The sequence below is a fragment of the Salmonirosea aquatica genome (assembly GCF_009296315.1).
In the GTDB taxonomy this organism is placed as follows: Bacteria; Bacteroidota; Bacteroidia; order Cytophagales; family Spirosomataceae; genus Salmonirosea; species Salmonirosea aquatica.
In genome coordinates this window covers 2,015,166-2,072,836 of record NZ_WHLY01000002.1, presented here as the reverse complement: position 1 = coordinate 2,072,836, position 57,671 = coordinate 2,015,166, and the positions used below count along the sequence as shown (strand labels likewise).

The 57,671-nt window shown below is 52.7% G+C and carries 47 protein-coding genes, 1 tRNA gene and 1 pseudogene (2 of these 49 cut by a window edge); 14 read left to right on the top strand and 35 right to left on the bottom strand.

What is annotated here, in order from left to right:
- The 3 genes and pseudogenes from GBK04_RS09710 to mutL all read right to left on the bottom strand — a co-directional run.
- Positions 1–668, bottom strand: a pseudogene (locus tag GBK04_RS09710) (rhomboid family intramembrane serine protease) (it extends 249 nt beyond the left edge of the window).
- A gap of 146 nt (positions 669–814) precedes the next feature.
- Entirely contained in the window at positions 815–1,600 is a 786-nt protein-coding gene (locus tag GBK04_RS09705) for a rhomboid family intramembrane serine protease (RefSeq protein ID WP_152759056.1), read from the bottom strand.
- Positions 1,601–1,658: 58 nt separating this feature from the next.
- Positions 1,659–3,596, bottom strand: coding sequence for a DNA mismatch repair endonuclease MutL (gene mutL, locus GBK04_RS09700; protein ID WP_152759053.1), 1,938 nt, complete (start codon positions 3,594–3,596; stop codon positions 1,659–1,661).
- A gap of 269 nt (positions 3,597–3,865) precedes the next feature.
- Between mutL and GBK04_RS30465 the strand changes: the two genes are divergently transcribed.
- Positions 3,866–4,030: a hypothetical protein gene (locus GBK04_RS30465; protein WP_373330861.1), complete on the top strand. Its 165-nt coding sequence runs from the start codon at positions 3,866–3,868 to the stop codon at positions 4,028–4,030.
- Here the strand turns inward: GBK04_RS30465 and GBK04_RS09695 are convergent.
- The 13 genes from GBK04_RS09695 to GBK04_RS09635 all read right to left on the bottom strand — a co-directional run bounded on the left by GBK04_RS09695 (position 4,025) and on the right by GBK04_RS09635 (position 14,172).
- A complete protein-coding gene (locus GBK04_RS09695) occupies positions 4,025–4,366 on the bottom strand; it encodes a DUF6787 family protein (protein WP_152759049.1) in 342 nt (113 codons plus the stop codon). The two genes, GBK04_RS30465 and GBK04_RS09695, sit on opposite strands and share 6 nt — an antisense overlap.
- Positions 4,367–4,412: 46 nt before the next feature.
- Positions 4,413–5,138 carry an RluA family pseudouridine synthase gene (locus tag GBK04_RS09690; RefSeq protein ID WP_152759046.1) on the bottom strand — a complete coding sequence of 242 codons (726 nt, stop codon included), beginning with the start codon at positions 5,136–5,138 and terminating at the stop codon, positions 4,413–4,415.
- 122 nt (positions 5,139–5,260) lie between these two features.
- Positions 5,261–5,650 carry a hypothetical protein gene (locus tag GBK04_RS09685; RefSeq protein WP_152759043.1) on the bottom strand — a complete coding sequence of 130 codons (390 nt, stop codon included), beginning with the start codon at positions 5,648–5,650 and terminating at the stop codon, positions 5,261–5,263.
- On the bottom strand, positions 5,625–6,098 hold the full coding sequence (locus tag GBK04_RS09680; protein WP_152759041.1) for an energy transducer TonB: 474 nt from the start codon (positions 6,096–6,098) through the stop codon (positions 5,625–5,627). Before GBK04_RS09680 ends, GBK04_RS09685 begins: the two co-directional genes overlap by 26 nt.
- Before the next feature lie 104 nt (positions 6,099–6,202).
- On the bottom strand, positions 6,203–6,787 hold the full coding sequence (locus GBK04_RS09675) for a hypothetical protein (protein ID WP_152759039.1): 585 nt from the start codon (positions 6,785–6,787) through the stop codon (positions 6,203–6,205).
- A gap of 118 nt (positions 6,788–6,905) precedes the next feature.
- On the bottom strand, positions 6,906–7,448 hold the full coding sequence (locus GBK04_RS09670; RefSeq protein ID WP_152759037.1) for a hypothetical protein: 543 nt from the start codon (positions 7,446–7,448) through the stop codon (positions 6,906–6,908).
- A 168-nt stretch (positions 7,449–7,616) separates the two neighbouring features.
- On the bottom strand, positions 7,617–8,018 hold the full coding sequence (locus GBK04_RS09665) for a hypothetical protein (RefSeq protein ID WP_152759035.1): 402 nt from the start codon (positions 8,016–8,018) through the stop codon (positions 7,617–7,619).
- A 50-nt stretch (positions 8,019–8,068) separates the two neighbouring features.
- Entirely contained in the window at positions 8,069–8,485 is a 417-nt protein-coding gene (locus GBK04_RS09660; RefSeq protein WP_152759033.1) for a hypothetical protein, read from the bottom strand.
- Positions 8,486–8,587: 102 nt separating this feature from the next.
- Complete coding sequence (gene panB, locus GBK04_RS09655) at positions 8,588–9,409, bottom strand: 3-methyl-2-oxobutanoate hydroxymethyltransferase (protein ID WP_152759031.1); 822 nt, start codon at positions 9,407–9,409, stop codon at positions 8,588–8,590.
- Positions 9,410–9,449: 40 nt separating this feature from the next.
- A complete protein-coding gene (locus GBK04_RS09650; RefSeq protein WP_152759029.1) occupies positions 9,450–10,124 on the bottom strand; it encodes an O-methyltransferase in 675 nt (224 codons plus the stop codon).
- Between the two features lie 36 nt (positions 10,125–10,160).
- Positions 10,161–11,468, bottom strand: coding sequence for a murein hydrolase activator EnvC family protein (locus GBK04_RS09645; protein WP_373330860.1), 1,308 nt, complete (start codon positions 11,466–11,468; stop codon positions 10,161–10,163).
- A gap of 141 nt (positions 11,469–11,609) precedes the next feature.
- Positions 11,610–12,446, bottom strand: coding sequence for a lipoprotein insertase outer membrane protein LolB1 (lolB1, locus tag GBK04_RS09640; protein ID WP_152759025.1), 837 nt, complete (start codon positions 12,444–12,446; stop codon positions 11,610–11,612).
- Positions 12,436–14,172 carry a tetratricopeptide repeat protein gene (locus GBK04_RS09635; RefSeq protein ID WP_373330859.1) on the bottom strand — a complete coding sequence of 579 codons (1,737 nt, stop codon included), beginning with the start codon at positions 14,170–14,172 and terminating at the stop codon, positions 12,436–12,438. The genes lolB1 and GBK04_RS09635 overlap by 11 nt, the downstream gene beginning before the upstream one ends.
- Before the next feature lie 392 nt (positions 14,173–14,564).
- Between GBK04_RS09635 and GBK04_RS09630 the strand changes: the two genes are divergently transcribed.
- Positions 14,565–15,533: a YheT family hydrolase gene (locus tag GBK04_RS09630; protein ID WP_152759021.1), complete on the top strand. Its 969-nt coding sequence runs from the start codon at positions 14,565–14,567 to the stop codon at positions 15,531–15,533.
- 92 nt (positions 15,534–15,625) lie between these two features.
- Complete coding sequence (locus GBK04_RS09625) at positions 15,626–16,576, top strand: D-2-hydroxyacid dehydrogenase (RefSeq protein ID WP_152759019.1); 951 nt, start codon at positions 15,626–15,628, stop codon at positions 16,574–16,576.
- Here the strand turns inward: GBK04_RS09625 and GBK04_RS09620 are convergent.
- The 7 genes from GBK04_RS09620 to GBK04_RS09590 all read right to left on the bottom strand — a co-directional run bounded on the left by GBK04_RS09620 (position 16,573) and on the right by GBK04_RS09590 (position 27,912).
- Positions 16,573–17,451: a MerR family transcriptional regulator gene (locus tag GBK04_RS09620; protein WP_152759017.1), complete on the bottom strand. Its 879-nt coding sequence runs from the start codon at positions 17,449–17,451 to the stop codon at positions 16,573–16,575. The two genes, GBK04_RS09625 and GBK04_RS09620, sit on opposite strands and share 4 nt — an antisense overlap.
- A 130-nt stretch (positions 17,452–17,581) precedes the next feature.
- Positions 17,582–18,244, bottom strand: a complete 663-nt coding sequence (locus tag GBK04_RS09615; protein WP_373330858.1) for a carotenoid biosynthesis protein — start codon at positions 18,242–18,244, stop codon at positions 17,582–17,584.
- 47 nt (positions 18,245–18,291) lie between these two features.
- Positions 18,292–18,367, bottom strand: a tRNA-His gene (locus GBK04_RS09610).
- Between the two features lie 105 nt (positions 18,368–18,472).
- A complete protein-coding gene (locus GBK04_RS09605; protein WP_152759015.1) occupies positions 18,473–19,081 on the bottom strand; it encodes a superoxide dismutase in 609 nt (202 codons plus the stop codon).
- A 67-nt stretch (positions 19,082–19,148) separates the two neighbouring features.
- The gene (locus GBK04_RS09600) at positions 19,149–19,592 is read right to left on the bottom strand and encodes a nucleoside deaminase (RefSeq protein ID WP_152759013.1); all 444 of its coding nucleotides are present in this window, start codon (positions 19,590–19,592) and stop codon (positions 19,149–19,151) included.
- Positions 19,593–19,689: 97 nt separating this feature from the next.
- A complete protein-coding gene (locus GBK04_RS09595; protein WP_152759011.1) occupies positions 19,690–24,696 on the bottom strand; it encodes an Ig-like domain-containing protein in 5,007 nt (1,668 codons plus the stop codon).
- A 153-nt stretch (positions 24,697–24,849) separates the two neighbouring features.
- On the bottom strand, positions 24,850–27,912 hold the full coding sequence (locus GBK04_RS09590; protein WP_152759009.1) for a serine hydrolase domain-containing protein: 3,063 nt from the start codon (positions 27,910–27,912) through the stop codon (positions 24,850–24,852).
- Between the two features lie 88 nt (positions 27,913–28,000).
- On the opposite strand from GBK04_RS09590, the gene GBK04_RS09585 reads away from it, so the two are divergent.
- Positions 28,001–28,507, top strand: a complete 507-nt coding sequence (locus tag GBK04_RS09585; RefSeq protein WP_152759007.1) for a rhodanese-like domain-containing protein — start codon at positions 28,001–28,003, stop codon at positions 28,505–28,507.
- Positions 28,508–28,608: 101 nt separating this feature from the next.
- Here the strand turns inward: GBK04_RS09585 and tpiA are convergent, their stop codons facing one another.
- A complete protein-coding gene (tpiA, locus tag GBK04_RS09580; protein WP_152759005.1) occupies positions 28,609–29,373 on the bottom strand; it encodes a triose-phosphate isomerase in 765 nt (254 codons plus the stop codon).
- 190 nt (positions 29,374–29,563) lie between these two features.
- Here tpiA and GBK04_RS09575 point away from each other — a divergent pair, with 190 nt between their 5' ends.
- From GBK04_RS09575 to zwf, 3 genes are all read left to right on the top strand, one after another.
- Positions 29,564–30,832, top strand: coding sequence for an aspartyl protease family protein (locus GBK04_RS09575; RefSeq protein WP_152759003.1), 1,269 nt, complete (start codon positions 29,564–29,566; stop codon positions 30,830–30,832).
- 16 nt (positions 30,833–30,848) lie between these two features.
- On the top strand, positions 30,849–31,517 hold the full coding sequence (mnmC2, locus tag GBK04_RS09570; RefSeq protein ID WP_152759001.1) for a tRNA (5-methylaminomethyl-2-thiouridine)(34)-methyltransferase MnmC2: 669 nt from the start codon (positions 30,849–30,851) through the stop codon (positions 31,515–31,517).
- A gap of 87 nt (positions 31,518–31,604) precedes the next feature.
- A complete protein-coding gene (zwf, locus tag GBK04_RS09565; RefSeq protein WP_373330856.1) occupies positions 31,605–33,113 on the top strand; it encodes a glucose-6-phosphate dehydrogenase in 1,509 nt (502 codons plus the stop codon).
- Positions 33,114–33,138: 25 nt separating this feature from the next.
- Here zwf and GBK04_RS09560 read toward each other — a convergent pair whose 3' ends face one another.
- Entirely contained in the window at positions 33,139–34,419 is a 1,281-nt protein-coding gene (locus GBK04_RS09560) for an acetyl-CoA hydrolase/transferase family protein (RefSeq protein WP_152758997.1), read from the bottom strand.
- A gap of 158 nt (positions 34,420–34,577) precedes the next feature.
- Positions 34,578–35,237 carry a DUF975 family protein gene (locus GBK04_RS09555; protein ID WP_152758995.1) on the bottom strand — a complete coding sequence of 220 codons (660 nt, stop codon included), beginning with the start codon at positions 35,235–35,237 and terminating at the stop codon, positions 34,578–34,580.
- 165 nt (positions 35,238–35,402) lie between these two features.
- Between GBK04_RS09555 and GBK04_RS09550 the strand changes: the two genes are divergently transcribed.
- The 3 genes from GBK04_RS09550 to GBK04_RS09540 all read left to right on the top strand — a co-directional run bounded on the left by GBK04_RS09550 (position 35,403) and on the right by GBK04_RS09540 (position 41,957).
- Positions 35,403–36,341: a LuxR C-terminal-related transcriptional regulator gene (locus GBK04_RS09550; protein ID WP_152758993.1), complete on the top strand. Its 939-nt coding sequence runs from the start codon at positions 35,403–35,405 to the stop codon at positions 36,339–36,341.
- A gap of 123 nt (positions 36,342–36,464) precedes the next feature.
- A complete protein-coding gene (locus GBK04_RS09545) occupies positions 36,465–39,854 on the top strand; it encodes a chemotaxis protein CheB (protein ID WP_152758991.1) in 3,390 nt (1,129 codons plus the stop codon).
- Between the two features lie 240 nt (positions 39,855–40,094).
- Positions 40,095–41,957 carry a M61 family metallopeptidase gene (locus GBK04_RS09540; protein ID WP_152758989.1) on the top strand — a complete coding sequence of 621 codons (1,863 nt, stop codon included), beginning with the start codon at positions 40,095–40,097 and terminating at the stop codon, positions 41,955–41,957.
- A 71-nt stretch (positions 41,958–42,028) separates the two neighbouring features.
- Here the strand turns inward: GBK04_RS09540 and GBK04_RS09535 are convergent, their stop codons facing one another.
- Both GBK04_RS09535 and GBK04_RS09530 read right to left on the bottom strand, forming a co-directional pair.
- Entirely contained in the window at positions 42,029–42,460 is a 432-nt protein-coding gene (locus GBK04_RS09535) for an EamA family transporter (protein ID WP_152758988.1), read from the bottom strand.
- 128 nt (positions 42,461–42,588) lie between these two features.
- Positions 42,589–43,440 (bottom strand): SDR family NAD(P)-dependent oxidoreductase, encoded by an 852-nt coding sequence (locus GBK04_RS09530; protein ID WP_152758986.1) that lies wholly within the window; start codon positions 43,438–43,440, stop codon positions 42,589–42,591.
- Between the two features lie 520 nt (positions 43,441–43,960).
- Here GBK04_RS09530 and GBK04_RS09525 point away from each other — a divergent pair.
- On the top strand, positions 43,961–44,557 hold the full coding sequence (locus GBK04_RS09525; protein ID WP_152758984.1) for a hypothetical protein: 597 nt from the start codon (positions 43,961–43,963) through the stop codon (positions 44,555–44,557).
- Positions 44,558–44,584: 27 nt separating this feature from the next.
- Positions 44,585–45,109, top strand: coding sequence for a PRC-barrel domain-containing protein (locus tag GBK04_RS09520; RefSeq protein WP_152758982.1), 525 nt, complete (start codon positions 44,585–44,587; stop codon positions 45,107–45,109).
- 113 nt (positions 45,110–45,222) lie between these two features.
- Here the strand turns inward: GBK04_RS09520 and GBK04_RS09515 are convergent, their stop codons facing one another.
- Positions 45,223–46,803 carry a M81 family metallopeptidase gene (locus GBK04_RS09515; protein ID WP_152758981.1) on the bottom strand — a complete coding sequence of 527 codons (1,581 nt, stop codon included), beginning with the start codon at positions 46,801–46,803 and terminating at the stop codon, positions 45,223–45,225.
- A 327-nt stretch (positions 46,804–47,130) separates the two neighbouring features.
- Between GBK04_RS09515 and GBK04_RS09510 the strand changes: the two genes are divergently transcribed.
- Both GBK04_RS09510 and GBK04_RS09505 read left to right on the top strand, forming a co-directional pair.
- Positions 47,131–48,273, top strand: a complete 1,143-nt coding sequence (locus GBK04_RS09510; RefSeq protein WP_152758979.1) for an acetamidase/formamidase family protein — start codon at positions 47,131–47,133, stop codon at positions 48,271–48,273.
- Between the two features lie 81 nt (positions 48,274–48,354).
- A complete protein-coding gene (locus GBK04_RS09505; RefSeq protein ID WP_152758977.1) occupies positions 48,355–50,235 on the top strand; it encodes a gamma-glutamyltransferase family protein in 1,881 nt (626 codons plus the stop codon).
- Between the two features lie 23 nt (positions 50,236–50,258).
- Here the strand turns inward: GBK04_RS09505 and GBK04_RS09500 are convergent, their stop codons facing one another.
- The 6 genes from GBK04_RS09500 to GBK04_RS09475 all read right to left on the bottom strand — a co-directional run.
- A complete protein-coding gene (locus tag GBK04_RS09500; RefSeq protein WP_152758975.1) occupies positions 50,259–53,600 on the bottom strand; it encodes a S41 family peptidase in 3,342 nt (1,113 codons plus the stop codon).
- 392 nt (positions 53,601–53,992) lie between these two features.
- Positions 53,993–55,300, bottom strand: coding sequence for a sulfatase family protein (locus tag GBK04_RS09495; RefSeq protein WP_373330855.1), 1,308 nt, complete (start codon positions 55,298–55,300; stop codon positions 53,993–53,995).
- Between the two features lie 211 nt (positions 55,301–55,511).
- Positions 55,512–56,303: a YoaK family protein gene (locus tag GBK04_RS09490; protein ID WP_152758971.1), complete on the bottom strand. Its 792-nt coding sequence runs from the start codon at positions 56,301–56,303 to the stop codon at positions 55,512–55,514.
- 4 nt (positions 56,304–56,307) lie between these two features.
- Positions 56,308–56,796, bottom strand: coding sequence for a hypothetical protein (locus GBK04_RS09485; protein ID WP_152758969.1), 489 nt, complete (start codon positions 56,794–56,796; stop codon positions 56,308–56,310).
- Positions 56,789–57,283 carry a putative universal stress family protein gene (locus GBK04_RS09480; protein ID WP_152758967.1) on the bottom strand — a complete coding sequence of 165 codons (495 nt, stop codon included), beginning with the start codon at positions 57,281–57,283 and terminating at the stop codon, positions 56,789–56,791. Before GBK04_RS09480 ends, GBK04_RS09485 begins: the two co-directional genes overlap by 8 nt.
- Positions 57,284–57,434: 151 nt before the next feature.
- Positions 57,435–57,671 carry the 3' end of an ATP-binding protein gene (locus GBK04_RS09475; RefSeq protein ID WP_152758965.1) on the bottom strand. 1,137 nt of this gene lie beyond the right edge of the window, so 237 of the gene's 1,374 nt are visible here — the last part of the coding sequence; the start codon falls outside the window, past its right edge; it ends in the stop codon at positions 57,435–57,437.

The following is a 57,671-nucleotide window of genomic DNA, read 5'->3' as shown; positions in this document are numbered from 1 at the left end:
TTGCCGAGGTCGGTGCCATTCTGAAGTAGCTTGATGAAGAGGTACCCCGTAAGTGCCCCGCCCAGATGCGCCAGATTACCGCCCGCATTGGGACCGACCGACTGCGCCAGGGACAGGATAATGTAGAAAAAGGCAATGTACTTGATCCGGATCGGCCCTAGGAAAATCAGGTGGAACGTGTAGTTGGGCAATAGGGTGGACGCCCCTACTGCAACCGAAAAAGCCGCCGCCGACGCCCCCAGCATCTGCGAACCCGCTACCTGCGACTGGAAATAGGGCAACAGGTTATAAATGGCCATGTAGGCCACGCCCCCGGCGATTCCTCCCAGCACGTACAGTGCCACCAGCCGCTTGGACCCCAGGTATTCGTCCACCAGTTTGCCGAACCAATACAGGAACAGCATGTTGAAGAGAATGTGGAAAATCTCTTCATGGGTGAAAAAATAGGTGATAATGGTCCAGGGCTTGTAAAGGTACTCACGCGGGGAAGCAGGCAGCTGGAGCATATCGACCAGCCAGGTGTAGGCTTCGGACGACTGTCCCAGCGTAAAAATCACTTTCACCAGCAGCAGGCTCAGGAAAACCACCGTGTTGATCAGGATAATCCTGACCAGCGTGTTGTCCGTTTTGGTGAATTCTCTCTTAAAGTCGTCAAAAATACCACTCATCGCTTGAATAGATACGGGATACTGGAGGTTGGATTCTGGATTTCCTGGTCAAACAGCCCCTGGATAATTCGTAAGCATGAGGCATCCAAAGGGTTTCGGGGCTTTCCCCAAATTTATCAATCCACAATCCGGTATCCAATCGCCACTTAATAAAATTTGTTCCGATCCGAACCCCATAATCTTAACAAGATAAAGGCAAACAGCATCCCTCCCAAATGGGCAAAGTGGGCCACGTTGTCTGACTGGGCATTCTGGATACCTGCGTATAACTCATAAAGTCCGTAAAAGGCTACAAAATACTTCGCCTTGATCGGAAATGGAAAAAATAAAAGGAAAAGTTCGGTATTGGGAAACAACAGACCAAACGCCATGAGAATACCGAATATGGCTCCCGAAGCACCTACCATCGGAACGTTAACCTGCTGTTGGTAAAACCCCTGCACAAAGTTAACACTATCCTGAATGTAACGGGGATCTTTGGGACTTTCTTCAAAATTATTCAAAAAATCCAGATTAGCCTGGTACAATCCTTTGGCATGCTGACTCATGAAATCCACCAATCCTTCGGGCGTAGGATATTGAAGATAGACATTGACGGCATCCTGCAACTGCGATGTTTCGAAATAATCAATGGCCGAAAAAAGCAGACCGGCACCAATACCTGTAACGAAATAGAAAATCAGAAACCGACGTGCCCCCCAGATCCGCTCCAGCATAGGTCCGAAAATAATGAGCCCGAACATGTTACTGAATATATGCCCAATGTTACCGTGCAAGAACATATAGGTCACAAACTGGAAAGGCAAAAAGGCGGGCGATTTGAGCGAATATAGAGCAAAGCCCGGCGTCAGATTTACAATATACGCATCAACAATAAAAAATACAATATTCAGAATCAGTAAATTACGGACAATGGGCGTAAGCGAAAACATGGGCTACTAGCTAATGAGAATAAAAGTTTTAACGGAAGGACGCCCGTTTTCGTTTCGTTCAGGGTTTAAATAATGTACTTAACCGGTCCATGGTGAGCATCACCACGATCGGGTCGCCGCCCGGGGTACGGTTGGGATCCGGCGAGGCGAACAACTGGTTGATGAGCGTGTTCATTTCGAGCGGGGATAACTTTACCGCATACCGTACCGAGAAACGCCGGGCCAGTGAGCGCGCCAGACTGTCGGGTTTGTTGAGTTTGAGATCCGAATAGCTTTTTTTGAGTTGCTCAATCAATTCTTCAAACAATTCCTGTTCGCTCTCGTCGGGCAAGTCGGCGGGGGTACCCCGCACGATGAGTTCATTGGGGCCTATCTCGTCAAATTCAAAGCCCAAGGCTCTGATTTCGTCGGTCGTTTCGCGCATTAGCTGCATGTCGGCAGGCGTCAGACGGACGGTTTTGGGAAATAACAACTGCTGGCACGCCCCGTTGCGTTTGGTGAGCATCTGCCGGTAACGCTCGTACAGAATGCGTTCATAGGCCGCCTTCTGGTCGATGAGCATGACTCCTTCTTTCACCTGCGAAAGAATGAACCGGTTATGCACCTGGAACAGTACGGCGTCGGCATCCGGAATACTGACCGTTTCGGAGGCCAGCCTATTGATCTTACTCGCCAGGGTGACGGCTTGCTGCTGGTACGAGGGACGAGCCGCGACCGCCTGGTCCAGTTCAAGAGCGGCCTGCTGACGAGCTTCCTCATCGGGACTTTTGAGACCTTCGAACAGTTTGTTCCAATTGGTGAGATTACCCTGCTGACGCTTGGAGGAGCTCTCCTTGGGTCGCGTCGCTTCCGATCGGGTTTCTCCTGACCGGTTCTCATCCGCCGAGGTACCATTGGGCCGGGCGGCCCAGTCGGGTTGTACGGCTCGGGGAGGCTCCAGGGGGCGCGCGTGCTGAGTCAGGAAATTGACATTGTCGTCAAAATCAATGGGCGGAGCCAGGTTATACACCCCGACGGCCTTTCGCACGGCGGCCATAATGATGGCATATACCGACCGCTCGTCGTCAAACTTGATTTCAGTCTTGGTGGGGTGGATGTTGATGTCGACGTGTGAAGGGTCTATCTCAATAAAAAGCACGTAGAACGGGTGGCTGCCCTCCGGGATGGTACCTTCGTAGGCGCTGATGATGGCGTGGTGCAGATAGCTATGCTTGATGTAGCGCTCATTGACGAAAAAATATTGCTCGCCCCGCGTCTTTCGGGCAAATTCGGGTTTGCCGATGTAGCCCCGCACGCTCACGTAGGAGGTGTCTTCCTGGCAGAACACCAGCTGCTCTCGGTAATTCTTGCCGAACATGTCCACAATCCGCCGCACCAATTTTCCGGCGTACAGGTTAAACACCTCCACGTCATTATGATACAATGAAAAACCTACCTCAGGATGGGCAAGCGCTACGCGCTGGAATTCGTCGAGCACGTGCCGCATTTCGACGGAATTGGATTTGAGGAAGTTGCGCCGTGCTGGTACGTTAAAGAACAGATTCTTGACCAGCAGGTTGGTGCCCGGCAGGGTAGCCACCGACTCCTGGGTTTTGACTTCCGATCCTTCGATGCGAATCATGGTACCTATTTCGTCGTCGTTGCGGCGGGTACGCAGCTCCACCTGAGCCACGGCAGCAATAGAAGCTAGCGCTTCGCCCCGGAACCCCATGGTACGGATCCGGAACAGGTCGTCGGAGTTGCGGATCTTGGAAGTAGCGTGCCGCTCAAACGACATCCGGGCGTCGGTTTCGGACATGCCTGATCCGTCGTCAATAACCTGAATCAGGGTTTTGCCCGCCTCCCGGATAATCACCTGCACGCTGTGGGCCTGAGCATCGATGGCGTTTTCGAGTAATTCCTTCACGACCGAGGCAGGACGCTGCACCACCTCGCCCGCCGCAATCTGATTGGCGATCGAATCGGGTAGCAAATGTATAACGTCCGATGTGGTCATTTTTTTTGGTCGGGGTATTGAGTTTTAAGTAGCAAAGTAAGGATATTATTTTTACAAGGCTAACGAAACTTTTCAGTAGGTATCTTGAAACAACAGCTTATAGCTAGTGGTTATATTATCAAGTCAATAAAAAATTTAATAAAAAAAATAACAAAATGAAAAGTTTGGCACGCCTGTTGCTAGGTGCTTAACTAAAATGCCAGGCGGGCTGATGTTTCGTCCCGGGCAAAGCCTTTTTTATTCCTCTCGTACCCTAAACACCCCGACTCATGAAGACACCGATCGTAAAGAAATTCAATTTTGCCATGGCATTGCAGTGGGTCATCTTTCTACCCATTATTTTGCCTTTATGCCTAGTATTCGGGGCGGTACAGGGAGCGGTGAACATGATCGAAAAAATGGCTCAGCGTATGTGGCTGGACCTCGAACTATGAATTTTGCCGACGTTTGAACAGCCCGCTCAGGCGGGCTACCATTCTTTTTTCGAACGCCCAGAAAAAGGCGAATTTTCCAAACAGCCACCCCCACAATAATAGTACCACTTGATAAAGTGGTAACACGATTCCCAGCGCTACCAGCCAGCGAAGCCAGCCGGGCGATTGCGCGTCTAGTCCAATGAAGTCGTAAAGGAAGCGCTTCAGATACAGAATCGAAAATCCCGTGCAGGCAAATACCAGCAGGATGACGGCCACATCCCAGCCACTTTTTACGTTCCAACGTTCTTTTAGTTTTTGCCCAAGGTTGGCTTTGGGCGGTTGGCTCTCGGCCATTACGTCACTGGGTTTAGCTTGAAAGAACTAAGCAGGGTACCCTGGCTTACTCGTACAGGTACTGCAACTTATCGAGGTCTATTTTTTCCTGATCCAGCGGCAGGAACTCCTCCCAGAAAGGGTCCAGCGGTAGCCCCGCTTTACAAATCATAGGCTCCTTCTTGACCGGATGCTCAAAGTACAGCCGCCGCGCGTGGAGGTTGATGCTCCCATCGACATTGGGCTTAGGGTACCCATACTTCACATCGCCCCGGATGGGACAGCCCATGCTGGCCAGTTGCACCCGGATCTGATGCGGACGTCCCGTGATGGGGGTCACTTCCAGCAAGTGAAATTTGTTGATCTCGCCCAGTACCCGGTAGGTGAGCTCGGCGCGCTGAGTGTCGGGGGCTTCGTAGTCGTAGGCCGTGGTGACGTTGCGTTTTTCATCTTTCGACAGCCAATGGACCAGCCTGCCCTTAGACTCGGCGGGTCGGCGGTGTACAACCGCCCAGTAGGTTTTCTGCACGTCGCGCTTGCGGAAGAGCTCGTTCATGCGTTCGAGGGCCTTGGAGGTGCGGGCAAAGGCCACCAAGCCACTGACGGGGCGGTCGATGCGGTGGATGGTACCCAGGAACACGGCCCCCGGCTTATCGTACTTTTCCTTGATATAGTCTTTCACCATATCCAGCAGGCAGCGGTCGCGCGTGGCGTCGCCCTGGACTAGTATCCCCGCCGCTTTGTTGACGATGATGAGGTGGTTGTCTTCGTAAATGACCTGAAAAGGTTTCATTTAATGTTGATTTGTGTATTCGTTTATTTTTTGAATTGAAACGCTCGTTTGTCCTTCAGTGGGCAATGGGGAACACAGGCCTTGGTGAACAGGCCTCCGTGAATGGAAATCTCAGCCCTTACCTAGCACAACTGAGTGTATGTAATAACTCGTTCCAAAATTCCCTGTTCGATTTCTTTTTCTGAAGATACTGTAATGTAGGCATTGGTTTGTTCTGGACTTATCTCTGTACCCCAGCTGAGGCCGTAGGGAAAGCTTATAATTTGGCGTAGTCCTTCACTTTCATAAGATTTTCTTAATTGTGCAAGCTCTTGCTCGTTTAATCCTTTCCAACAGACAGTAACTGATTTTTCAAAATCATTCGTGTCTCGTATTATTGATAACTCCCTCATAAAGAAAGAAAGTATTGATTTTTGACGTCTGCTCCCTCCCTGGGCTTTATCCCTCAGCTCAGGGTGAAGGAATGTGATTAAATATACAAAAACACTACTCTCCCATACCTTTCTTTTCACATAGGATATAACTTAGTATGGGCAGTTCTGAAAGTATTCTATAGCTTCTTACCTCTGCTATTGTATCCGTCTCATTTGATATTGGTTTTGGCTTGCCTGTTCCCCTTTCACCGTATAAAAAGTTAATGGGTATCACATAAAGTCCAGCATATAGAGGGTCTTGTTTAGGCAATTTAGGCCAAAAACGATCTAGCTCTTTTTGGAATGATTCGTCTACTGGCTCTGAGTTAACTATGGAGACATCATCGTATTCACCTTCTGAGGTCAGCGTAAAACGCACATACACTCTCACCGATTTTTCTTGTCTAAATGCCTCAGATGGAAAACGTAATTCCTTCAAGGCGGTCCGGTCGAAGATTACATCCGTAGTCAGCAAGGGTTCATTAGCCTGGCTAAATGATGCTGTTGTAGCAGCTAAAAGAAACAATAAACAGGCAAGATCTTTCATCGTTAAGAAGTTAAGTTTTCTTTTTGTGTAAATGATTTGGTGCTTCCTACCCTAACCAATGAATAGCCCGGTAGTGATGCTCGTTTGACTTTACACAAATGATTTTAAACGGGCAATAGCTTTTTATAGCTTCCATCACTATTGAAAATGATAATGAGGCTACCTCCATTTCCTGCTGAGATTCGTCGCACTCCTACTTTCATTTTACGATTTGTGAATGGCATCACATTGTCTGTCCACCGGGTTTTTATGGTGGGCCGAATATACACCCGGTCACCGATGATTTGCTCCAGGCATTGGTTTAATGCGCTCTTATCCCCTTGTGCTTCTATAATACTCCGGTTCGAATCAGCTTCAAAAACCAGGATGATGTCTCCGTTGAAGGAGGCGAATCGGCCAGGCGGATTATCCTTATAGCTATCATCAATACTAGGTAGGAGCAACCAACAATCTTTACCTTGTTCATTCTGGTATTCCCGCAACAGAACAATCCCTTTGTCGTTTTTCCATTGGTTTTGCTCACAGGCTCGAATGAAATCACCTAGAATCTGGCGCTTGCTTGGATCTGTATCTAGCTTAATCTGTTTTACTTCATCACAAGGCGGGGGGTACCCCGACTGGGCGTAAGTATTTGGCGTTAGCAGCCCCAAACCCAGCAATAAGTAAACCCAGTTCATGGCATATTTCATATAGGGCAGATTTATTGTGTAAGTGAAACCAGGCTTGATGACCTACCTTACTGGGTCTTTCCGGGGGCTAGGTTTCCAAAGTGAAGGAAGCCTTACGGTTTAATCTGTTTTTATGTGTTTATTCTCCTGCTTCCCGAGGCCCACGAATTCGCATTCCACTATTAATTTCAGGAATTCCTCTCTCTTCATTGCTCAATGTCCAAATACTCAGGCAAGCTGAATCGACAGGTACCCTTGGATGGTTTGAGCCTAACAGGACATCCACCCGGCGAATGGAACCTTTCGAAATGCGTAGTGTATCGGAGACCATGGTTCCATTCAGCATGAAGACCACCGTTCGCACGGAAGAAGGTAGATTTTTCTTGCTTTGATACATTCGGGGTGTAATTATATCAAACTGCTGGTCTGCTTCCACATAGATACAACCATTATCCGATAAACAGCCTGCTCCCTTTTCAGCCTGCCGATCCTTAACAACATACACTGAAGAAATGAAATCAGGATTCAGTTCCGCTGTATTGGTAACGATTCCATTCGCAATGATCAGGGGTACCTTCGAATGATTTATTTGAGTCGAATCGAGCCAGGGGTTAACCGTTTGTGCATTGGCGGCAAGCCCACCACAGAGCAGTACCACTAGTATGACTAGGAAGCGTTCCATTTTTTTTACTGTTTAAGTGATTCTATATCTGATAACCTGGAAATGTTTCATGTTTGTTGATTTATGAATTTTCCGCTGGTGCGGGGGTAGAACTCCAATTATATTAATCAATACTTCCAGTACTACGATGTAAAGTCAATAATTCAGATTTCTAAGATTGTACAAAAATTAATAGCGACAAGGGCCTAAATCTGGATGAATACGCTCACTTAGTGAATCAGCATTCAGAATACCTTTCTTTTCGGCTACCAAATCCCTCAGGACGGCTTGATCGACATTCACCCAGACGCAGCAAGGCCCGCTGTAAATATCATTCTCAACACCTAGTCGACCTAATTCCTTGTCATACCAGATCGCGTACTTCAACTCTTTCTGCTTTTCAGGAAACTGATAAATCAGTTTATAGTCTCCGCTGCCAAGTTCATCATACTCACTTAGTAAATGTTCCAGCATTTTCTGTTCAGCGGTAAGACGGTCAGGAAATTGGCCCATTGAATGATACCCACCCAAATCACAACCTGAGGTGAATAATACCAGTAGTAGTAGGCTAAAATAACGGGTGGTTAGCATGTTGTATAAGGGACAAGTAGGTTATTCTGATGAAAAAAGTACTTACTTCCTCATTTTTCTTCGGCCAAAAGTTTTAATCCCGAATCCTTGCCTAAAAAATAATGGCGATAAGTACGCATACCCGCAAAATAGCCGTTCAACCAAAAATCTTCTTCTGAACAAGCACTCAATGTAGCGGTAGCCAACATCGATTCGTGACTACTAATAATGCGCCGAAAGTAGTAAGTCTGGCCAGGCTCGAGATGGATATAAACTATTCTGTTTTTAAAGATTTTCAGCCCTAAACTATCCAAATTCGTCTCGACTAAAGTACATTGATTGATTAGAATAGGCTCATTTGGATTGGATACCGTGAAAAGCTGGGCGGAAGGATCAGAAAAGAAATATAGTTTGGTTGTAGCTTGTTTCTGGCCAAAAGCAGCGCCTATCAAAAAGAGGTTGAGCAATATTAGAAATGGAGTTTTCATATAGATAAGATTATGGAATCTGAATTATGTTTAGTAATCCACCCCAATGAATCAATTTCTGTTGCTTAAACACCCAGAAGAACTCGCAAACCCAATACCCCTTCAATACGATTCCTTCTCATTGGGAAACGACTTGCTTTTTACATCGCTGACGTACTGCGCGATGGCGTCGTGCATGATGCCGTCCAGATCGGCGTAGCGGCGCAGAAAGCGGGGCTTGAATTCTTTATTGATCCCCAGCATATCGTGCAGCACCAGAATCTGCCCGTCGGCGTGGGGGCCTGCGCCAATGCCGATGGTAGGAATAGCGATGCTTTCGGATACCTGCTTGGTCAGCGTCGAGGGAATTTTTTCCAGCACCACCGCGAAGCATCCTACCTCGTCGAGCATGCGGGCGTCGTCCAGTAGTTTCTGTGCTTCTTCGTCTTCCCGCGCCCGGACGGTGTAGGTACCGAACTTATAAATCGACTGCGGCGTGAGGCCCAGGTGACCCATCACAGGTACCCCCGCGCTCAGGATACGCGTGATGGATTCCTTTACTTCCAGGCCACCCTCCAGCTTCACGGCGTGGGCCCCCGATTCTTTCATAATCCGGATGGCCGAGCGCAGCGCTTCCTCCGAATTGCCCTGGTACGAGCCGAAAGGTAGGTCTACCACTACCAAAGCCCGGCTCACCGCCCGCACCACCGAGGCGGCGTGGTAGATCATCTGATCCAGCGTGATGGGTAGGGTGGTTTCATGGCCCGCCATGACGTTGGAAGCCGAGTCGCCTACCAGGATGAGTTCCACCCCGGCGGCGTCCACGATGCCACCCATGGAGTAGTCGTAAGCGGTGAGGCAGGAGATTTTCTCCCCCCGCGTTTTCATTTCCTGAATGATGTGCGTCGTAACGCGCTTGATATCAATGGGCTTGCTTGTTGACAATTTTCCTTGAATTTAAAGATGAAGGTACCCTACATTAAAATCAGGCGGTTTGGTTCACGACGGCGATGGCCATACCATCGTAGTCTTTGGCGCCGACGGTTTGTAAAATTGTGGCGGTTACGCTGGGTGTCTCGGCCAACAGCTGGTTAAACCGACGTACTCCCTGCACTCGCTCGTCGGGATGGTTGGCGTCCAGCACTTTTCCTTCCCGGATCACATTATCACAGATGATGAGGGTACCGGGGCGGGAAAGGGTCAGGGCTAGTTTGAAATACTCGGCATAGGGCGGTTTGTCGGCATCGATAAATATCATATCGAAAGGTCCTTCTCCGTTGGCTGCCATCTTAGGAAGCAAGTCTAGTGCCTTGCCGACCCGTACCTCCACTTTGTGGGTAAGTCCAGCCTTTTCAATATTCTGCCGGGCTACCTTCGCGTGATTTTCGTCGATTTCCAGACTGATTACTTTCCCATCCTCGGGCAACGCCCGGGCCATCCAGATGGTACTATATCCGCCCAGGGTACCTAGCTCCAGCACGGTCCTGGCGCTGCCCAGCATCAGCAGAACCTGCAGCAGCTTGCCCTGATTGGCCGTCACGCTGATCTGCGGGATGTCTTCCCGGTCCAGCGATTCGATGGTCTCGGTCAGCACCGCGTCCTCGGGGGCTAGCAGGTCACTGATGTAGTCGTCGACTTTTTTGAAAAGATCCGCATTCATAAGGCAGGGGTAGGTTGATAGGTGTTCAGTACTCACTTACCTTCTCAAAAGCCACAGTTCGGGATTGAGTCGGGTGGTGTTTTTCCAAACCTGGAATTGCAGCGAAGAGGTTCCATCGCTATCGGTGGCCACGGTACCTATGGTTTCGCGGGCTTTCACTTTCTGACCTGTTTTTACCGAAACACTCTTCAATTTGGCGTATACGGTCATATAGTCGCCATGCTGAATGGCTACGACATTGCTCAGGCCGGGCATGTTGGTCACATCCAATACGGTGCCATCATACACCGAGTGTACCCCCTCATTGGCTCCGGTTTGAATGTCGATACCGAGATTGTCGATGATTACCCCCCGCAACACGGGATGTTCCTTGCGCCCGAAGTGATCCGATACGAAACCCTTGGCCGGCCAGGGAAGCCGGGCCTGCGAAGCTTTGAACGACGAAGCCAACGTAACTTCCTCGTCGGTCATACCGCCGGCGTTGACTGTTTCGGCGGGGCGTTCGGCTGGTTTTTCTACCGGCGGGGGCGTTTCTCCAGCGGCAATGGCCTTTTCGCGCTCGGCTTTCTCACGGGCCAGGCGTTCGCGTTCGGCTTTTTCACGGGCCAGCCGTTCACGGCGTTCGCGCTCGGCACGTTCGCGCATTTCTTTTTCAATGAGCCGTCGCAAATTGGCTTCCAGGGTGGCGGCCGCGCGACGGTTGGCGACCAGTTCGGCGCGGAGTTCCGACTCTTTCTGCGACAGTGCCTTCACTACCTCATCCTGTTTGCTTTGCAGCACTTCCAGTTTCTTGGCCTCGCCTACCTGGGCGGCAAGTACGGTTTTCTGCTGCTGCTGCTTGGCCGTGATGCGCTGGGTTTTGGCCGTAAGCTGCCGCTGCACTTCCTCCATCTGGCGCACCTGCCCCTGCCGGGCCTCGGTGTACTGCTGAAGGTACTTGTAGCGCAACACCAGTTGATTGAAAGTAGAGGCAGAAAACAGAAACACCAGCTGGCTGAGGTAAGTATTGCGCTTGGAGGCTTCGTAGATCATCTGCCCGTACTCCTTTTTCAGCTTGGCCAGGTCGTTGGCCAGTTCGCGGCGGGCTTTTTCCAGGCTTTTCAATTCGCCATCGAGCAGCCGGAGGTCGTCCGAAAGCAGGTCGATTTGTTTTTTCTGAGTCGTTACCTGCTGCTTGAGAGCCTGCAACTGTCCCACGCTTGCTTTCTTCTGCGAGGCGGTTTCGTTCAGAATCCGCTGGATTCCTTTGATCTTTTCGGAATTCTGGCGCTTTTCGAGTTCGAGTTGCTGACGGGTTTTTTGAGCCAGTACGGCACCGGCATGGCCCAGTATCAGCAACAACATGAACCCAACTCCTCTAACAAATAGCCTTTGAAAACGCATACTGTATAGTGATTGGAAGGCAAAGCTTCCTGTACCTGTTTCCGCAAAGGTACGCAGACTTCGCTTTTTAGTCTTAATGAAACGCCGGCCAATCCGAATCCCCTACCTTTTTTTATAGCCAGATGGAATCGAAAAAGGAAATCCGGGATTGTTTTGGGTCAATTCCACCCGGCTGTGGTTCAGTCCGATTTTAGTTTGTACCGCAGGCTGGTTGGCAGCAGGACGGGCATGCAGCACCAGGAGACTGGTAAAAGGGAAAAGGTACCCCCCATCCAGCTTTTTGAAATCGCCGTACTCCAGCGTCAATACGTTTTGGGTGACCTGCTGTGTCACCCGCAGGCCTTCCAAGCGCTGGCTGGATTCGCCGAGGTAGTTGTCGATGACCACCTGCCTTCCCGGCTGCTGGAGCAGCAGCCGTTCCTGGTCGGGTAGTTGGTACATGCGCTGGCCGGGCTGGCGGGGTAAGGGTAGGTTGCCTACCAAGACGGCTTGCAGCAGCGGAAAGCTCAGATCGAACTGAAACCGTCGGCTCAGCTCGGCGTAGCTATACGTGTAAAGCTCTTTGTGAAATTTGTCCAGGACGACCAGTTCCTGCGGCGAAATCTGGCCCCGGGCCACTTCAAACCCAACCGTCGTTACCGAAAACCAGATGAGGCTGTCCTTCCTGACCCGGAAGTTGATGGTCGCATTGTCGATGTCCTGCTTGTCGTTTTTGAAGGAGAATTTGGCTTTGGCGGTCAGGTACTCAAAATCCGTTTCCTGAATCTTGAAGTTGGCTTTACTTTCATCAAAAAGTACCCCGTCTGCCAGCACGTCTGACGCCAGGGAATCGGTAACCGTGAGTGTCCCGTCTGTTTTTGACCGGCCTTGGCGGGACTTGTGGCAAGCCGATAGCCACAGCACGCCCCACACCAGAAGCCAGATAGCTCTACTGCTCATGAAGGGTACCGGTGGCAATTTTCTTTTCAAGCAAATCACTCGTTTCGCCCATGGTTTTGGCTTTTTTCCATTGCTCCACGGCTTTCTCGCGTTCGCCCAATTGGAAGAGTACATCGCCATAGTGCTCTACAATGGTACCACTGACCCCTTCTTTGGCTTGTACGGCTTTTTCCAGAAATGTTTTAGCCTTCTTATAATCTTTCCGAATGTACAACACCCAGGCGTAGGTATCCAGGAAGGTGGCATTGTCGGGGTTCTTTTGTACCAGCCGTTCCGAAAGTTGCAGGGCCAGGTCGAGTTTGTCCTTACGCAGCGACAGGAAATAGCTGTAATTATTCAGTACGTGATCGTTGTTAGGGTCGTCTTTCAGCACCAGTTCATAGGAGGCGTCGGACTTGGCATTGTCGCCCAGTCCATTGTAAGCATCGCCCAGCTGGGCATTGATGAGCAGTTTCATTTCGGCGTTTTCCATTAGGCGGCGACTTTCTTCCAGCGACGACACCGCCCGTTTGTAGTTGCGCTTCATGAGTTGCGCCGAGCCATTGGAGTACCAGATCATACCCTGATTGGGAAACACCTCGAGGGCCTGTTCCGAGTGAACCAACAAGCTGTCGGCCTGGTTGAGCTCGCCATCAAGCTGGAGTACGGCTCCCCACACTTCATACACCGAGCTGTTGACGTGGGCGGCGCGGACATAGACATCGCGGGCTTCGGCTTTCCGGCCTTGCTGTACCAGCATATCGGCATAAAGTACCAGTGCCCGCGACTCTTTGGGGTGAGTTTCGACGAGCTGCCGGGCCAGGTTGGCGGCATCTTCCCGATCTTTATCGGTCTTGAGCATGGTCAGGTACCCCGAAAGTACCCGTACCTTCGGCTCGGCGTCCAGATTAGGGTTGGCGAAAACGACCTGTAGCTCGCGGTTGGTTTTTTCTACGTCGCCCTTGCGTCTGTAGATATCGGCCAGCAATACGTGCGCCTGCGCTTCGTCAGGATTGAGCCGCAAGGCTTCTTCCAGCGGTGCCACGGCCTCGTCGATGCGCTCGTTGGCAATCAGCAGCTCAGCCAATTCTATACGGTAGTCAAGTTCGGAAGGTTCGGAAGCAATCAGCTTGTTGGCTTCCTCGATGGCCTTATCGAATTTGTTCAGCCGCAGGTACAGCTGCTCCTTCTGGTGCGTGATTTCTTCGGTAACGCCCATAGATTTCTCCATTTGGTCGTATGTGGCGATGGCTTTGTCAAACTGGTCGTTGAAGACGTACATAGCCGCCAGTTCTACCCCATACTCGACATTGGTAGGGTTCTGGCTCACGAGTTTTTCGTAGATTTTGGCCGCTTCGCTGTAGTTTTTCTGTTTTACATAAATCTCCCCGAGCTGGGCGGCGTAGTAAGAATTGGTAGGGTCGGCTCCCAAAGCCAGCGTGGCGTGGGGTAGAGCATCCGTGGCCCGGTCGAGTTTGAGCAAAGCGGAGGCCAGCATAAAATGCCCCGCGGCGTCGGAAGGACTGGCTTTGACCAGCTTCTCAAACACCGGGAGGGCCCGGGATGGCTCGTCCATCATCATGTATTTCATGCCTTCGGCGGCCATGCTTTCCTCCTCGAGCCGGAACGTCGTCGCCTGTTCGGTTTCACCTTTATCCTTGTCTTTGTTGCGGTTGCGTTTTTGTGCCGAACAGGGTAGGAGGCCGAGCGCCCATACCAGCCCTATGGCTCCCACGATTCGTGTCATCCCCTTGCTATACATAGTGATTGAGATTGCTAGTGGCCTTGAAAGTGCCAACCTGACCGGGCCGTTCGTATTCGGTATTGACTCAGTAGGTTGTCTTCCAAAATTAACTACAAAAGTACCAGATTATTGCCATTCGTCCGCACAGAAAGGGATTAATGGTAGACCCCCTCCTGAAAATGATGGAAAATTATCCAGAATCCGGTATGCTATGTGCCCGGGAGCAAGAAACCGGATTCTAAACCACCCCACCCGGGTTCATTCCACGGTCCGGTTGAGGTACCCCTACCTTGGCCGGCTTGGAAAAAAAGAATAATTTTGACAAAAAGCAGGTACCTGTAGGTTAGTACGAAACAGAACCCCAGATACCCGGCCGGAAAACCAAACTCCTGAACATGCCCCTGATCCATCGCTCGTCCTATCCCGGTGCACCGGGGTACCTGTTCAATGGCCACTTGCAGACCATTGTGCCGAGTGCTCTGCGTAATGTGCGTGGCCTGACTTACGAGCGCGAGCGGCTGGAACTATCCGACGGTGATTTTCTGGATCTGGATTGGGTCGATCGGGGTAGCAAGCGGCTCGTCGTCATTACCCATGGGCTGGAGGGCGATTCCAACCGCCCCTATGTTCGGGGTACGGCCAAGTTGTTTGCCCAGAACGGTTGGGATGCACTGGCGTGGAACTGCCGCTCGTGCAGTGGCGAGATGAACCGCGCGTTCCGGCTGTATAATCACGGAGAAATCGGCGATATCGACGCGGTAATCCGGCAGGCGCTGCGTACCCGGCATTATGAAGAGATAACTCTGGTCGGGTACAGCATGGGCGGGAATATCACGTTGAAGTATCTGGGCGTACACGGGAAAGAGGCCCCCGATGTCATTGGCCATGCGGCGGCATTTTCGGCTCCCACCGATTTGCGCAGCAGCGCGCAGAAGCTGGATGTGGCTTCCAATTCATTTTACAAAAAGAGGTTTCTGAGAAAACTATCGAACAAAGTCCGCCTGAAGGCCCAGCAGCATCCCGGCCGGCTGGACGTGTCCCGGCTGGCGGCCGTCGGGGTGTGGCGCGACTTCGACGAGGCGTTTTCTGCGGCGCTCGGCGAGTATCGCGACGCCGACGATTTCTACGAACAGGCCTCGGCCCGGAACTATATGCCGGGTATCCGGATTCCGGTGTTGCTGGTCAACGCGCTCAATGACCCCATCCTTACCCCTGAATGCGCGCCGACTGAACTGGCTCAGGGGCATCCGCACATTTTTCTGGAAACACCCCGCACGGGCGGTCATGTGGGATTCATGGTAGCAGGTGATGAATTCACCTGGGCGGAGCGGCGGGCGCTGGAATTTACGAAGCGACGGATTTGATTAGTTTTGAAAACTTTTGGCAGATTACAACCTTCTAACTCCTCTAATTTTTAACCAATTTCATCAATACCCTACCCTTTACTACTTGATCCATGAATATCGTATACCTCGACAGCCATACCCTCAATCCCGGCGATCTGAGCTGGGCGCCTTTGGAAAAACTGGGCAACCTCACCGTCTATGACCGCACCAAACCCGAAGCCGTCGTAGAGCGAGCCGCTGAGGCCGATATCATTTTAACCAACAAAGTAGTACTGGATGCCCGGGTTCTGGCCCAACTGCCCCGGCTGCGTTATGTAGGCGTAACGGCCACGGGCTACAACATCATCGATACGAAAGCTGCCCGGTCGCAGGGCATCACCGTCGCCAACGTGCGGGGTTACGGTACGCCTTCGGTAGCGCAGCATACCTTTTCGCTTCTGTTGGCCCTGACCAACCACACCGAGCTGCATAGCCAGAGCGTTCGGGCGGGCGACTGGACTCACGCGGCAGACTGGTGTTACTGGAAAACTCCCCTGGTAGAAATTTCGGGTAAAACCCTGGGACTGGTTGGCTTGGGAGATATAGGTACCCAGGTAGCGCGCATCGCCCTCGCCTTCGGCATGCACGTGCTGGCGTACCGCAAGAGCGATGCCCGCCCCAAAGCAGGCATTGAACGGGTGGAATTGGATCGGCTTTTTCGGGAAAGCGACGTGGTGAGCCTGCACTGCCCGCTGACTGACGAGACGAGTGGTATCATAAATGCAGACTCCCTCAGTAAAATGAAAGCCTCGGCCTACCTCATAAACACGGGGCGGGGTGGGTTGGTCAATGAACAGGACCTCGCCGATGCGCTCAATAGTAGCCAACTAGCCGGGGCCGCTGTGGATGTGCTTTCGACGGAACCGCCACAGACAAGCAATCCGTTGCTTACGGCCCAAAACTGCATCATTACTCCCCATATGGCGTGGGCCATGTATGAATCCCGAGAAAGGCTAATGCAACTGACGGCGGAGAATATTGCCGCCTTCCAGAACGGTGCGCCTACCAACGTGGTGAACTAGACATTGGCTATCTCCATCAGATCTTCGGTCTTATTGATAATGGTGATGTTCGGTTTAGTCTGAATATCCTGCCCCACAATCTGGTAGCCTGTCAGCAGGAGCGTGACACTGGGGAAGCGGGTAGCCAGTTTGTCTACGTAGGGCTGTACATCATTGCCGGCCGGTACGGAGGTGATGGCTGTAAAAATATAGTCGGGCTGGTGCAGGCGGTAGGCGAATTCTATTTCATTGAAAGGTAGGCTCTGCCCCAGGTAAATCACCTTGTGGCCCCGGGCCCGGATCATATAATTGGCAAATAGCAACCCCATTTCGTGAAGTTCTCCTTCGGGTAGGAACAGCAGGAATTTCCTGGAGCCGGGTGTTTGCTTGACTACTTGCCCGTCAATGGCTACGATGATTTTCTGGCGAATGAGATTGGAAATAAAATGCTCCTGCGCGGGTCCGACTGACCCCGTTACCCACAAGGTACCGATACGGCTGAGAAAGGGATAGATGATGTGGATCATCGTGTTTTCGAAACCGAATTGAAGAATATTGGTACTGATGATTTTTTCAAACCGATCCTCGTCCAGGTCAATCATCGCAATGGTGAGGGCGTGAATTTGGTCGGGGTAGCTCAGCGTGCGGTCCGAAATGGTCACAACCTCAGAGTTCATCTCCTCGGGAGCCATTCGGGATATTTCCGAAATCTTGTAACCGTGTTCCTTGAGCAGCGAAATGTTCAGAACCAGTTTCAAGTCCTGATCATCATACAGGCGGATATTGGTGTCCGTGCGCTTGGGAGCGATGATGTTGTAGCGTTGTTCCCAGATGCGTAACGTGTGCGCTTTGATGCCAGACAGTTGCTCCAGGTCACGAATTGAATAGCTGCTCATGCGGATTTTTTCGGTAAGAGGGTTCAGGCTGCTTTTTACCCCGCCTTGTTTTTAAAAGTACCCAAGTAGGAAGTAAAGCCTGTCGTTTACTCGGTATAACCGATTCAGTACACAATTGTTCAAAGGCTGCCTAGCCCAGCAGCAGAGCTACTCCGTTCAAACCGAAAAACAGAAACTGCAGCAGAAGCAGTAAAGGTGCAAGAAGGTTCGTTTTACGGAAAGGAAGCAGATAAAATAGCAGAAATACAACCGCCGAAACCCCATACCATCCCAGGTAGTTGGATAGTGGAATAGTGTCCGTGTGCCATTCCCAAAAACCCATATGCACGGCTACGGGCTCGATCAGCACATCGAGCAGCGTCATCAGCCCGGCGGCCAGCAGCACTTTTAAGGGTACCCTCAAAGGGAGGCGATCGACCACGCTACCGCATAGGTAGGTCAGCATGAGCCAGTTGGTGCCAATGATAAGGGGTACCTCGGCTACCTTCCAACCCAGCACCGTACCGTACGAATATTCCCCAAACAGCAATCCCGTGTGAACGCCCAGTACCTCAGCCAGAAACCCCAGGCTGAAGGCGGCGATGCAGTAAAGTCCGAAGGCAGGCCGCCAGTCGGTATGAAAAAGCAGCAAGAGTCCCAGCGAAGCAAGCAGGTTGAAAGGAGTCAATAGCTCGAAGAGGGTAGCCGTGGCCGGTACGTTGAGACCGATAAGGCCTGCCAGATACATCAGCGGCAGTACGGTGAAGACCGTCCGGCGAGTTGTGGGCGAAGGGAGTGGAAGGCGGTCGGGCATACAGGGTACCTATAAAAAAAACCCCGACAAGCGGGGTTTTTAAAACCGGGAGAAAGACGGGGTTCGAACCCGCGACCTCCTGAACCACAATCAGGCGCTCTAACCGGCTGAGCTACAATCTCCGTTTTGGAGGGACAAAATTAGGAAAAAGGTTTGCAGCTTGCAATGTTCCTCGAGAGATTTTTTTACAAGCCACAAACCTTCAGGGTACCATTCTGACTGCCAGCCTTATTTAGCTGCCTGGTAGTTGGCTTCGGCGGCTTTCCAGTCCACTACATTCCAGTAGGCATCCACATAATCAGGACGCTTGTTCTGGTATTTGAGGTAGTAGGCGTGCTCCCATACGTCAAGTCCAATGATGGGGGTACCTTTGGCCTCTGCCAGGTCCATCAGCGGATTGTCCTGGTTGGGAGTAGAAACCACGGATAAATCGCCACCTTCGGTCCGAATGAGCCACGCCCAGCCCGATCCGAAACGGCTACCGGCCGCTTTTTTGAATTCGTCCTTGAATGCGTCGAATGAGCCAAATTTCGTGTCAATGGCGCTGGCCAGCTCACCGGTGGGTTTTCCGCCACCGTCGCCACTGAGGGTTTTCCAGAAGAAGCTATGGTTCCAGTGGCCGCCGCCGTTGTTACGCACCGCCACGGGAAGCGTACTGACTGTAGCCATGAGTTCATCTATGCTTTTGCCCGCCATTTCGGTACCTTCTACGGCGGCATTCAGGTTATTTACATACGCCTGGTGGTGCTTGTCATGGTGAATTTCCATGGTTTTGGCATCGATATTGGGTTCCAGGGCATCGTTAGAGTAAGGTAGGGGATCTAAGGTAAAAGCCATTTTAGTTTTGGTTTAGTAAGGTTCAAAAAATATGTTTAGCTGGTTTAACTAACAGTGGAATCGAAATTTATGTTCTGAGCCCCCGGAAAAACTTAAGAAGCATGGCCTGGGACTGTTCGGCTCCGACCCCCCCCAGCAGACGGGTTTTGGGATGAAGCAGGGTAGGTGAGACATGTGTAAAACCCCTGCGCTCGTCCCTGGCTCCGAACACCACTTGTGCCAGCTGTGCCCAAAAAATCGCGCCAGCGCACATCACGCAGGGTTCCAGCGTCACGTACAGTGTACAATCGGTAAGGTACTTGGCGCCGAGGTATTGCGAGGCGGCAGTTAGGGCCATCATTTCAGCGTGGGCCGTCACATCGTTCAGTTGTTCGGTCTGATTGTAGCCTTTGCCGATGACGCGCTGTCGGCACACTACCAGGGCACCCACGGGAATTTCACCCGACTCGGCCGCCTGTTGTGCCAAATCGAGGGCTTGCTCCATGAAGTACTCGTGGGAAAAAGGGTTCATACGTAGGTGATATAGGAATGAAAAAGCGAGGAGCGTGCATCCCCTCGCTTTTCAAAATAACACTATAACGTTACTGGCACTACTCTCAACAGAGAGGTCAGTCCTGCTTAATAATCCGGCGAACCGCCGTCCGGCCTCCGTTCTCGATTTTCAGGAAATAAAGTCCTGTCGGCTGGGAGGTGAAATCCACTTCCGTCCGGGCCGCGTGAATTTTTTGGTTAAATACCGAGCGCCCCCTCGTGTCAAAAACCTGCAGCTGCGCTTCTCCTGTGGCCGGAGGGGTATCCATTTCCACTACACAAATGGTTTGGACGGGACTGGGGTACACCTTAAGCCAGGTCGCCGAAAAGGTAGGTTCATTAGCCAGGATGGGGTCTACCTGAATGCGCGCCGTACCTGACACATTGCCCATGCCGCACTGATTCGATACCGTGCTGAGCGAATAGGTAGTTGTGGCGCTGGGCTTGACCACAATGACGAAGGGCGTAACACTGGTGGTGATCAGCGAATCCCGAATTCCATCATTGAATCGGAACGTCCAGGGGCCATCCCCCGTGAATGCGACGTTGACCGTGGCGGTTTCGCCGATTAGGATGGTAGTACTGCCCGTCAGCGTGGCGGTAGGCCGCGGTTTTACGGTTACCGTTACCGGGCTCACGCTACCCTTAATAATGAACTGCGGACTTTCTCCCACTACACGTACGTAATAGTTGCCGCCCGGAAGGGTATCAGGTACCGTAGCGATGGCATCATTGCCCTGGCGAACGGTAGGTATGGTGCGGAACCCTTCATCGGCATCGGTCAGGGAGATCTGCACGTTGAACTTATTACCCGTCACGAAATCGCCCGACGCCTGGAAAGGCAGCGTAAAGGACGTCCCGGCACAAAGATTGGCAATCGTCGGGTTACCGGTACTGATGGTCGGTATCCGTACCGTGACCATGGCGCTGCCGTTCGGTATTCCCTTGCCGCAGGCGTTGGCTACCTCAGTCACGGTGTAGGTAGTGGTGCGTTCGGGGGTCACGGTAATCCTTTGAGGGTTCTCAGTGACTCCTTTCATGGTCAAGTTGTTGGAGAGCGTATAATCCCAGGGACCGTCGCCAGTGAACGTCACAAGTATTTCAGCCGATTGCCCCAGACCGATCGAATTGTCGCCGCTGATGGTGGCGGAAGGCAACGGCTTGATGCGGACATCGATTTTCTCTTTCGGACTTTCGCAGCCATTGTCGCCGGTTTGGGTAACGTAAAAAGCATAGGAACCTACACTGGCTGTGAATGGTGTGAAAGGGTTGGGCTGCGATTCGGTGGCAGTCGCTTCACGGTACCATTTCAGCTTAGAACCCTGGGCCGAAAGAGGCTGGGCAGTAACATTCTGGCAGTATTCCACAGGAGTTGTTACGCCGGGTTTCGGAGTCGTTTTGACTAAAACCTTGATCGAGGTGCGGTCTCCCTCACAGCCTTCGAGGGTTTGGCTCAGGTAGAAGTCCGTTGTGCCGCCCGTATCCGTAGAAGGGGTAGGTGCTACCCCGGACGAGGTACCTCCACTGGCGTTGGTACCGTACCAGTTTAAGACTGCGTTACTTTCGGGAGTGGCCGTGAGCGGGTTGGGCTTATCAAACTGGCAGTACTCAATCGAGGGCGTTACACCGGGTAAGCCGGGCAGGCGCTTCACGCGGATTTTTACTTCGGCCCGGCTGCCTTCGCATCCTTTGGCGGTAGTCTGGCTCACGTAATACGCCTTTTCCTGAGCTTCTTTTACGTTGACCGAGGGCGTACCGTCGAGCGGACTTCCTCCGGAGGCCGCCGGATACCATTTCAAATTTTCACCATTGGCTGTAAACGAAATGTTCCGATCCTGTCGCTCCTGACAGATAACCTGAGGAGTGACGGCAGGTAGGCCAGGCAGCGGGTTGACCTGGACATCGATTTTAGCGCGCGGCCCTTCACAGGCCAGACTGCCGGAGCCAACAGGATACAATGTGGTTTGGCTTACGTAAAAAGAAGTGTTAGTCACCGAAGCAGTACTGGGTGTAGGAGCCGTTGTCGAGGGATTTCCGCCCGAGGCAACCGAATACCATTTTAAGTTTTCTCCCGTGGCGGAAAGAGGCTGAGCGGCACCTTTCTCACACAGGTCGAGAGGAGTGGTAACCGTGGGCCGGGTGGGAAGTGCTTTGATCTCCTGCGTAAGTACGGCACGGGGGCTTTCACAATTATTTACCGTCTGCGTGACATAATAGGTGATCGTTCCCGCATTGTCAGCAGAAGGCTTAGGTACCGTGCCGGAGCCCGTACCGCCTGTAGCAGCTTCGTACCATTTTAGCGTACCTGTAATACCACTAACTGCGCTTACCAGCAATGGGACTGTCCCCTGCTGACAAACGGGAGTTGTGGCCGCAATGGTGGGCTGTACAGGAATAGGCTTTACCAGCACATCGATTCGCGCACGGTCACTTTCACAATTGTTTTGAGTTTGAGTGACATAGTAGGTAGTTGTTTTTACAGCGCTTGTACTGGGTGTAGGCGTCGTGGTAGAGGCTGTTCCCCCGGTGGATGAATCATACCATTTTAGTGAGGTCCCGGTTGCGACCAATGGAATTGCAGGCTCATTGTTGCAATATTCCACGGGTGAGGTGACTGCAGGTAGGTTGGTTCTATAGACCGTCACGGTGATGGTCGCCTTGGGGCTTTCGCAGCCGTTGATGGTCTGGCTCACCTGATAGACCGTGGTACCTGCCGTCTTAGTCGATGGAACCGGAGCCTTGGCCAAAGCAGTGCTATTCTGATACCAGGTGAGGGCGGTTCCCGTGGCGGTCAGGGTCGTTTCGGGGGCACCAATACAAAACGGTACATTGGCGGCTGTGGTAGGGGCAGGAGGCGTTACCTTGACCGTCACATCCAGTTTGGCACGGGGGCTCTCGCAGCCGTTGACGGTCTGAGTCACGTAGTAGGATGAAGCACCCGCTGTTCCCGTATTGACAACTGGCGGATTTGAGTTTCCGCTTCCACCGGTCGCTTCTCTGTACCACATCAGGTCAGAACCCGTAGCAGTAAGTGCAGGGGTAGTTGAGCCTTCGCACAAAGTGATTGGATTTACAACGGGTGCTGCCGGTACCGATTTGATAAGTACCGTGATCTTGATCCTATCGCTTTCGCAACCATTCTGAGTTTGGCTTACAAAATATTCCAGAGCAGCCGGTGCGGCGGTAGAAGGTGTGGGGGCACCCGCCAGCGCTGTTCCCCCTGAAGCCTTGTCGTACCATTTCAAGTTGGTACCCGTGGCTGTGAGAGCTGCAGCGGTTTCTCCCAGGCAATACTGAATAAAGGTAGTGGCCGTTGGGACCGGTGTTTGGGTAATGTTGACAGAAATAGTAGCCTTGTCGCTTTCGCAGCCGTTGACGGTCTGGCTCACCTTGTAGCTGGACCCGGTCGTGTTCGAAGGCGTGGGGGCACTCCCTAGAGGATTATCGCTGGCGTCGTACCATTTCAGCCCGCTGCCTGTGGCCGTCAGCGGCGGGATGGTCTGCCCCGAGCAGTAGGTGTAGCTGGCCGTGACGCCGGGCGGGGCGGGTTTAGCTAGAACCGTCACATCAAGTTTGGCACGGGGACTCTCGCAGCCGTTGACCGTCTGGCTGACGTAGTAGGAGTTGCTACCCGCGGCGGCCGTGCTAGGCGCGGGGGCTGTGCCCGAGCCGCTTCCACCTGTGGCGGCGGTGTACCATAGCAGGTTTGTGCCGTTGGCTGTCAGCGGGCCTGCTGAGACCCCCTCACACACGCTGAGCGCGCTCACGCCGGGGGTGATCGGCACGGCCTTGACCACCACGGTGATTTTGGTGCGTGCGCTCTCGCAGCCGTTCAGGGTCTGACTCACGTAGTAGTCCGTGGTACCTGCGGCGGCGGTGTTGGGCGTGGGGGCGGTGGTTGAGCCGCTGCCTCCTGTGGGGCCGGCGTACCATTTCAGGTCGGTGCCTGTGGCCGTCAGTACGGCGGCTGGCTGACCGGCGCAGTACTCAACAGAGGTAGTGGCCGTTGGGGCCGGCGTTTGGGTAATGTTGACAGAAATAGTAGCCTTGTCACTCTCGCAGCCGTTGACGGTCTGGCTCACCTTATAGCTGGACCCGGCCGTGTTCGAAGGCGTGGGGGCGCTTCCTAGGGGGCTGTCGCTGGCGTCGTACCATTTCAGCCCGCTGCCTGTGGCCGTCAGCGGCGGGATGGTCTGCCCGGAACAGTAGGTGTAGCTGGCCGTGACCCCGGGCGGGGTAGGGCGGGGCGTTATGGAAACATTTATTATACTCTTGGCACTTTCGCACCCAAAGGCCGTCTGCGAAACCTTATAAGTAGAGGGAGTCGTGTTGCTGGGAATGGGAGCACCCGGAAGTGGGTTATCGGCGGCATCATACCACCTCAGGGAATTTCCACCCGCAGTAAGGGGAGTGGCTACTCCTCCTTCGCAAACTTGTACGGGACTGGTGGTAGGAGCCAGGGGTGGCGAAATAACCTGTACCGTGATGGTCACTTTGGCGCTCGTACAGCCGGCGGATGTGGCCTGCGCTACGGCGTAAGTCTGAGTGCCCGCTATGGTAGTAGAAGGTACGGGGGCCGAGGCCAGTGAGCTGCCCCCGCTATCGTACCATTTCAGAGAATTTCCGTCCGAGGCTGTTGCACTGAGTGGAAGGGCGGTAGCGCCAATACAGTAGGTATAAGCGGTGGTAGTAACAGCGGGTGCAGCAGGTACCTGCTGGAGGGTAAGTGTGGAGGGACTTGTCGATCTCACGTCCTGAGGATCACTGGCAACGACCCTTACCTTGTACCCGGTTCCATTGACTACATCGCCGGGAAGCGTGACGCTTAAGGGGCTTGTCACCCCGGAACCAGCCAGAACGCGAGGCGAATCGAAGCTGCCCGTAGGTCCGGACAGTTCCACGCTGAAGGAATTGCCTGCTCCGAAGGTACCTGTTTTTGTGAAAGGAACTGATAAAGTGGACGGAACGCAGAGTTCGGATACCGCCAGGGTACCCGTGGTAATTGTCTGCGCATTTGACCCACTGATCAATCCCATTCCTATCAGCCCCGCTAAAATCCAGTGAGTAAAAAATCTATCTTGCATACGGTAATTTGTGTTTTGTAGAATTGACAATACCCAACCAGTCCGGGTAAATTTTGCGGATAAAGGTAGCTTTTTTTTAAATGCAAGCCACCGTAGGTGCACCCATTTGGGGCGAACCTACGGTGGTGGAGGAAGATCGAAATGGAGCGCCTACTAGGACTGAATGAGAGATTCGTAAATAATATCGTGGATTTTTCGGCGGGTGCGGTGCGTAGAAATCCCTTTGTTTTCCGGATCGGGATGAACGCGGTTGGATAAGAACACGAAAATCAATTCTTCATCGGGATCCGTCCAGACCATTGCCCCCGTAAAACCCGTATGGCCGAATGAATTGGCCGATGCCCGATCTGAAACATACGAACTGTTGCCCGAAGCGGGTACTTTGTCCCAACCCAGCCCGCGATGGCTCGCCTCGTCGGCCAGGCGCGTGAAAGCAGGCACCGTACCGGGCTGGAAATACTGCCTGCCTCCGTATTTGCCTTTCCACAGGTCCATCTGCATCAGCGTGGCCAGGTCGGTAGCCGTGCCGAATAATCCGGCATGCCCCGATACGCCCCCCTGAATGGCGGCCATCTGGTCGTGTACGGTACCTTGCAGCAACTGACTGCGGAAGCGATAATCCTGCTCGGTGGGGGCGATGCGCTCGGCGGGGAATCGGCGCAGCGGATTGAATCCCAGCGCGGATAAGCCCAGGGGCTCATAAAACGTTTTGTGAACGAAAATATCCAGCGGCTGTCCGGTCAACCGTTCCACTACTTTTTGTAAGGTAAGGAAACCCAAATCACTGTACACATAGGCGTACCGACCGGAGCGGTCGCGGCGGTTGCTGAGGGGCGATGCGATGACCCACTTCCACACCGAATCGCGGAGCATAGGTCGGGCGAATAGCTTGGGGGCCACTTGCAGATAATAGGAGCTATCCTGCACGGAGCTGTAATATTCGGGCAGCAGGCCTCCACCCCCTGTCATGGTTTTTCCCCAGAGTGTGGGATAAAAAGAAACCAGCCCCGCGCGATGGAGGAGCAGGTCGCGTATGGTGAAGTTCTGCTTGTTGGTACCTTTCAGTTCGGATAGATAAACGGATGCCTTCTGATCCAGATCAAGTTTCTTCTGATCATAGAGCCACATAACCGCTTGTAGCGTGGCCGACACCTTGGTGACCGAGGCCACATCATACAGCGTTTCGGGCGTTACGCGCTCCCCCGTCCGGTAGTTGAGGGTACCGTAAGCCTTGGAATACACGATTTTTCCCTTGCGGGCTACCACCAGTTCACAGCCTGGAAATACCTGTTGGCCGATGGCATCGGCTACGACATCGTCAATTTTGCGCAGCATGATCCCATTCATGCCCACGCTTTCGGGTGTACCATAACTCATGCGATCCAGTACGGTTGTTTCGGCAAAGGCACCGGAAAGGTACCCCCCTACCGATACGGGCAGGCTACCCCGCGCGGGTAGCGCACCGAACAGAATCTGCGAGGTGACTTGCTCGGTGGTTTCATTGTCTTCATTGGCGCAAAGCAGGGCATCCGTCGGCGGGAAAAACTTGATGCTATAAGGTGAGCCGAACAGGCACAAGGCTACTTTCTTGCCCTGGCCTTTAAGTCGGGTGACGAAATCGACCGTACCATTGGAGATACCATGACGGCGGCGAGGCGAGTTGCTGATTCCGTGCACACCTACCACTACGGCATCATAAGGCTCCAGGTAAGTCAGCATCTCAGTGATTTCTTGTTCGCTATTAGGCTTGTCCTCAAAAATCAGATGCCGTATCGGGGCGTAGTGACTCATCATTTTCTGGAAGGCCGTACCTGGTCCCGCCCCGATGGTGACGGATGCTACCTTGGTCGTTTCTAACGAACCGAAGGGAATCAGGTTGCCGTCGTTGCGCACCACCGTTACGGAGGCTTCACTCAGTTCGCGGGCCAGTTCCTGACTTTCCTCGTTATTTAAATCCTGGTATAGGTTCTTCAGGTCGATCGGCTGCTTATTGCCCAGACCTGCCCAGTACTTGCCCTTTAGGATCCGGCCTACTTTTTCATCGATGAATTTTTCGGAAATGGTACCTTGTTCCACGGCCTCCTTAATGCGCCGGATGGTTTCGGCCACGCTTTCGGGATAGAGCAGAATGTCGTTCCCAGCCATCAGCGCCTTCAGGTTCACGTCGGGGGCCTTACCTGTTTTGAGAACGCCGCGCATGTTCATAGCGTCGGTAAAGACCAGTCCGCGGAAACCCATTTGGTTACGTAACAGACCCGTAACTACTTTTTCGGAAAGTGAGGTAGCTAGCTGAGGCGTATTGTCCAATACCGGAACGTACAGATGCCCCGTCAGCACGCCCATCAGGCTATCGGCGATCAGCCGACGGTAAGGGTACAGGTCGATGTCGCGCAACTGGTCCGACGAATGGGTCACAACGGGCAATGTGTAATGCGAGTCGGCATCGGTGTCGCCGTGGCCGGGAAAATGCTTGGCCGTGGCGATCACATGGTTGCGTTGTAGCCCTTTCATGTAGGCCGTGGCCTTGCGCGTCACGTTGTCACGGTCTTCACCAAACGAACGAAAACCTATGACCGGATTGTCGGGGTTGCTGTTGATATCCGACACAGGAGCAAAGTTGATGTGAATGCCCAATCGGCGGCAGTGCTGTCCGATTTCGTCGCCCATGCGGTAAATCAGGCTGTCGTCGCGAATAGCCCCCAGCACCATTTGTTTGGGAAAAATCATGGTACTGTCCAGCCGCATGCCCAGGCCCCATTCGCCGTCAATGCCGATGAACAAGGGTACCTTGGACTGAGCTTGGTAACGGTTGGTCAGCACCGCCTGGCGGTAAGGTCCGCCCTGAAAGAAAATGAGTCCGCCCAAGTGGTAGTCGCGGATAAGCCGGTCGACCGACTGGTAGTACGATTCATTGCGGTTGGAAAAGGTGGCGATCATGAAAAACTGGCCGATCTTTTCGTCGAGAGAAAGCGTGCGGAGCGTACTGTCCGCCCAGGCATTTTCAGAAAGTACCTCTACCGGCTTGTAGTATTTCCGGGGTTTTGAGGCGGGTTTGGCCGGTGCTCCCGGTACGGGCCTGCTAATCGGCAGAAAGGGAATGGATTCGGGTAGTATCCAGGCTGGTGCTACTACTGAGCTCACTATCAGGGCTATAATTAAACCCAACGCTATTTTAATAAACTTCGAGCGATACAACCGGCCAAACCAATTTTTCATGTGATGTGTTTACGACTTTAAGCTTGTGTGATTAACAGATAGGGAGGGAAATACCAAAAAAGGCCTTCGCGTAACAATATAACGCAATATGACGAAAAAATCATGGATTCTTACCTACTTTCTGGTGCTTAGTCTTTTTACTACCTCGTTCGGGCAAATCACAAGCGGAACGTACCGGGCCGTCCTCAAAACCCTCTATAAGAACGATGTTCCGCTGATCAGTTGCGAAGAGGCTTCAAAATTGACATCCGCGCGATTTTTGGACACCCGAGCATACCCGGAGTTTAAAGTGAGCCACATTTCCGAGGCACGGTGGGTAGGGTACGAAGAGTTTTCGTTGGACAAAGTGAAGGACATTGACAAAGGTACCCCCATCGTGGTATACTGCTCGGTGGGGGTACGGAGCGAGAAGGTAGGCAGGAAACTGATCGAAGCGGGATTCACCCAGGTGCAGAACCTGTACGGCAGTCTGTTCGAGTGGGTAAATCAAGGGTACCCCATCGTGGACATGACGGGACAGCCCACCCAAAAGGTACATGCTTACTCCCCCGCCTGGGGCGTGTGGCTCAATAAAGGAGAAAAGGTTTACGAATAAACACGAGGGTACCCTCAACTTCCAATAAATGAAAAGGAGAAAGGTACTTTCCAGGGTACCTTTCTCCTTTTTTAATTACTGTCGGCCTTGCAAACCTTGCGTTACTGACGCGCCTTCACGATTTCGGTAAAGTCGCGCGATTTGAGCGAAGCGCCACCTACAAGTCCGCCGTCTACATCGGCTCCGGCAAACAGCTCCGCGGCATTGGCCGCGCCTACGCTGCCTCCGTACAAAATCGAAATGCCGTCAGCCACTTCCTGGCCATACTTTTCGGAAAGATGTGCCCGCAGGGCGGCATGCATTTCCTGAGCCTGCTCCGCGCTGGCTGTCAGGCCGGTACCGATGGCCCAAATAGGCTCATATGCGATTACGACCGAGGCCAGTTGTTCGGCACTGAGATGGAACAGGCTTTCGGTGAGTTGGTTTTTGACGAAGCCGATATAGTCTTCATTCTGACGCTGATCCAGCGATTCGCCGCAACAGAAAATCGGCGTCAGGCCGTTTTCAAGAGCGATATCCACCTTGGCGGCTAGCTGTACGTTGGTTTCGGCGAAGTACTGCCGCCGCTCGCTGTGCCCGATGATGACGTAGGGTACCCCAGCGGATTTCAGCATGGGAGCTGAGATTTCACCCGTGAAGGCACCGGAGGCCTTTTCGTGGCAATTCTGCGCGCCCAGCGACACTTTGGCCGCGTTGTCGACGTATTTGTTCAGGGTGGTCAGGTATAGGGAAGGTACGCACAGCACCACTTCCACGTCGCCAGTCACTTCGTCTTTGATCATGTTTACCACTTCCGACGTCAGCGCAAGGGCTTCGTCGAGGGTTTTGTTCATTTTCCAGTTGCCGGCTACTATTTTCTTACGCATGATCGGGCGGGTTTGTATAGGGATTTGTAGTTGAATGAGGTCCAAAACTACCACTTTTTCGCTTGAAGACTCAGACTGGGGTTTCATCATAAAAAAAAATCTAAACTTTTAGACACCTAATAAGTTTTTTTTGTGTTTAATCAAGACAACAGGGCTTATATTTGTCTAATATCCCAGTTGTGAGTTAGTTATGAAGAGAAGTGGTACCTATATACTTCTGGTGTTTGGACTAATACTGAGTGGTTTTCTCCGCGTAGCTGCCCAGCGTGCGTGGGAGCCCGAAGATAAGTTCGGTTTTTTCCTGGAAGGAAACCGGAAAGTGACGCGCATCCCCTTTGAATTCCATTCCAACCTGATTATTGTTCCAGTTCAGATCAATGGATCTGATACGCTGCATTTTATCCTGGATACTGGCGTTAGTACCACCCTCGTTACCGATCCCAAGGTGCTGGCCGGGCAGCATCTCCAGCTCACCCGTCCGGTAGTGCTGGCCGGAGCAGGCGAAGGCGAGAACGTGACGGCGCATGTAGCGCTGGACAACTCCCTGTCGATGAACCGGATGAAGGCTAAGCACCAGAATATGCTGGTGCTGGATGAGGATTTCCTGCATTTGTCGGAGTACGTAGGTCTGCCCGTCCACGGCATTTTTGGCTACGAGGTGTTCAACAACTTTGTGGTAACTATCGATTTCAATCGCAAGGAACTGATCCTGGAGAAGCCGGGCCGTTACAAGTACCGGAAACGGAAAGGAGAGCAATACCCGATCACCATCGAAGATACCAAACCCTTCACCAATGCCGTGGCGCTGTTTGCCGACGGGCGTGAGCACCCCATCCGGGTCATCATCGATACGGGCGCGGGCCACGCGTTGTTGCTGGACCAGAATGCTGACAATAAAATTCAGCTTCCCGAAAAAGTAATCCACACCCAGCTGGGCCGGGGATTGAATGGCGTCATAAATGGCAACCTGGGCCGAATCGCCCGGATCAAATTTGGCCGTTTCGAACTCGACAACATCGTGGCGTCCTTTCCTGATAGTACCTCTTTTGGCTCCAAACTCCCCGACCGCTACGAGCGGCAGGGCAATGTGGGCTGCGAATTGCTGCGCCGCTTCCGGGTGACCATGAACTACCATGATCGGTACATGGTGCTGAAACCCGTCAAACGCCGGCTGCGTGAATCGTTCGAACACGACATGAGCGGGCTTGAGATCAAAGCCGCGGGGAATGGCTATAAGAATTACTTCGTCAATGCCGTGAGCAAGGATTCTCCCGCTAAGTTGGCCGGTCTTGCCGAGGGTGACCAAATCTTGTTCATCAACGACCATGCGGCCGAGGACCTCAATGTGAGCGAAATCTACAAAATGCTGCAAAGGGGCGACGGAAAGCCCATCGAGCTGTTGGTGAAGCGCGAGGGCAAAATATTTTTTGCCCGCTTTGTGCTGCAGCGAATGATTTGAGGATTTATTTTGGGAAATGGACTCACTACCTTCCCGCCTGTTCCTGACGGAAGACGGCTCTCATACGCTATACGACCCGGGTTTCGATCAGCACTACCACTCCATCCACGGTTCTTTGCAGGAATCGCGCCGCATTTTTATCGAGCTGGGGATCGACCCTTTTCTGGATAAAGCCGACGAAATACGGATATTTGAAATGGGCCTGGGTACCGGGCTGAATGCCCTGCTGACCTGGCAATGGGCCGAGCAGCATCGTAAACCGGTGGAGTATGTCGGAATCGAAGCCTACCCGATTTCTGATGCAGAAGCCGAACAACTCAACTACGGAGCTCTCGTCGGCCAGGACGGCCTGGCCAGCGTCCATCAGGCCGCCTGGGGTACCCCAATCCATCTGTCGCCCTACTTTACGCTGGTCAAACACCAAACTTTATTGCAGCACTTTTCTGCGGAAGGTACCCTGTTCGATGTCATCTATTATGATGCGTTTGCGCCCAGGGTTCAACCCGAACTCTGGACCGCGGAGACATTCGCGCAGGTGGCGGCTTTTACCAAAACAGGGGGGTACCTTGTTACTTATTGCGCCAAAAGCGACGTGCAGCGCGCCCTGCGCAGCGCGGGCTTCCGGGTCGAGAAGCATCCCGGGCCGTGGGGGAAACGGCACGTACTGCGGGGTGTCAAAGAATGATGGACGGAAGTACAATTCAAAACTGAATTGGGTATCTTACCGTTCTAACTTTTATTGCACTGTATTTTTCTCCAAAACCTACCTACTGTGGCAACATCCGCTAAAACCAAACCTACGGTATTCATTATTTTCGGCGGTACCGGCGACCTCAACCATCGTAAAATAACCCCGGCCCTCTACAACCTGTTTCTGGATGGCTGGTTGCCCGCCGAATTTGCCATCATAGGCACGGGCCGTACCGAGCTGACCGATGAACAGTTCCGGAATAATCTCTTACAGGGTATCAATCAATTTTCGCGGAAGGGGAAGGCGGAGAAGGCGAAATGGAAAGAATTTTCCGAGCATATTACCTATCAGATTTCCAACATAAAAGAGGCGAAAGCGTACGCGGAGTTTGCCCAAAGGATACACCACTACCAGCAGGAGTGGCAACTGGAACCGTGCATCGTGTACTACCTGGCGGTATCACCCGGATTTTTTCCGGTCATTGCCGAAAATATCGCCAAAAGCAAGCTGGCGGGTACCCTGGCCACTACGCGCATCGTGATCGAAAAACCCTTCGGGCGTGATCTTGCGAGTGCCCGGCAACTCAATACCTTGCTGGGGTCTATTTTTGAGGAGTCACAGATTTACCGCATCGACCACTACCTGGGTAAGGAAACGGTTCAGAATATCCTCGCTTTTAGGTTTGCCAATGCGCTCTTCGAACACATCTGGAATCGCAATTATATCGACCATGTACAGATATCGGTGTCGGAGCAGTTGGGCGTGGAAAGCCGGGGCGATTTTTATGAAACAGCCGGCGCCCTGCGCGATATGGTACAAAACCACCTGTTTCAGTTGCTGTGCCTGGTAGCTATGGAGCCGCCGGTGTCGTACCATGCCGACGAAGTACGGAATCGTAAAGTGGATGTACTGAACGCTTTACGTACGATTCGCCCCGACGAAGTGAGCCAGGTGGCCGTACGCGGACAGTACGGAGCAGGCTGGATCGAGGGTAAAAAAGCAATAGGCTACCATCAGGAAGAGGATGTAGCGGCCAACTCCGCGCAACTCACCTTTGCGGCCCTAAAGCTGTTTATCGACAACTGGCGCTGGCAGGGGGTACCTTTTTACCTCCGCACCGGGAAGCGGCTGAGCGAAACCGATTCGGTGATCACGATCCAGTTCAAGCCCGTACCCCACCAATCGTTCCCCCCCGAAGCGACGACCAATTGGCAGCCCAATCGGCTCATTATCAATATTCAGCCCTGCATGGGTATCCGGATGCAGTTTCAGGCCAAACGGCCGGGACTGGAAATGGCACTACATCCGGTCGAGATGCAGTTTTCCTACGATGATTTTGAAAAAGCCGGTGCGCCTACCGAAGGTACCCCCGAGGCCTACGAAACGCTGTTGCTTGACATCACCAGGGGAGATTCGACCCTCTTCATGCGCGCCGATCAGGTAGAAGCGGCCTGGCAGGTACTCATGCCGATCATCGAAGCCTGGGAAGCTACCCCGGCGGCCGATTTTCCCAACTACGAAGCGGGTACGCGCGGCCCGGTAGAGGCCGACGCGCTGATCGCCAAAGATGGCCACAGCTGGATGGTCTGAAGGTACCCCCCGCTTTAATTCCAAGCTACGCCCTGCCGCCGAAGCGTTCAAAAGCCATGCGTTCCAGCATTTCCTGGTGGGAAGGGTGGGCAATGGCAATGAGCGCCTGCGCCCGCTGTTTGATGGTTTTTCCGTACAGGTTGGCCACACCGTATTCGGTAGCGATGTAGTGAACGTGCGCCCGGGTGGTCACCACGCCCGCGCCTTCTTTCAGGGTAGGGACAATCTTGGATTCTCCGCGTGAAGTCACCGAAGGCAGGGCGATGATGGGCTTGCCGCCCTGCGACAGCGACGCACCCCGGATGAAGTCCATCTGGCCGCCCACACCCGAATAGAGTCGCATCCCGATAGAATCGGCGCACACCTGCCCCGTGAGGTCTATTTCGATGGCGCTGTTGATGGCCGTTACCTTGGGATTGGTTCGGATCACGGACGTATCGTTGGTGTAGGAGGCTTCCAGCATGGCTACGGTCGGGTTGTCGTCCATGAAATCGTAGAGCCGCTGACTGCCTATCGCAAAGCTTGATACGATTTTCCCCCGATACTTTTTCTTGTGAATACCCGTCATCACGCCCTTCTCGACCAGGTCGATGATGCCGTCCGAAAACATTTCCGTATGCAGGCCCAGATCTTTGTGGTTGGTAAGGTACCTCAGGGTAGCGTTCGGAATACCACCAATGCCCACCTGTAAGGTTGCGCCGTCTTCGACCAAACCCGCCACGTGCCGGCCAATAGCCATCTCGGTTTCGGTGGGTTGTTGGGGATCGTGGGTGAAAAGGGGAGTTTCGTGAAAGCATAAGGCACTGAACCGGCTGATGTGAATCTGTCCGTCGCCGTGGGTGCGGGGCATGTGGGGATTGACGAGGGCAATGGTCTTACGGGCCGTGTCGACTGCCGCCCGGGCTACGTCCACCGATACGCCCAGCGAACAGAATCCGTGCCGATCGGGCGGGGAAACCTGCACGAGCGCTACATCGAGCGGCCAGATGTTATTCCGAAACAGCAGCGGGGCCTCGCTCAGGAAAATGGGCATGTAGCTGGCTCGCCCCTCGGCAATGGCCGTCCGCAGATTGGCCCCAATGAACAGTGCGTTGGGGTGAAAAGATTCTTCAAATCCCGGATTAGCCAGCGGCATAGGGCCTTCCAGGTGCAGGTGGATCGTCTGCACGTTACGAAGTTCGGCCGCGCGTTCGGCCAGCGCTTCCAGCAACAGGGTAGGGGTAGCCGCCGCACCGTGTACGAATACGCGGTCGTTGCTGCGGATCATTTTGACGGCCTCCTGTGCGGATATATAGGGATAAGTCATGGAGTAGTGGGGCTATTGGTCACTATTTGCTTTTGATATCTAAAGGGGATGCAAAACAATGAAGATACCAAACCGGCCCGTATGAGCAAAATCAGTGAAATAAAAACCTGTCCTCCTTTTTATTCTGAAAGAAGGACAGGTTAAAGCTGGAAAGGAATTTACGGTAGGAGGGTACCTTCTTGCTCGATTAGCACAGCCTCATACAACGAAGCAAAGGATGCTTTGATCCAGATCAACGCCGGGAAAATCCCTACGATAAGGCACACGAGCCCGACAAAAAAAATCAGGATCGAAGTGAGCGCCAGGCCGAAGATTTCCCAACCATGTCCTTTGGTCATTTTCCAACTGGTTTCAACTGCCGCGATGGGATCGAGACCTTTGTTCATTACTAGGTACGACACGAACGCCAGTCGGCAGGCCACGATAATGCCCGGAATGATGAGCGCCACGAGGGCGATACCGATCAGGGCGGCGGTGAGCAGATGCGCCAGCACGACGTCGAGGTAGTTGCGGAAGCCCGCCAGCAGGTTTTTGAAATCCAGCGGCTGATTGCGAACCGCGTGTACGAACAGCAGGTCGGCGCTGTACTCGAATACGGGTAGCAGCAGCAGCCAGTACGCCGCTCCTATCAGTTGTAGAATGGTCTTGTGGGCGGTTTGGTCTTTGGTAACTTCCTTGATTCGGTCTACCGGGGCATTGGCTACGGCAATGACCAACACCACCAGCAGAAGCGGCAGGAAGTACTGCTTCATTTTTTGCCAGCCGTATTTCAGGCTGCCTTCTATGCTGGGAGGGATCAAAAGGACTTTATCTTCCATGGGTACCTTGGGTTTGATGAATAAATTGTGAATGGGTCAAAAGTAAGGTAAAGCCCTGTCCATCAATAGCTACTTTGGTAGTGATTTTCAAATTCACTACCAAAGTAGGGCCCTTCCCATACTTTGGATGGGTATTTTTGGAGCCCGTAAACTTTTGATTTTCGTATGGCCACCAGTACCTTCTACCATTGGGTTTGTTTTATGTTCTGCCTCGGGCTGACGGCCGGAGGCGTACTGGTACTATTCCGCCGGAAAGAATACCGGCTGTATCCCGCCCTCCGGTATTTGCAGTATTACCTCATCCTGATCTACACCTTCGGATTTTATGCTTTGTGGAGTCAGATCTTGTTGCGGAGCCTGTTTTTTGCCGAGCTACGGCCGGATAATCTGGCCGCTCTGGCGCGTTTCCTGATCATGCTCAGCGTACCCTTCTTATTGGTGAGTAAGCTGATGCTGGTGCTCTGGATGATACACCTCGCAAACCGTCCGGTGCGGACTTATCTGCTGCCCTCCCTGGTACCTTTGCTACTGCTGGCCTTGCTCGTCGTGGCCGGCTATGGAAGTACGTGGACCTTATATCAGGCGTACGGTGCCCTGGTGCTGGTGCTGATGACGTGGGTGGCCATGCAGTTGTTTTTTTTCGAGGCAAGGTACCTTCAGCGGAAATCCAAAACCGTGCTGGCGGTAGTGGTCGTTGGGATAGGCGTTTTGCATGGATTGCTGTTGCTTGATCTGCGGGAAATACCCGCCGTTGAATTGCTCTTTGTGTTGTTGTACTTTCTGATGCACACGGCATTTGTGACCTACTTCATATACCAGGTGGACTTGCCTGAGCCTGACCCCACAGCGATCGGTTTGCCGCACGCAGTACCTGTAATCATAGGTACCCCTTCTTTTGAGAAATTTGTGGAAGTTTATGGAATCACGCCCCGCGAGAGCGAAATCATCCAGGAGATTTACCAAGGAAAGGCCAATAAGGAAATAGCGGAGCAGCTGTTTGTAACATTGCAGACCATCAAAGACCACACGCACCGCATATATCAAAAGACCAACGTGAAAAGCCGCACCCAGCTCAACTCGTTGCTGCGTAATTTTCAGAAGTAGGATCAAAGGGTACTGCCTTCTTACAGAAAGGGTATATAAAAATCCGGCGAAGTCCACGCCGAGACGGTTTTTCGATTCTAATGAGTACCTTCGCAGGCATTCCACCCATGAAGTTCTTTATTGATGGCAGCAAAGAAAAAAGCAGAACCTGCGCCTTCAGCGCAAAACTTTCCCGTAGTGGGGATTGGCGCTTCCGCGGGTGGGCTCGATGCCTTCAAACGGTTTCTGCGGGCTCTCCCCGTTGATTTGGGGATGGCCTACGTACTGGTGCAACACCTCAATCCCGACCACGAAAGCCTGCTGCCCGAAATTCTGGCTAAGGAAACCAGCCTGCCGGTCCATGAAATTACAGACGATATCCGCCTTGCCCCCGACCATGTCTACATAATCCCGGAAAACAAGATCTTGACCGCCACCGATGGGGTACTTAAACTCAGTCCGCTTGATCGGGCCAAACGTCCCAACATGCCCATCGATGTGTTTTTTGCCTCCCTGGCCGAGGTGCACAGTACCTTTGCGGTGGGTGTGGTGTTGTCGGGCACGGGGAGCGACGGTACCCTCGGTCTGAAAGCCATCAAGGAGTACGGGGGTATCACATTTGCGCAGGACGGGGAATCAGCCGCCTACGGAGGGATGCCCCAAAGTGCCCTTCAGGCAGAAGTGGTTGATTTTACCCTGTCTCCCGAAAAGATTCCCGGACAACTGCGGAAAATCAGCCAGGCTTACCAGGCCGGCTATACCGAACTGGAAGAAGAAGAGCGCATCCCCAAAGACGATGAGCAGGTTTTCAAACAAATCCTTTCGCTTTTGCGTCAGCGTTGCGGGGTCGACTTTACCTATTACAAACAGCCTACACTACGGCGCCGCATAGCCCGCCGGATGGCGCTCAGTAAAAAAAACACCCAGCTGCCCACCTACTTCGACTTCCTGCGCGAAAATCGAAACGAGCAGGAAGCGCTGTGTCAGGACATGCTCATTGCGGTCACTTCCTTTTTTCGCGACCCCAAGACCTTCCATGCCCTGACCGAAACGGTGTTTCCCGCCCTGTTCAAAAGCAAATCGGCCGATGAGCCTATCCGGATCTGGATCGCGGGCTGCTCCACAGGCGAGGAGGCCTACTCCATTGCCATGTGCCTGCACGAGTTTCTGGGAAGTAAAGCGGCGGGTACCAAAATTTCGATTTTTGCTTCTGATCTTTCTGAACGGAACATCCGCAAGGCCCGGGCCGCGGTATATTCCATCGATGACGTGCAGGCCGTTTCTGAGGCCCAGCTCAAAACCTATTTTACCCGGCATACGGATGGCTACGAGGTAAGCAAGGTGATTCGCGATATGTGCGTGTTCGCTCCCCACAATTTTCTGACCGATCCGCCCTTCGCCCGCATGGACCTAATCAGCTGCCGCAATGTGCTCATCTACATGGATCCTTTTTTGCAAAAGAAAGCCCTGACTACCTTTCATTACGCACTGCGGGAAAATGGGTTTCTATTGCTTGGGAAATCTGAAACCGCCGGAGCTTCGTCCGAGTTGTTCACCCTATTTACCAAGCAGGAAAAAATATACGCCCGCAAGTCGGTACCGGGTCGGTTCATACATGTGACTACCGAACGGCGGGAGGAAGCCTTGGCGCAGAAAGACCACCGGGCCGCCAAGCCGAGTGCCACCCAGACCGATTACCGCAAAAGTGCCGAGGCGGTTCTGCTCACCAAATTCACCCCCGCCAGCGTCGTCGTGAACGAACAGATGGACATCGTGCACATCCATAGCGTGGTCACGCCGTTTCTGGAACCTTCGCCTGGCAAACCTACCTTCAACCTGCTCAAAATGGCGCGCGAAGGGTTGTCTTTTGAATTGCGCAATGCCCTGTATAAGGCCAGGCAAAGCGAGGTGCCAGTCAGGAAGGATAATATTCCGATCAAGGTCAACGGAAAAGAATCGCTCGTTTCGATCGAGATCGTACCGCTCACCAATACCGTCGAGCCGCATTATCTGGTACTTTTTCAGGAAAAGGGAATGGTACCTGGGCAAGCTGCGGCCCAACCGGGTGAGGCAAAAGCCGAGAGTACCCACCTTCAGGAGCGCATTGCGCAATTGGAAAAGGAACTGTCGCAGGCCCGCGAAGACATGCGCGCGATTACTGAAGACATGGAGGCCGTCAATGAGGAGCTGCAAAGTACCAATGAAGAGATGCAAAGCAGTAACGAGGAAATGCAGAGCCTGAACGAAGAGCTGGAAACCTCTAAGGAAGAGCTGCAAAGTACCAATGAGGAACTCACCGTCATCAACCAGGAACTGCTCGACAACCAGCAGCAGCTCAACGACGCCCGCCTGTACGCCGAGGCCATCGTCACCACCATCCGGCATCCGCTCGTAGTACTGGATCATAAACTACGGATCAGGAATGCCAACGAGTCCTTCTACCAGAAATTCAACATGGCGGAGACGGACGTAGAGGGGCAATTGTTTTACGAAATACAAAATCACCGCTGGAATCAGCCGGAGCTGCGCGACAACCTGGAGAAAGTCCTGCCCAAACGCCAGCATATGGCTGACCTTGAAATCGTGTTAAAATCGCCCGAACTCGGTGAACGTACCCTGCTGCTGAACGCCCGACAGATTATCAATGAAGCCAGTGAGGAACGCTTGATCCTGTTGGCGATGGAGGATATCACAGAACGGAAAACGGCGGAACATAAACTGAAACTATTCAGCGAACAGCTGGCAGCGCAGGTGGATGAGCTACAGCAGGTCAATGTCCGGCTGGGGGAGTTTGCGCGGGCCGCCAGTCACGATTTGCAGGAGCCACTCCGGAAAATACTCCTGCTGAGCAGCCGTTTGCAGGAAACCGACAGGCATCAACTGACGCAAGAGTCTCAGGTATACCTGGACAAGATCGAGGAGGCATCACACCGGATGAGCCGGCTCATCAGCGACCTGCTCGATTATTCCCGCCTCACCCATCACGCCAGGCTTTTGACACCGACGGATTTGAACGAGACGCTCAACACCGTGGTCAACGATCTGGAATTGATGATTGCCGAAAAAAACGCGACGATCACCTACGAAAATCTTCCCACGCTGGAAGCAATTCCGTTCCAGATCAACCAGCTTTTCTACAACCTCATCGGCAATGCCCTGAAATTCTCGAAAGAGGGGGTGCCTTCTGTAATTACGATTACATCGCGGGTACTCTCGAAGTTAGAAACCGCCGACCTGCACCCACCTTCCCCCAACAAAATCGGAGAGTCGCCGACCTTCGTTGAAATCAGGGTGAAAGACAACGGCATCGGCTTTGAACAGAAGTACGAGGAGCAGGTATTCACCATCTTCAAACGCCTCCACCAGGTTGACCTGTACGGCGGAAGCGGCATTGGCCTGGCCCTTTGCAAAAAAATCGTGGAATTCCACCAGGGTAAAATCTCGGCCCTAAGCAAGAAAAACGACGGTGCGGAGTTTCGGATCATCCTGCCGCTGGTGCAGCCCAAAGGCCGTACGAAGAAAGTAAAAAAGTAATACGAAGAAAGTAAAAAAGTAATACGAAGAAAGTAAAAAAGTAAGACGCCAGATAGGTAGAGATCGGAAGAAAACACGTACCCCCACCCGGCTCTGCTACTGACCCGAAATATGCTATTGATCGAAATACGCTATTTATCATAGAAGCAGAACCTTACTATATTATATTGCTGTTTCTTTTACGTTTGTATTGCCGATACCCGCATGGGACTTCTTATTAACCACAATTCCATTTACTGAATGAAACAAGCGAAATATGTTTTCCTGCTGGCGCTGCTCACGGCCAGCTTTTCGGGATTCGCCCAGAAAGAGTACCAGTTTTCCGTCGATCTTACGCAGCCCCAGGACGACAAACTGACCGTGAATCTGGATACTCCCCCGATTCGGCAGAAGACGGCCACCTACCACTTGCCCAGGGTAGTGCCGGGTACCTATTCCATCAATAATTACGGCTCGTATGCCAGCAATTTTAAGGCGTTTGATAAGAAAGGCCGCGCCCTCAAAGTGGAGAAGCTGGACAAAAACAGCTGGAAAATCAGCAAGGCCAAGAAACTGGCCCGGATTTCGTACCAGGTTGACGATACCTGGGATACTCCCGAAATCACGGAAGACGTATTCGAACCCAGTGGCACCGACATCGAGCAGGATCGGATCTTCGTACTGAATTCCTTCGGCTTTTTCGGGTACTTTCAGGACATGGAAAAGCTACCCTACCGCGTCAGCATCACCAAGCCCCAGGGCTTCTACGGCTCTACCTCGCTGGTGAACCAGAATAAAGATGCGGCCAGCAACAAGGATGTGTTCGTCACGGACGATTACCACGCCCTGGCCGACGCGCCTCTGATGTACAACCGCCCCGACACCGTGTGGCTGAAGGTAGGGAATGCGGACATTCTGGTGTCGGTGTTTTCTCCCAACAATAAATTCGCTACCAAGGATCTGGCCGCCGACATCAAACCCACACTGGAAGCGCAGAAGGACTACCTGGGGGGTACCTTGCCCATCGACAAGTATGCCTTCATCATCTATATGTCCGACCGCCAGGACTTGACCCGCTACGGTGCCCTGGAGCACGCGCAGTCGTCGTTCTATTACCTACCCGAAACCTTTTCGGAGGAGCAGTTGTCCAAATCCATCAAGGACATCGCTGCGCACGAATTTTTTCACATCCTGACCCCGTTGAGCATCCACAGCGAGGAAATCGGCAACTTCGATTATATCAACCCCAAAATGTCGCGGCACTTGTGGCTGTACGAGGGCCTGACCGAATACGCCGCCCACCACGCGCAGCTGCAGGCGGGCCTTATTGACTTGCCTACCTACCTGGATCGGCAAATGGATAAAATCGAGAATTCGCGCACGCGGCACAATGATACCCTGTCGTTCACGACCATGTCGCAGGAAGTGCTGGATACCTATAAGGACGAGTACCCCAATGTATACGAAAAAGGGGCGCTGATTGGCCTGAGCCTGGATCTCAAGCTTCGTCAACTTTCCGGCGGCAAGTACGGTACCAAAGACCTGATGCGTGATCTGGCCAAGACCTACGGCAAACACAAATCGTTCAAAGACGACGAGCTGTTTGATAAAATCACCGAACTCACCTACCCCGAGATGCGCGACTTTTTCAGAAGGTACGTAGAAGGCGGCGAGCCGCTACCGCTGGGCGAACTATTCGATGCCATCGGGATCACCTACGATCCCAACGGTGAGAAGAAAGAAGTGGAAAAAGCCTTTGGCGTGGGTTTTGCGCTGATGCCCGGTACCAAGAACATCATGATTTCAAGCATCAGCGAGGCCACCGATCTGGGCAAGCGCCTGGGCCTGGAGCCGATGGATCAGATCGTGGCTATCAACGGACAGCCCTTCACCATGGAGACTTACGCCACCGTGCTACAGAGCTACGACGAGAAGTTTAAGGCGGGTGATACCGTATCATTTACGGTTAAGCGTAAGGTATCCGCGGATGAGACCAAAGAAGTAGAACTCACCGCCGACCTGCGCGATGCTATAGTTCCATATCCCACGCTCACCCCCAAAGCCAACCCCACGCCGCAGGAATTGCAACTCCGCAATGCCTGGATGGGAAAGATGGGCGCATGAACTAATTGGAAAAGAGAATCTTAGAACCGAAAGACGCGCAGGGTACCCTGCGCGTCTTTCGGTTTGCACGGCTATTCAGCCGACTGCTGCGAAACACCGATCAGTACCGCGCCGCCGATCATCAGTAGAACCCCCAGCACTACCTGCCAGTTGAGCTTTTCTTTGAGAAAAAGTACGGCAAATAGTACGGCAAAAACCAATGACAGTCGTTCCAACGAACTCACGAGCGAGGCATCGCCTAGCTTAAGAGCCCGGAAGGTGAACAGGGAAGAAAGCGTGGTAGCCACGCCCGCCCCAATCAGAAAAAGCCAGGTACGCTTGTCGATGCTGGAAATATCCGAAAGGTTTTTCTGCCAGATCGTGGCGGTCCAGGTTATGAGCAGAATGAAGATGGATTGGATAGCGAACGCCAGCGTCGCGTCCAGGTTTTTGAGTCCGGCTTTAGAAAGAACCACAGAGGCTCCGGCCGCCAGTGCTGCCAAAAGGGCAAAAACGATCCACATAGATTTGGGTGGGGTATAGGATTAAAAAAAAGTGTTTCAGATTGGTGGGGTACATGATCACAACCATGAAAAACGGCCGATGTTTCATTCATTGAATCCATCGGCCGTTTTCAGCAGACAAAGTACCATCAGGCACGGACGCTGTCCCGCTCGTGATTCAGCTCCAGAATACCCTTGGGTTCTTTTTTTAATTCTTTAGGTACCAGGTCGCCCACGGGGCCTTTGGCTACCGTGACGCCGCCATCGGCCAGCCACAGCGCTCCAGTGACGTAGCTGGCTTCATCTGACGCGAGGAAAGCATACACATTGGCCATTTCTTCGGGGGTACCCCGGCGGGCCATGGGCGTCGCCTGCACCAGCGTTTTTTCCATTTTCTTGTCCATCGAGCCCGTTTCTTTGTGCGTCCAGGCGGTATCGATGGCGCCGGGGCACACGCAGTTGGCGCGTACGCCATATTGAGCCTGTTCTACGGCTACCCCTTTCATAAATGCGTGCATAAAGCCTTTGGTGCCGCCGTAAGGGGCGTTTTGGGCCAGACCGTTGAAGCCCGCTTCGGAGCCCGCCGAAACAATGTTCCCCCTACTTTTCTGCAAAAGGGGTAAAGCGTATTTGGTCATTAGGAAAGCCGAACGCAGGTTATTTTTCAAAAGCTGGTCGAATACCAGCGTGTCGTAATCCTGCATTTCGCTGGTATCCAAAAACATCCCCGCATTGTTGATCAAAATATCCAGCCTTCCGTAGGTATCAAGTACCAGTTGCACACAGGCCTGGGCGTGCGTTTCTTCCGATACATCACCCACATAGGCTACCGCCTTATAGCCGCGTTGGGTGAGTGTGCTGGCTACATCGACGACGGGGTCGTCGGGCAATCCGTTCAACACCAGTGCAGCGCCTTCCAGCGCAAATTTGTGGGCAATCGCCTCTCCAATCCCCGTTCCGGCTCCCGTCACAATAGCCACTTTTCCTTCTAGTCGTTTCATAGTTTGTTGATGAATAATGATACATAGCTCTATTGGCATTCCACTCCCGATAAGAGTGCATCCTGGGAGGTTTGAAAAAATAAGTGTGCCGATCGTGAGGACCTTATATATACCGGATTCCGAAAGAATAGAATAGCACAAAACGCTTTGGATTCGTAATCGATTGATTGTCGGTTAATTAAGAATAGTCAATATCCGACGGCAGTTAGGTGGGAACGTTCTTCCAACCTTTGTCCGGTAAATACCACAGCGACCCCTATACGTCAGGTAAGGTAGATAAGGGGTCGTGTAAATACCAGAGGGAAGAATGGATGATACCCCGCCAAAAAGCTCCTTATGGGTTTATATAGGCGATTTTAGCTGGAATAAGATGTGGGTACCTGCCCAAAAAATGGTTCCTTATGGGTGTAAATGGTCCTTTTTAGACAGGGTACCTCCGAGGAAGGAATGGTGTTTGTAGTCATTTAATGTAAAATAAGATACATAATACATTATTTTACTATCATTAACGATTACTACTATGGCTGAAATAAAAATCGAAAAGAAAAAACCAATCTGGCCCTGGCTTCTGGCTGCACTGGTGGTGTTGGCATTGCTCGCTTATGTATTTATGTACGACAATGACGATAGATTGGCAGAAAACGATCAGGAAACCACCGACCTGATTGATAATACAAATGCAGGTACCAGTTCTAACCCGGACCCAGCGGTGGCCAGCTACGTGCAATACGTGAAGAACGATCCCGATAAAATGGGGCTGGATCATAGCTACGCCAATGAAGCCCTCACCCGGCTTGCGGAGGCGGTAAAAGCCAAGGCAGACCAGATCGGCTATGACGCAACTACGGATCTGAACCAGGTGAAGGAATACGCGGACAAAATTGCCACTGATCCTTTTGAAACGTCCCACGCCAATAGCATTCGGAAGGCCACGGATATGGTGACCACCACGCTGCAGAATATGCAGCAAGCACAGTACCCACAACTCAGCGGTGAAGTGGACGAACTCCGGCAAGCCTCGGCGGCCATCGATCCCGACGTACTGACCCTGGACCAGAAACAGGCGGTCAAGGCGTATTTCGACAAAGCTTCGGATGTTTTACAAGATATGAATTGATTATTCTCACCAAAAAATAAAAGAACGATGACTGATAAAAAGAAAGACCTATACTACCTGGACGATTTGTCCGACTACAAAGTGGCCTCCGATTTCAGCGACGTACGCGGTTGGCCGGTCAAGGATGCCGACGACCGTACCATTGGCAAGGTGGATGGCCTGCTGGCCAGTAAAAAAGCCGAGCGCGTAGTGTACCTCGATGTGGAAGTGAACGAAGAACTTATTGAAGATGGACATAAGCCGCTGGAAGCCTCTGCCAGCGAAGGCGTACATGAGTTTATCAATAAGGAAGGTGAAAACCATGTGATTATCCCGATTGGGATGGTAAGCCTCCGGGAAGACGACGAGGAGGTATATACCGATCAGATCAATCGGGCTACTTTTGCCAAAACCAATCGTTTCAGCAAGGGCACCGACTTTGATCAGGATTACGAAATCGAAGTTTACCGGCTTTACCTAGGCGACCCTACGGTGATTATTCCGGTAGATGATCGGAATGCCCTGTACTCGCGCGATGAATTCGACTACACAAAATCCCGTCAGCCAAGCTGAATGGAAATAATTGAGTACTGGCTGGTCGATTCCTGCCAAAAAACAAAAAACCCTGCTGGCTCCGGAGCCAGCAGGGTTTTTTGTTGGGAAAAGTATTAGCCAACTACTTCACTTCAAAGCTTGTCGGAGGCAGGTACCAGCTGCGCCGAGAGGTCAGGCTCTTTCATATTTTTGTCCAGCGGAAACATCGGGCGATTGATGTGCTTGTAGCCCAGTCGTTCCAGGTCCTGGTCCACGCCGCCGGGCGTCAACGCCAGAATCCAGTCGGCGCGCATGTCGTACAGCTCAGGTACCAAGTACCCAATCTTGACCACCACGATATCCGTTTTCCGGGGGTTCAGGCCGAGGTTGGTAAAGTCCTTTTCCAGGTGGTAGGGTTTCCGCTTCTTGGTCACGATCACGTGTACACTACCTACCTTCACGACCACCTCTACTTCGGCGTTGATATCTCCGCGCTCTATGGCTTCTACGGTACCTACCAAATGTATGGGCGGGGCGTAGCGGGCATCCACGGCAGCTCCCGCGTAGCCATCTACCTTCCCACTTACTCCGGCGGCAATCGCTTTTTCGACCAATTCGGGACCGGGAATGGAGGCATAGATCAGCGAGGGGCCTTGGTCCGTCTTGAACTCTGGTCGGGCCAGAATTTCTTTCAGCGTCCAGGTTACGTCCCCCGCGCCGCCAGCGGTGGGGTTATCGCCGGAGTCACTAATGAAGAAGGGATGCTTCTGACTCACCATGGCTTTATCGAGGCTTTCCTTCAGGGTACCCGTAGGGGCTACGAACTCAAAATCGGCGCGGGCTTTCCAGAAACTTTGGGCCAGTTGCTCAGCAGTGTTTGTCACGGCACTTTTATCGTCGCCTGTCACCATCACCACCGCGTGATTGCGTGGTTCGTCGGCCCAGGCGTATCCTACCCAGATCGCCGCATCGATAATGCCCGGCTTCTTGGTAGCGGGATCTACCGCGGCATAAATGCTTTTGGCGGGCTCGATGCGCGTGCTCGTTTTTTCGCCCGGCAACAGAATCGGCACCGGTATCCAGGCTTTGTAGGCGGGTTTGCCCTTGCCGCTTTCCAGCCGATCCAGCAGATTGTCCACGGCCCGCTGCTTGGTTTCCATAGCATCCTCGTGGGGCGCCATACGGTAACAGGTGATCAGATCAGTGTTTTCAGCAAGCCGCCACGATACGTTTCCGTGCAAATCCATCGAGGTCGAAATCAGCATATCGTTGCCCAGAGCTTTACGAATCCGAACGATAAAATCGCCTTCCGGATCTTCCAGACCTACCACACTCATGGCACCGTGGATGTCAAAAAACAGGCCGTCGTAAGGAGCGTTCTTCTTCAGACTGTCCAGTGTTTTCTGCACCAGCGATTCGTATGCCTCACGGGTTACGGTGCCACCGGGGAGCGCCTTGCCAACGACGGCCGGAAACCAGGTAGCCCGCTGACGCTGGGATGAACCAGCCTCAAAAAACGGATAGGAGGAAAATACCGCGTCACCGGACTTGGCGTGGAAGGCTTCTTCCTGGGTGAGAGCCGGGGAAAAGGTACTGGATTCGATGGCGAGACCGGCGATGGCGATGCGAGGCAGGGCCTTTCCGGAATTTTCCTTTTTTGGCCCGCAGGCTATCAGGCTTACGAGGGAGAAAAAAATCAGAAGGTTCGGGATAAGTAAAAAGACACGTTTCATGGATGAGGAAAGGAGTATGAGAAAAGTAAAAACGGACAGCATAGTTCGAGGCGATTGGCTTTAAAAGTACTTAAAAAAGCCAATAATTTACAGCCCGGGCTGTAAAAGACTGTTTGGGAAAAAGCCTGAGTCTCGGAAGAATAAAGGGTGTTTCGTGGAACCGAGTTTACTATTCTTTTAAAATTTTGGTATTTACTGGTACTTAATCCATAAGTAAGTTCTGATTCGGGATAAATGACAACTTCTCTGGCTATATTGTACAGCTGAAAGCGGAATCCCGCGGGTGGTACCTGGGCAGTCGCCATTCAACAACCTAAACAAATTGAAATGAGTAGTTTATATTCAGACGAAGAGAAGCAAAATTCCCGCCGGAGTTTCCTGAAAAAATCGGCAGTCGGCGGAGTAGCAGCCCTGTCGCTCAGTACCCTGGCGACCACTTCATCCGCAGGTACCCTTGCTGCCGCTCCCATCAAATCGGACCACCTGATCCGTTCCGTGCCCGAAAATCTGGTGTGGGGGTACTTTGGAGCCGATGTGCCGCCGGTGGCCCGAATTAAGGATGGCGATATTGCTTCAATAGAAACCATTAGCACGGTGGGGATTGACCAGAAAGACCCGGAAGGTTTTTTTAAAAGCCATAACCTACCCCTGGACCAACACGCCCAGGAGATTATTGATGCCCTGAAAAAGGTGAAGCCCGAGCCTTCCGGCATTCGCGGACACATGCTCACGGGTCCTGTCTACATCGAGGGAGCCGAACCGGGCGACAGCCTCGAAGTCCGGATTATGGACCTGCCGATCCGAAGTACCTACGGCATAAACGCCGTACGGGTGGGCGGGGGAGGACTGCCCGACGAAGTCAAAACGAGCGAAACATTTATTTACCGTTACGATAAAAAGAAAAGTACGGCCTCAACGGTGGATGGCGTCGATGTGCCACTCCGGCCCTTTATGGGCGTTATGGCCCTGTCGCCGCCGCCCGAAAAAGGCCGGGTCAGTTCTATTCCACCCGATTTTTTCGGCGGTAATCTGGACATCAAACACCTGGTCAAAGGTACCACGCTGTACCTGCCGGTTTCGGTGCCCGGGGGACTTTTCACGGTAGGCGACTGTCACACGGCGCAGGGCAACGGCGAGGTGAGTGGGACGGCCATCGAAGCTTCGCTAACGCTGGTGGCCAAATTCATTGTACACAAAGCGAAAACCCTCAAACAGGTACGGGCCGAAACGCCCACCCACTTCATCGCCATCGGTCTCGATCCCGACTTGCGTCAGGCTATGAAAAATGCCCTGATGGAAGCCGTAAAGTTCATCAGTGAAGAACTGGATTTCACCTTCAACCAGGCACTGTCCATCGCCAGCACCGGGGTAGACTTTGAGGTGAGTCAGGTAGTGGACCGTACCCTGGGCGTGCACGCCATGATTCCGAAGTCGATCTTTACCAAAAAGAAGTTTCCGTACTGGACGTGAGTAGGTATGCCCAAACCCTGAACTTTCGAAGTGAGTAACGGTTTACCTGAAAATGCTTACTTAAACCTGACTGCCAATCGTATGAAATACTTTTTCTCTCTCCTGCTACTGACGGGTACCCTGCTTTCGGCATCGGCCCAGCAAACCCAGAAACCACCGCTGCACGGCAAACACTGGATGGCCATTACGGGTAAGCCTCTGGCTGCTACTGCCGGGGCCATGACGTTCCAGAAAGGCGGCAACGCCGTGGATGCTGCCTGCGCCATGCTGGCCGCTACCTGCACCATGTGGGATGTGCTGAGCTGGGGCGGCGAAACCCAAGCCCTGATTTTTAATCCGAAAACCAAGAAGGTCATCGCCATCAACGCCATGGGTGTGGCTCCTACTGGCGCTACTCCGGAGTTTTTCAAGAGCAAAGGGTACAACTTTCCCCCGCAGTACGGCCCGCTGGCGGCTACCACGCCAGGTACCCCCGGCGGCCTGATGCTGATGCTGGCCAACTACGGTACCCTGAACCTGCAGCAGGTACTGGCTCCGGCCATGGAACTGGCGGCCGGGTACCCCATCGATGCCCAAACGGCCAATAGCATGGAACGCGGTAAGGACGAGATCAAGGCGTGGCCTTATAGCAAGAAAGTGTTCCTGCCCCATTTGGGTGAGAAGCGGGAAGCCCCCGAAGCGGGCGAGATTTTTGTCCAGAAAGACCTCCTGCAAACCCTGACTAAGCTAGTAGAAGCCGAAAAAGAGGCTCTAAAAAAAGGCAAGAGCCGGAAGGACGCTATTATGGCCGCCTACGACCGTTTTTACAAAGGGGATATTGCGCAGGAAATCGTGCGGGGTAGCCGCGAACAGGGCGGACTTTTCACGATGAATGATCTGGCTAATTGGAAGCCGCTGGAAGAAGAGCCGCTGAAAGTGAACTACAAGGGCGTGGATGTATACAAAATGCAGCAGTGGACGCAAGGGCCGGTACTACTGCAAGCTCTGAACATCCTGGAAAATTTTGACCTCAAAGGTATGGGGTACAACAGTGCCAAATACATCCATACGGTGTACCAGGCCATGAACCTGGCTTTTGCCGACCGGGATTTTTATTATGGTGATTCGTACGCGACTCCCGCTGAACCGATGGACGGACTGCTGAGCAAAGCGTACGCGAAGCAGCGGGCCTCGATGATTCAGTACGAAAAAAATGATGCGATGATCGGGCCCGGCGATCCCTATCCCTTTGAAGGCAAAAAGAACCCGTACCTCGAATTACTGAAAGAACGAGGCTATGAGCTGGATACTACGAAACGGAATTTTGCCCCGACCCACGATACCCGCAACAGCTCCTCGCTGAATGAGTACATGGAAAACCTGTGGCTGGGTACCACCTCGGTGGAAGCGGCCGACCAGGAAGGTTGGGTAGTATCCATCACGCCCAGCGGGGGCTGGATTCCCGCCTGCATTGCCGGCAATACGGGGGTAGGTATGAGTCAGCGCATGCAGAGTTTCGTGCTGGAACCTTCCCTGAATCCTTTCAATGTGGTGGAGCCGGACAAGCGGCCCCGCGTTACGCTGACGCCCTCTCTGGCATTAAAAAACGGGAAACCCTACCTGAGTTTTGCGGTGCAAGGCGGCGATACACAAGATCAGAATCTGCTGCAATATTTCCTGAATATCAATGAGTTCAATATGACGACTCAGCAGGCTGCGGAGGCCGCGAACTTCAACTCTAACCAACTGTGGCTGTCGTTGGGGGGTACCCAAAACGAAGACCGCCAACCCAAGCCGGGCCAAATCCTGCTCCACGACAGTACCCCGCAGGCCGTGCGCGACGAACTGCAAAAAATGGGCTACACCCTGGAGTTTGACGACCGCACCAGCGGCCCCATCAACGCCATCTACTTCGACTGGGAGCACAACAGTATGTGGGGCGGTTCCAGCAACCACGGTGAAGACTACGGGATAGGCTGGTAAATGTTTCCTTTCTAAAAAGATCGCTACTGCTTCTTCAAGGCCGGGCTTGAATAGGCCGGATGTGCTACGTCCGGTGCTTTCTTCTGATCGATCAATAACAGAGCCTCCTTCACGGCGCGCTCAAGCTGGGGGTCGGTACCGTTGGCCAACGATTTGGCGTCCTGCCGAACGGCGATGTCCGGTGCTACGCCTTCGTTTTCTGCAATCCACTTTTTATTGATGGGATCAAAAACCGCATTATCGGGCGCGGTGAGCGCACCGCCATCCACCAGTGGATAGTGGACCGACGACTTCACCAGACCACCCCAGGTACGGGCCCCAATCAGAGGTCCGGCTTTTTGCTGCCGGAATACCCAGGGGAAGAAGTCGCCGCCCGAGCCGGCCATTTCGTTAATGAGCAGTACCTTCGGACCCAGAATACCCGCCGGCAGGCGCAGCGCGGTCCCGTTCGGGGCTTCATTGGTGACGGCCGCCCGCAGGGTACGGGTCATCAGATCCACCATATAATCATCCAGAAGGCCACCGCCGTTGAAACGCTCGTCGATCACCGCGCCTTCCTTATCTTGCTGGGCAAAGTAGTAGCGATTGAACGACACGAAGCCGCCTCCACTGGTATTGGGTACCCACACGTAGGCGAGCCGGCCGTTGGAAAGCTTATCCACCAGGCGGCGGTTGTCTTCCACCCAGGCCCGTTGGCGCAGGGCATTTTCACTGCTGATGGGTTTCACGATTTCTTTCCAGGCTCCTTCAAAGTCGGGCGTTTTGTTGAGGTGAAGTACCGTTTGCCGGTCTACGGTACCATCCAGAAAACGGTACGGGTCGTCAGTGGTGCTCATCTCCTTGCCGTTGATTCCCACCAGATAGTACCCTTCCTTGGCCTTGATGCCGGGGCGGTCCAGAGGACTGGACAGTTCAGGATTCCAGCTTTCGGTAGTGTATATTTTTTTGATCTTCCAGCGATTTTTATCTGCTACTAAATCAGCCCCCAGCAGACCTACCGACGGCTTCTCGACTTCGGGGTAATCGCCGCCAAATACAAAGCTATGCCCCACCGATAGTTCCCCGTTTATCTGATCAAGGATGGTGGTCAGGTCGGCGCGGTGCCGGATGTAGGGTACCAGGGGGGCGTAGCGGTCGTGGACTTCCTGCCAGTTGCGGCCGTGCATGTTGGGGTCGTAGAAGTAATCTCTTTCGTAACGCCAGGCTTCCTCAAACATCTGCTCCCATTCTTTCACGCGGTCCAGCTTCATTTTTAGGTCTACCTTCATCACCTCGCCATCGGCGCCGGAGGGTTTTTGCGTGTCCATCACCTTCCAGGTACCTCCCAGGCGGGCCAGCATTTTTTTGCCATCGGCCGATACCGAAATCTGGCTCGCGCCGCTCACGTATTCTTTGGTTTCGGCCTCCTTCAAAGTGAATTTTTGCAAAGTAAGTCCGCTGGTTTTTGCCTTTTGTTCCCCAATGAACACCACGCCCGCCGGGCCGTTGATCAGTTGGGGGTAATTGCGCACCGGCAGGGGTAGGGCCATGGTACGGCGTTCGATGCCTTCAAAGTCGATCTGTACGGTTTCCAGCTTGGTGGTGTCTTTTTCTGCTGTGGCTTTAGAGTCGGTGCTTTTGGTCTTCTTTTCTTTTTTTGAATCGTCGGTCGGCTTGGTATCTTTCTCGGGTTTGTCCTCTTCTTTGGCGGTTTCCTCGTCGCTTTTTGGCACAAAAGGCGAAGGGTCTACTTTCCGCAAGTTCACCACGTAGGCAGCATATTCCGGGTCGGACGTCATAGCACTGGTATTGGCCCAGCCCGAGCCCAGGGCTACCTCAGTGCTGGCCAGAAAGTAGAGGTGTTTCTTGTCAAGATCCCAGGCGGGTGAAAAAGCGTCCGCAAAGGCATCGGTGAGGGGTTGGGTACTCTTGTCTTTCTGCGACCAGACATGAATGCGTCGAAAGTTGTTAGATCCACTTTTGGCGTAGGCCAGCCACTGCGAGTCGGGCGACCAGGTAAGCCCCAGGCTACCCCGCTCGATGTTGGTACCTCCCACGTCGGCGGTTTGAATGGTACCTGCTTTTATATCCACAATCCGAATGCGTACGTCGTCGTCGGTGAAGGCAAGGTACTTACCATCGGGTGACCAGGCGGGCTCCCAGGCCATCTTGGATTCGCCGATGGAAATCGTGCGGGGTTCCGATAAGCCAGCCTGCGAAGCAATAAGTAGCCGGTACCCTTTCTTATCCTTATCTGAGAACCAGGCGATTTCGTTGCCCGTGGGAGACCACAGGGGCGCCCGGTCGGCGGCGTCGGTCGATTGGGTAATGTTGCGGGCATCGCCGTTTTCGATCGGGACGGTAAATACTTCCCCGCGTGCCTCCATGATGGCCCGCTTACCACTGGGCGAAAGCGAGGCCGATCGGGCTACTTTGCTCACATCTTCCCACTTAGTTTCGGCCCAGGGAAAATCGCCTTTCACTTCAATGGAGAGTTGGGTGGTGGTACCGCTGTTAGGATCGAGCAAATGCAGGTACCCATCCCGTTCGATGACCAGCTGATTGCTGTTGCCGCCCAGCCATTTAATATCGGCTCCTTTGAAGGTGGTAATCTGTTTCAAAGCCCCGGTACCTGGTGTAAAGGCCCACACATTGGTGGCCCAGTCGCGATCCGACAGAAAGTAGACTGTTTCGCCAATCCACAGCGGCTGTATGTCGGTGGTAGATTCGTTGGGGATCAGCGTTTCGGACCAATCCTTTAGGTTCAGGACCACCAAGGGTGTGTTTTGTCCGCCCCGGTAGGCCCGCCATTCCGAATCCCAGCGGTCAACGCGGTCGAGCGCGATACTATTGCCATCGGGCGACAGCGAACCATTGGTACCCCACTGGGCGGTAAGCAGGGTGGAGGAGCCTCCTTCTACCGGTACGGTCCACAGGCGCTCGTAGGCAGTGGGAGCCGTTTCGCGCGTGGAGGCGTACAGTACTTTCTTGCCATCGGGTGTCCAGCCGCGGGCGCTCGAGGCGCTGGGGTGCCAGGTGAGTCGGGTAGGGGTACCCCCTTCTGCCGGTACAGTATACACGGCATTGCCACCCGAGCGATTGGAGGTAAAGGCAATTGATTTTCCATCCGGCGAAAAATGCGGATCACGCTCCACGGCGGGGGTACTCGTAAGCCTGACCACCCGCTGGCCGTTCAATTCCGAAACCCAAATATCGCCCCCGTAAACAAAGGCAATGTGGGTAGCGCTTAGCGTGGGTTGTTGCAGCAGCCGGGTACCCTGGGCGAATGAGTCAGTTATTGAAAGGCAGATAATACCGAGCCAGATCAATTTGGGCAATGTCCTAACAGAATCCGCAAGTCGGCGGGGAGGGAAAACGTGGGTCATGGGGTTTACTTTTTAAGGAATGGGGAGAGTAAATTAATTCATTTTTGCAATTCTTCAATACTTTTTCACCAATCAAGGATAGGTAGGGGTCGTGTCAAATCCACCGCATACCGCACGGTCGCCCAGGCAAGTGTCAACGGTGCAGTACTTTGCCGGCCTATCCGCTAGCAAAACCGGAAGCTGTATGCTCTAGAATCATGAAGAAAGGGGAGCCCTACAATTTGCCTAAAGACTCACAGAGATACCCGGTATGGCCGGCACAATGCCAAAAAATGAAGAAACTGCGGACGCATTACGGGACTGAAAAAAATGGGACTGTCGGGTAGGGTACCAACTTACCTCGTTTTCTAGGGCGCATCGATAAGGTACCTTCGGGAAGGCGCGGAGAAAATTTACCGCCATTTAGGATGCAAATCCATTTCTTTTTGTAAATCCAGCAGAACTGAGCTTTCCTGCCGGGAAAGCTTTTCCCTGTCCAGAAGCCGGCTTTCCAGAATATCTTCTTTCAGCCCATAGAATTTCCCATCCTGGTAGAGTTTGTAATCGAGGCTTCGCACAAACTGATTCCTGTACTGATTCACATTCGGACTCCAGCGCGGATCATAATGCACAAAGGCCGTCGACCGGGGCTGGTACTTTCCGCCTGTCAAAAGCGGATAGAAACTTTTGCTATCGGTTTTAATCTTCCGGTTAACGATTTCTGCAAAAGTGGGGAAAAAATCGCTGAATTCGATCAACCCGGCGAACGAGCGTCCCTGACGGATCTGATCGGGCCAGTACGTGATCAGGGGCACGTGGGTTCCGGCGTCGGTCGTGTTTCCTTTTCCCCCTTTAATAATCCTTTGGCTTGTGGATGTACTTATGGTAGGATGCGTACCATTGTCGCCCGTGAAAATGACCAATGTATTTTTATCAAGACCTAGATCTTTGAGTTTTCGCGTTATTTTGCCTACTATTTTATCCGTATAAGCTACCATGTCCTTAAAATAGGCGGTGTCTTTTTTGTATCGGTCGCCTGCGTTCTTCCAGTCCGGGCTGTCGGGCGTGGGAACGAACGGGTCGTGTACGAGTACCATGGGATAATAGATAAAAAACCGTTCGTCCTTTTTTCTCTCAATGAAGTCGATGACAAAGTCGGAAAAGAAATCGGGACCATACTGATCCTCGGAACCCTGGATCAATTCCCCGTTTTTCTCAAATAGCGGGGCAGCGTACCGCTCACCTTCGGCTCCGCTTTTGGTCAGTTGCCAGAGGCAGTACTCACCGAAGCCGAAATGATTGGGCATCCTGTTGTCATGCCAAGTGGGTACGATGTCTTTGTTGGACAAGCCGTTCAGTTGCCATTTTCCAGCGATGCAGGTAGCGTATCCGGCTTCCTGCATAAGATTCCCAAATGTATACTGATTCGGGTTCAGGTACCCAAAGTGCTCGTAGTTACGGTAATTGTACATCCCGGTCATCAGTTTGAGGCGGGATGGACTGCAAAGAGGCTGGGAAACACAGTTTTCGAAGCGGATTCCGTGGGCGGCCAGAGAATCCAGCACGGGGGTACGGTACTCGGTACTGCCATAGGTACTCAGGCACTCAAAGCCCATGTCGTCGGCCATAATTAAAATGACATTGGGCTTTTCAAGGGTTTTTTCCTTTGTAAAACCAAAGGCTGAAACTGCCTGGATCAGGATGAACAATACAAAGACCATTCTCTTTTTTGCATAAGCGTTTACGCTTTGAAAAGCAAGGATGGTCGCCATCCTACCCCTACTATAGCCGAAACTGTTTGGGGGGTAGGTACAGCTTATTAGCAGTATTTATTCGAGGAACCACAGGGAAGCGGACAGGCAAGCATACCTATGTATACCCGGAGCGTTTAACGATTCCGTGAGGTGCCGTCATTCGCCCGGATGGAGTAAGCTAGTCTTCGATGGCATATTCGTGTTCCGGCTCGGCCAGGGGCTGTCGGGAGAATTCTAAGGGTACCTTTTTGCGTCGCTTGAAGAATTGCAGGTACCTCAATTTCGAGTAGTCGTACAGGATTACTACCACGATGACGGCCGACACTACATAAAATACCCGGAACTGCAGGGAATCGTACAGCACACCAGCCAGAACACCACCCGTGAGGTACGATCCCGCAATCGCAAACAATAACTTGGCCTTACCTACCAGTACCCGGTCGGCACGGTATTCCTTTTGGGTGAACATCGAAACCAGAATGCCCAAATCGGTGGTAAGTCCGGTGAGGTGGGTGGTCTTGACCGAAAAATTGGAAATACTGGCCGTGAGGCCGTTCTGGAGGCCCATCGAAAACAGCATGAAAGCTACCAGGATCTCCGTTTCGACGAGCGTACCCTGGTACGAAAACTGCCCGTACACACCTACTCCCAGCAGACAGGCCATTTCGAGCACCAGCGGGAGAGCATGTGCCACATACTTGTTTTTATGGGTCAGGTTGATGACGATGAAATTGGAAACAAAGCTGCCCAGAAAGAACAACAGAATCCAGCCCATCACCACCGCCACCTGGTACCATTGACCCCGTGAAATTTCCTGGGCCAGAATGGCGTAGTGCCCCGTAACATTGGAGGCAAACGCGAAGAAGATGATCACCGAAGCTACGTTGACCATGCCTGCCGAAAAGGCGGTCAGAACTCCCAGGCGTATGTTGTCTTTCAGGCTTCGGCTATTACTGTATTTTCTAAGCATGGCTTTATCGAATTTTCTTGAACGTGATTTTGGCTATTCCCCTGACCTGCATATCCGTATGAAAATGCAGAACCAGTTCGTCGGGGGTGATTTTGGCTATGTCGTAGCTCTCCTCGCTTTCCTGGTTGTACCACATAAACAGCACGTGCCCCCGGCCTTTCAGAGTCCACTGGGCGGCTTTCCTGGTTCCCCGAAGGGACGTAAGCAACAGTTTGCCGTTAGGCAGAAATCGCCAGGTTTCGGCCTGATGAATAATCCGGTCGCGGGCAATGAGCCGCTGCAGGGTGTCGGCGATCACCTCGCCGGTCATCACGGAGTCGTACTGGTCTTTGTCCGCCTTTTCATACTCCCAGCTGACCTCCTCCCAGGTACCTACGATTTGCTGGCTGGGGCTGGAGGCGTTGGTCATGAGCACCAGAAACAGGCAGAGGAAACCTACCAGGGTACCCCCATAGATGAAGGCCGGATGTACTTTTTTTCTAAGATCAAACATGGTTGGTCATCAGGAAGAGTTCGGCTACCCGGTCTTTCTCCGGCAGATAGTGCGGCTCCTGCCAGTGAATGATCGTGATCGGTAACAAACATTTTTTAAAATAGGAAATGGGATCGAAGCTGCGTGGACCGGCCGGTTTCAGGGTGTAAGTACCCGGAATAACCACTTCATCCACGCCGTTGGCTTCCAAAAAATTAGCGAACGCCTGTTTTGTAAAACCGCTGAACAGCTCGATCCGGAACGAATTGACGCGTGAGGCGTAGGTGTTGAGCAATACCTGGCAGGCTTCCCGGAATTTATCGCTTTGCAGCGCCAGCAGGTATTTCTCTTTGGAGAAAAAAAGCCGGTCGGTAATCGAGTCCGACAGGAAAGCCGAATACACCAGAATCAGGTCTATCGGTTCGCCCCCTTCGTTTTTCTTGAATGCTCCTTTTACGGTATTCAGCGATTCGATGGTGAAATCCGTGGGAATTAGAATGGTTTTCATAATCACTTTGTCGTTTTGGTTTTCTTTGTGACAAAGCTACAGGTACCCCATTAGAGGAGCCTAAGAAGGAAATTAGAATGCCATGAGCGTGGCATTAGAATGTGGTGAGAAGCAGATTAGAACGACATTAAAATAGGATAATGCGCTGATTTTAATGTCGGTAGGGGCCTATGGGAAGCTTTATTTCAACGGTAACGCCCTGGTTGAGTACGGAAGATACATTCATTTCACCCTGATGCATCTTGACCACGTTGCGGGTAATGGGCAGTCCGATGCCGTAGCCTTCGAAGGGATTGGTGTTACTGGCGCGGAAGTAAGGATCATAAATGTACTTGATCTCGTTTTCGGGGATTCCAATCCCTTTGTCTTTTACCACAAGAATGATTTG

What these genes read in the sequence shown, in the direction of transcription:
- GBK04_RS09705 (WP_152759056.1), bottom strand. Translation starts at nt 1,600, where the DNA reads ATGTTTTCGCTTACGCCCATTGTCCGTAATTTACTGATTCTGAATATT.
- mutL (WP_152759053.1), bottom strand. Translation starts at nt 3,596, where the DNA reads ATGACCACATCGGACGTTATACATTTGCTACCCGATTCGATCGCCAAT.
- GBK04_RS30465 (WP_373330861.1), top strand. Translation starts at nt 3,866, where the DNA reads ATGAAGACACCGATCGTAAAGAAATTCAATTTTGCCATGGCATTGCAG.
- GBK04_RS09695 (WP_152759049.1), bottom strand. Translation starts at nt 4,366, where the DNA reads ATGGCCGAGAGCCAACCGCCCAAAGCCAACCTTGGGCAAAAACTAAAA.
- GBK04_RS09690 (WP_152759046.1), bottom strand. Translation starts at nt 5,138, where the DNA reads ATGAAACCTTTTCAGGTCATTTACGAAGACAACCACCTCATCATCGTC.
- GBK04_RS09680 (WP_152759041.1), bottom strand. Translation starts at nt 6,098, where the DNA reads ATGAAAGATCTTGCCTGTTTATTGTTTCTTTTAGCTGCTACAACAGCA.
- GBK04_RS09675 (WP_152759039.1), bottom strand. Translation starts at nt 6,787, where the DNA reads ATGAAATATGCCATGAACTGGGTTTACTTATTGCTGGGTTTGGGGCTG.
- GBK04_RS09670 (WP_152759037.1), bottom strand. Translation starts at nt 7,448, where the DNA reads ATGGAACGCTTCCTAGTCATACTAGTGGTACTGCTCTGTGGTGGGCTT.
- GBK04_RS09665 (WP_152759035.1), bottom strand. Translation starts at nt 8,018, where the DNA reads ATGCTAACCACCCGTTATTTTAGCCTACTACTACTGGTATTATTCACC.
- GBK04_RS09660 (WP_152759033.1), bottom strand. Translation starts at nt 8,485, where the DNA reads ATGAAAACTCCATTTCTAATATTGCTCAACCTCTTTTTGATAGGCGCT.
- GBK04_RS09650 (WP_152759029.1), bottom strand. Translation starts at nt 10,124, where the DNA reads ATGAATGCGGATCTTTTCAAAAAAGTCGACGACTACATCAGTGACCTG.
- GBK04_RS09645 (WP_373330860.1), bottom strand. Translation starts at nt 11,468, where the DNA reads ATGTTGTTGCTGATACTGGGCCATGCCGGTGCCGTACTGGCTCAAAAA.
- lolB1 (WP_152759025.1), bottom strand. Translation starts at nt 12,446, where the DNA reads ATGAGCAGTAGAGCTATCTGGCTTCTGGTGTGGGGCGTGCTGTGGCTA.
- GBK04_RS09635 (WP_373330859.1), bottom strand. Translation starts at nt 14,172, where the DNA reads ATGACACGAATCGTGGGAGCCATAGGGCTGGTATGGGCGCTCGGCCTC.
- GBK04_RS09630 (WP_152759021.1), top strand. Translation starts at nt 14,565, where the DNA reads ATGCCCCTGATCCATCGCTCGTCCTATCCCGGTGCACCGGGGTACCTG.
- GBK04_RS09625 (WP_152759019.1), top strand. Translation starts at nt 15,626, where the DNA reads ATGAATATCGTATACCTCGACAGCCATACCCTCAATCCCGGCGATCTG.
- GBK04_RS09620 (WP_152759017.1), bottom strand. Translation starts at nt 17,451, where the DNA reads ATGAGCAGCTATTCAATTCGTGACCTGGAGCAACTGTCTGGCATCAAA.
- GBK04_RS09615 (WP_373330858.1), bottom strand. Translation starts at nt 18,244, where the DNA reads ATGCCCGACCGCCTTCCACTCCCTTCGCCCACAACTCGCCGGACGGTC.
- GBK04_RS09605 (WP_152759015.1), bottom strand. Translation starts at nt 19,081, where the DNA reads ATGGCTTTTACCTTAGATCCCCTACCTTACTCTAACGATGCCCTGGAA.
- GBK04_RS09600 (WP_152759013.1), bottom strand. Translation starts at nt 19,592, where the DNA reads ATGAACCCTTTTTCCCACGAGTACTTCATGGAGCAAGCCCTCGATTTG.
- GBK04_RS09595 (WP_152759011.1), bottom strand. Translation starts at nt 24,696, where the DNA reads ATGCAAGATAGATTTTTTACTCACTGGATTTTAGCGGGGCTGATAGGA.
- GBK04_RS09590 (WP_152759009.1), bottom strand. Translation starts at nt 27,912, where the DNA reads ATGAAAAATTGGTTTGGCCGGTTGTATCGCTCGAAGTTTATTAAAATA.
- GBK04_RS09585 (WP_152759007.1), top strand. Translation starts at nt 28,001, where the DNA reads ATGACGAAAAAATCATGGATTCTTACCTACTTTCTGGTGCTTAGTCTT.
- tpiA (WP_152759005.1), bottom strand. Translation starts at nt 29,373, where the DNA reads ATGCGTAAGAAAATAGTAGCCGGCAACTGGAAAATGAACAAAACCCTC.
- GBK04_RS09575 (WP_152759003.1), top strand. Translation starts at nt 29,564, where the DNA reads ATGAAGAGAAGTGGTACCTATATACTTCTGGTGTTTGGACTAATACTG.
- mnmC2 (WP_152759001.1), top strand. Translation starts at nt 30,849, where the DNA reads ATGGACTCACTACCTTCCCGCCTGTTCCTGACGGAAGACGGCTCTCAT.
- GBK04_RS09560 (WP_152758997.1), bottom strand. Translation starts at nt 34,419, where the DNA reads ATGACTTATCCCTATATATCCGCACAGGAGGCCGTCAAAATGATCCGC.
- GBK04_RS09555 (WP_152758995.1), bottom strand. Translation starts at nt 35,237, where the DNA reads ATGGAAGATAAAGTCCTTTTGATCCCTCCCAGCATAGAAGGCAGCCTG.
- GBK04_RS09550 (WP_152758993.1), top strand. Translation starts at nt 35,403, where the DNA reads ATGGCCACCAGTACCTTCTACCATTGGGTTTGTTTTATGTTCTGCCTC.
- GBK04_RS09545 (WP_152758991.1), top strand. Translation starts at nt 36,465, where the DNA reads ATGGCAGCAAAGAAAAAAGCAGAACCTGCGCCTTCAGCGCAAAACTTT.
- GBK04_RS09540 (WP_152758989.1), top strand. Translation starts at nt 40,095, where the DNA reads ATGAAACAAGCGAAATATGTTTTCCTGCTGGCGCTGCTCACGGCCAGC.
- GBK04_RS09535 (WP_152758988.1), bottom strand. Translation starts at nt 42,460, where the DNA reads ATGTGGATCGTTTTTGCCCTTTTGGCAGCACTGGCGGCCGGAGCCTCT.
- GBK04_RS09530 (WP_152758986.1), bottom strand. Translation starts at nt 43,440, where the DNA reads ATGAAACGACTAGAAGGAAAAGTGGCTATTGTGACGGGAGCCGGAACG.
- GBK04_RS09525 (WP_152758984.1), top strand. Translation starts at nt 43,961, where the DNA reads ATGGCTGAAATAAAAATCGAAAAGAAAAAACCAATCTGGCCCTGGCTT.
- GBK04_RS09520 (WP_152758982.1), top strand. Translation starts at nt 44,585, where the DNA reads ATGACTGATAAAAAGAAAGACCTATACTACCTGGACGATTTGTCCGAC.
- GBK04_RS09515 (WP_152758981.1), bottom strand. Translation starts at nt 46,803, where the DNA reads ATGAAACGTGTCTTTTTACTTATCCCGAACCTTCTGATTTTTTTCTCC.
- GBK04_RS09510 (WP_152758979.1), top strand. Translation starts at nt 47,131, where the DNA reads ATGAGTAGTTTATATTCAGACGAAGAGAAGCAAAATTCCCGCCGGAGT.
- GBK04_RS09505 (WP_152758977.1), top strand. Translation starts at nt 48,355, where the DNA reads ATGAAATACTTTTTCTCTCTCCTGCTACTGACGGGTACCCTGCTTTCG.
- GBK04_RS09500 (WP_152758975.1), bottom strand. Translation starts at nt 53,600, where the DNA reads ATGACCCACGTTTTCCCTCCCCGCCGACTTGCGGATTCTGTTAGGACA.
- GBK04_RS09495 (WP_373330855.1), bottom strand. Translation starts at nt 55,300, where the DNA reads ATGGTCTTTGTATTGTTCATCCTGATCCAGGCAGTTTCAGCCTTTGGT.
- GBK04_RS09490 (WP_152758971.1), bottom strand. Translation starts at nt 56,303, where the DNA reads ATGCTTAGAAAATACAGTAATAGCCGAAGCCTGAAAGACAACATACGC.
- GBK04_RS09485 (WP_152758969.1), bottom strand. Translation starts at nt 56,796, where the DNA reads ATGTTTGATCTTAGAAAAAAAGTACATCCGGCCTTCATCTATGGGGGT.
- GBK04_RS09480 (WP_152758967.1), bottom strand. Translation starts at nt 57,283, where the DNA reads ATGAAAACCATTCTAATTCCCACGGATTTCACCATCGAATCGCTGAAT.